Origin of the sequence: Mycobacterium sp. MFM001 (assembly GCF_003402475.1) — a bacterium.
In the GTDB taxonomy this organism is placed as follows: domain Bacteria; phylum Actinomycetota; class Actinomycetes; order Mycobacteriales; family Mycobacteriaceae; genus Mycobacterium.
The window spans coordinates 113869-171539 of the sequence record NZ_BFAB01000002.1; the positions used below are offsets into that span (position 1 = coordinate 113869).

Below are 57671 nucleotides of genomic sequence, written 5' to 3' on the forward strand. Positions count from 1 at the left end.
GGGGCTTCATCGCCGCCATCGAGTGCTCCCTCCAGCTTCGAGCTGGCCCGCCGTCACGGACCCGGTCGGCGCCGGGTACGCGCCACCAGTGGAATCCCGGCCATACCCGGCGTTGAACTGCCAATTCACTCCCCTATTGTTCCCTATCGGCGACGGCGGGGTGCACAAGACCCGGGTTCGACGTGTCTCACGGGGTGATCGGCGGCACAAAACAACTGCGCAGGTGGTCGTCGACCATCCCGGTCGCCTGCATCAGGGCATAGGCCGTGGTCGGTCCCACAAACCGGAAGCCGCGCCGCTTCAATTCGCGCGCCATCGCGGTGGATTCCGCAGTCGCCGAAGGCACTTCGGAGGGATCGGCGGGGCGGGGCCGCGGTGCCGGTGCGAACGACCACAGCAGCTCGGAAAGGTCTTCATCGGCCGCCGCGCGGGCATTGGCGATCGTCGCCTCGATCTTGGCCCGATTGCGCACGATCGACTTGTCAGCCATCAACCGGGCCACGTCAGCGTCGGTGTAGCGCGCGACGGTCTCGATGTCGAAGCCGTCGAAGGCCCGTCGGAAGTTTTCCCGTTTGCGCAGGATCGTCAGCCACGACAGGCCGCTCTGAAACGCCTCCAGGCTCATCCGCTCGAACAACGCCACCCGACCGCGCAGCGGCCGGCCCCACTCGTTGTCGTGGTAGTCGCGGTAGAGCTCGCCGACCGCCCAGCCGCAGCGGACCAGCCCGTCGCCGGCGCGGGTCACTCCGGCTCCTTCTCCTCGGCAACTTGCATCGACGCGAGTTGGCCGCGTAACGAGTCGAGTTCCTGGCCGAGCCGGTCCAGCACCCAGTCCACCTCACTGGTCTTGTATCCGCGCAGCACCTGGGTGAACTTGACGGCGTCGACGTCGGCGCTGGTGACGCCGGAGGCCGGCAGCACGGTCGCCGTCGTGGCGCGCGGCAGCGGCGGCAGCTGCTCGCCGCGGCCGAACAGCAGGCTGGCCACGCCGAACAGCACGATCGCGACCAGGATCAGCACCACCAGGTAGAGCAATACCAATGCCACGGCACCGATATTGCCCTATTGCGCCGACATGCCCCGCGAAGGTCTCTGGTGGCTTGCGATCGCCACGGTGTTCATCGGCGGGCGGTCGGTCAGCGACACCGCCGAGGTGCGTGGGCTGTAGCTGTCGCCGTCGACGAAGAACTGCGTGAGGCCGACGCCGGAGTCGGGGATGCCGCAGCGCGACAGCAGCGTGGCGACCACTTGGCGGCTCATCGGCCCCAGCTCGGCCAGCGGCCGGTTGCGGTGTGCCCGAACCCCGAGGTTGACCTGGGCGATGGCGTCCAGCCCCAGCCGGTCGTAGGTGTCGACCAGCAGGCCGATCTCCACGCCGTAGCCCGGCGCGAACGGCAGCGACATCAACAGTTCGCGGCTGGCGGCGTATTCGCCGCCGAGCGGCTGCAGCACACAGCTCAGCTCGGGCCGCAGCGCCGCGAGCAGCGGCCGGGCCACCAGTTCGGTGACGCGTCCCCCGCCGGTCGCACCCTCACCGTTTAGAGGCCGTCGGTAGAAGCTTTTGACCAGGTGAACGCCGTCGCCGGTGAGCAGCGGGCCGACCAGCCACGGCACGAACATTGGGTGCGGGTCGATCAGGTCGGAGTCGACGAACACCACGATGTCTCCGCTGGTGGCGGCTAGTGAGCGCCACAGCACCTCGCCCTTGCCCGGCCGCGGCGCGACGTCGGGCAGGGCCTGTTCGCGGGTGACGACGTGGGCGCCGGCGGCGATCGCACGGATCTCGGTGTCGTCGGTGGAGCCCGAGTCGAGCACGATCAGCTCGTCGACCAGTCCGCCGACCACCGGCGAGATGGAATCGATCACCGATTCGATGGTGTCTTCCTCGTTGAGGGCGGGCAGTACCACGGAGATGGTCCGCCCGGCCTTGGCCGCCACTAATTCGCCGACGGTCCAGCTCGGGCGGATCCAGCTGCGGTCCGACAGCCAGGTGTCACCCGGCAGGGCAGCGAGAAGCTCGGTCACGCCAGTCCTCTCACTGTCCGGGCCGGCGGCCGTTGGCCGTGGATCGACGCCACCATTTCCAGCACCCGCCGGGTGGGCCCGACTTCGTGCACCCGGAACATCCGGGCACCCGCCGCGGCGGCCAGCGCGGTGGCCGCCAGGGTTCCTTCCAGGCGTTCGGTCAGCTCCACGCCCAGAGTCTCCCCGACGAAATCCTTGTTGGAGAGCGCCATCAGCACCGGCCATCCGGTGTTAACAAGATCTTCCAGGTGGCGCAACAACGCCAGGCCGTGGAAGGTGTTCTTGCCGAAGTCGTGGGTGGGGTCGATCAGCACCCGATCGCGAGCCACCCCGGCGGCGACGGCCTTCTCGGCGGCGGCGGTGACTTCGCGGATCACGTCGTCGACTACGCCGCGGGTGCTCGTTCCGTAGCTGACCCGGAAGGGCCGGGTTCGTGGCGGCGCGCCGCCGGTGTGCGAGCACACCAGTCCCGCCCCGAATTCCGCTGCGACGGCGGGCATTTCGGGGTCGACACCGCCCCAGGTGTCGTTGATCAGGTCGGCGCCGGCGCGGCAGGCCTGCCGGGCCACGTCCGAACGCCAGGTGTCGACACTGATCAGCTGCTCGGGGTAGGTGTCGCGCAGCCATTCGATGAACGGCACCACCCGCGCGGTTTCGGTCGCGGTGTTGACGCTTTGCCCGGGTCCGGCCTTGACGCCGCCCACGTCGACCACGTCGGCGCCGTCGGCGATGACCCGGTGCGCGGCGGACTTGGCCGCGTCGTCGGTGAAGGTGGCGCCCCGGTCGTAAAACGAGTCCGGGGTGCGGTTGACGATCGCCATGATCAGCGGACGATCACCGGCGACCGGGCGGCCGCAGAGCGTTGACTGCACCCGTCTATCGTGCCTGGCCTACCCTTGGGGGCGCTTACCGGCTGCCACCTCGTCGGGGTAGTCGTCGTAGAACGGCACGTAGCCCTCGTCGCGCCCGGCCAGCACGTACAGCGGGTCCTCGATGCCTGGGCCGTAGGCCTGCTCGCGCAGGTCGACCTTGCGGCTCTTGAACGTCGTGGTGTGCTCCATGGTCTCCACCACCCGGACGAACAGCGGAACCGCGTACACCGGCAACCGCTCGTAGAGCGTGCGGGCCAGCGCCTTGCCGTCGAACTCGGCGCCGTCGCGCAGCTTGACGGCGGCCATCCCGGCCCGGCCGCCGGTGCGCGGGATCTCCACACCGAAGACCGCAGACTCCTCGACGGATTTGTCGGCCCCCAGCGCCGCCTCGACTTCGGTGGTGGCGACGTTTTCACCCTTCCACCGGAACGTGTCGCCGAGTCGGTCGACGAACGCGGCGTGTCCCATGCCCTGGGGGCTCATCACGTCGCCGGTGTTGAACCAGCAGTCGCCTTCGCGAAAAGCGTTGCGCACCAGCTTCTTTTCGCTGGCGGCCGGGTCGGTGTAGCCGTCGAACGGCTGCAGTTTGTTGACCGGGCTGATCAGCAGGCCCGGCTGACCGGGCGGCACCCGGCGCACCCGGCCTTTCTGGTCGCGCAGCGGGGCGCCGGTGTCGGGGTCGTACTCGACGTAGGCCAGCGGCAGCGGCGAAATCCCGGTTGTCTTCGGCACATTGAAGATGTTGATGAACGCGGTGTTGCCCTCGCTGGCGGCGTAGAACTCGCACACCCGCTCGATGCCGAACCGGGTGGTGAACTCCTCCCAGATCTCCGGGCGCAGGCCGTTGCCGGCGATCACCCGCACCTTGTGGGCGCGGTCGGTCGGCTTGGGTGGCTGGTTGAGCAGATAGCGGCAGACCTCGCCGATGTAGATGAATGCCGTTGCGTCGTAGGCGATCACGTCGTCCCAGAATTGCGACGCCGAGAACTTCTTGCCCAGCGCCAGCGTCGCGCCGGAGTTGATCACCGACGACACCGCGACCGTCAGCGCGTTGTTGTGGTACAGCGGCAGGCAGCTGTACAGCGTGTCGCTGCTCTTCAGCCGCAACCCCAGCCCGCCGAACGCGGCGAGCGCGGCTAGCCAGCGCCGGTGGGTCATCACGCTGGCCTTGGGGTGTCCGGTGGTGCCCGAGGTGAAGATGTAGAACGCGGTGTCCTTGGCCAGCACCGCCGAGGCCGACGGCGGGTTGCTCGTCGGGGCGGTGGCGGCCAGCCGTTCCATTTCCTCGATGGTCAGCGGCTCGGCGCCGGGCGCGCCGGATTCGGCGACGACGTCGACGAGGTCGGATTCGGAGACCAGCACTTTGGCGTCGAGCAGCCCCAGGCTGTGGGCCAGCACCTCGCCGCGCTGGTGATAGTTGATCATCCCGGCGATCGCGCCGCACTTGACCACGGCCAGCATCATCAGCACCGCGTTGGGCGAGTTGCGCAGCATGATCCCGACGACGTCGCCGTGCCCGACACCGCGCGCGGCCAGCACCGCGGCGTACCGGTTGGCGGTCGCGTTGGCCTCGCGGTAGGTCAGCCGTTGGTCACCGAACCGCAGGAAGACGCGGTCGCCGTAGCGGGCGGCGCGGTCCTGGAACACCTTGCCGATCGACGTCTTGGAGGTGGGCCGGGCGAGCAGCCCGGTCACCACGCCGCGCGCCATCACCGGCAGGTCGGCTACCACACCCGGCACCCGGCTCGCTATGTCGAGCAGCCCGACTTCGGACACTGTGCTTCCCTTCGCTGAACTTGGCGGACAGCCTAGCGGCGATCGCAAGCGCGGCGAAGCCGGGCGCCGCGGGTCGCCGCGCGACTACTCAGCCCGCGCTGCTGGGCCTGGTGCGCAGGCGTCCAGGGCAGCCCCGACCTCGTCGACCACCACCAGCCGGTCCAGCGCGGCCTGCGACACGTACCCGCTGTCGACCAGTCCGTACAGCCAGGCCCGGAGCCCGTCGAAGTGGCCGCTGGGGTCGAGCATCACCACGGGTTTGTCGTGCATGCCGAGGTATGCGCCGGTCCACGCCTCGAACAGCTCCTCAAGGGTGCCGATGCCGCCGGGCAGCGCGAGAAATGCGTCGGCGCGGTCCTCCATGACCTGTTTGCGCTCGCGCATGGTGTCGGTGACGATCAGCTCGTCGGCGTCGGTGTCGGCGAGCTCGCGGTGGACCAGCATTTTCGGGATCACGCCGACGGTCCACCCGCCGCGGGCCCGCGCCGCGGTGGCCAGCGCGCCCATGGCCGAGACGTTGCCTCCGCCCCACACTAGAGTCCAGCCGCGGTCGGCGATCGCCTCGCCGACCTGGGCGGCCAGCGCCAGCAGCTCCGGGTGGGTCGGCCCGGATGCGCAGTACACACAGACCGCCCACTGTTTGCCACTCACACACCGAAACCCTAATCCAGGTGCGTATTTCGGCCTATCGCCGTGCCGTGCACGCAGCGGGCAATAAAATCCGGCGATGCCGACTGGGTGGGTTGCCGCGCCGGCCGAAGCTGTGCTGGATCAGGTCGCGGCCGCCCTGGATCGGTCCGGTGCGGTGCTGGTAGGGCCCGACGGTGTCGGCAAGACGCTGACAGCTCGGGCCGCCGCGGAAAGGTTCACCGCGCGCCGGCCGTCGACGGTTCGGTGGGTGAGGGGCACCCCGTCGCTGCGGATGGTTCCGTTCGGCGCGTTCGGCCACCTTGTCGAGGTGGCCGAGATCGGCCGGCCCGCGGCGCTGCTGCGCGCCGCACACGACTCGCTGGTCGCAGGCGGCAATCTGCTGGTCGTGGTCGACGACGCGCATGACCTGGACAGCCTGTCGGCCGGCCTGGTGTATCAGCTGGCGTTGAAGCGCTCGGCGCGGCTGATCGTCACTGCCCGCTCCGAGACCGAACTGCCCGACGCGGTGGCCGCGCTGTGGACCGACGACCTGCTGACCCGCATCGACGTCGAGCCGACGGACCGGCAGCAGACAGCGGCGCTGACCGACGAGTATCTGCGCGGTCTGGAGGCCCCGGTTCGCGCGGCGCTGGACTACCTGGCCGTCGCGGAACCGCTTCACCGCAGCGACCTGGCGGCGCTGGCCGGTGACGATGCCGTCGGGCGGGGCGAAAAGGCAGGCGCGCTGACCTTCGACGACGACGTGGCGTACGCCGGCCATCCGCTCTACACCGAACGAGTGCGCGCCGCGCTGGGAGCGACCGACGCGCGGGCGCTGCGTACGGCGGTTGTCGGGCAGTTGTCGAGTCGTCCTTCCGACCACGTGACCGACCAGCTGCGGCTGGCGGCGTTGGCGATCGACAGCGATGCACCCTACGACTTTTCGAACGCGGCGCAGCAGGCGCTGCGGCTCGGCTCCCTGGCCCTGGCCGAACGGCTGGCCCGCGCGGCGCTGGACAAATCGGGCGCGCTGGCGCCGCGGCTGACGCTGGGCTACGCGCTGGGCTGGCAGGGCCGCGGCCGGGAGGCCGGCGAAGTGCTGGCCGCGGTGGATCCCGACACCTTGACCGACACCGAACTGATGGCGTGGGCGCTACCGCGGGCGGCGAACCAGTTCTGGATGCTCGACGAGCCGGAGCGCGCCACTGCGTTTCTGCAGACCACCCGCAACCGGGTCTCGTCGCCGACGGCCCGGGCCACCCTCGACGCGCTGGCGGCGACGTTCGCGATGAACGCCGGCACCCCGCTGAGCGCGTTGCGGATCGCAGGCGAGGTGCTGGCGTCACCGCACGCCGACCAGGTCGGCGTGGGATGGGCGGCGTCGACGGCGGCGCTGTGCTCGGCCCGGATCGGGCGGTTCGACGACGTCGAGGCGCTGGCGGGCCGCGCGCTGGCCGGTGAGCATCCTGGCCTGCTGCGGTTCACCAGCGGTTTCGCTCGGGTCACGGCGCTGGTGATGGCGGGGCGGCCGGATGCGGCGCGCACGGTGGCGCAGCGGTACACCGATTTCGCGGAGCTGCAGCAGCCGGGCCGCGCGATCGGCGAGGTGCTGGTGGCCTACGCGGCGATCGCCCAGGGCGACTTCGCCACCGCGGTGTCGCTGCTCGGGCCGGCCGCCGACACGCTGTCGCGGACCGGCTATTCGTGGGGCCCACTGTCTCTGATGCTGCTGGCGCAGGCGCTGGGCCAGCAGGGCGAACAAGCCGAAGCGGCAAAGGTTTTCAGCCGCGCCGAGTCGCGGCACGGCCTGAAGTCGGCGCTGTTCACTCCGGAACTGGCGCTGGCCAAGGCGTGGTCGAAAGCGGCGCGCGGCGACACCACCGCCGCGATCGAGGCCGCCCGCGAAGCCGCGCAGGCCGCCGAGCGCGGCGGGCAGTCGGCGATCACGCTGCGCGCGTTGGCCGATGCCGCCCGGCTGGGCGACACCCGGGCGGTGTACCGCGCCGAACGGTTAGCCGTCGAGGTGAACTGTGTGCTCGGCCGACTCACGCTGGCGCACGCCCGCGCGCTGGCGGCCGGTGACTCCGCCGCACTGGCCGAGGTGGCTGCCGACCTGGCCGACGCCGGGCTGCATCCCGCGGCCGCGGACGCCGCTGCTCAAGCAGAGCTGGTCAAGTAGCGGCGCAGCATCTCGACGGCGGCGGTGATCTGCTCGACCGGGACCCGCTCGTCGCGGCGGTGCGCCAGGTTGGGGTCGCCCGGCCCGTAGTTGACCGCCGGGATGCCGCGGGCGGCGAACCGCGCCACGTCGGTCCAGCCGTATTTCGCGCGCACCCGCCCGTCCGCCGCTTCGACCAGCGCCTTGGCGGCGGGTTTGGAAAGGCCGGGCAGCGCGCCGGCGGCCGAATCGGTCTGTTCGATGCGCACGTCGAGTCCGTCGAGCACGTCGTGCACGTGCTGCAGCGCATCGGAAGGCGACCGGTCCGGCGCGAAGCGGAAGTTGACCGTCACCGACGCCGCATCGGGAATGACGTTGCCGGCCACACCGCCCTCGATGCGCACCGCCGAGAGGCCCTCGCGATAAGTGCAGCCGTCGATCTCGACATCGCGGGCCTGGTATGCCGCGAGCCGGTCCAGTACGGCGCCCAGCTTGTGAATTGCGTTGTCGCCCAACCATGGTCGCGCAGAATGCGCGCGGGTCCCGGTCGCGTGCACGACGACGCGCAGTGTGCCCTGGCAGCCTGCCTCGATGTAGCCGTCGGTGGGTTCGCCGAGGATGGCCACGTCGGCGGCCAGCCAGTCCGGCAGCTCGCGCTCGATGCGGCCCAAACCGTTTGCAGCGGCTTCGATTTCCTCGCAGTCGTAGAACACCAGGGTCAGGTCGTGGGCGGGTTCTGCGACGGTGGCGGCTAGGTGCAGGAAAACCGCGTCACCGGATTTCATGTCGACGGTGCCGCAGCCGTGCAGGATGTCGCCGTCGCGGCGGCTGGGCACATTGTCGGCGATCGGCACGGTGTCGAGGTGCCCGGCCAGCAGCACTCGGGTGGGCTTGCCTCGTTGGGTGCGGGCCAGCACCGCGTCGCCGTTGCGAATGATCTCGAAACCTGACGTCTGGGCTTCTAACGCCGCCTCGACCTCGTCGGCAATGCGGGCCTCGTGCCGCGACTCGCTGGGGATGTCGACCAATGCCGCGGTCAGCTCGATCGGGTCGCCGCGTAGGTCCAGCACGGTCTCAAGGGTAGCCGCCGGGCATCTAGTAGCGTGGCCACCGTGACTGGAGCTTCAGGTATTGGGTTGGCGACGCTGGCCGCCGACGGGTCGGTCCTCGACACCTGGTTTCCCGCACCGGAACTGACCGACGGCGGCGAGAGCGGCACTGTGCGGCTCTCGGTCGCTGAAGTGCCCGACGAGCTGGCCGCCCTGGCGGGCCGCGACGACGATCGCGGCACCGAGACCGTCGCGGTGCGCACCGTGATCGGTTCGCTGGACGACAAGACCACCGACGCGTACGACGCGTATCTACGGCTGCATCTGCTCTCGCACCGGCTGGTCGCGCCGCACGGCCTCAACGCCGACGGCTTCTTTTCTGTGCTGACCAATGTGGTGTGGACGAGCCAAGGGCCTTGTGCCGTCGAGGGTTTCGAGATGGTGCGGGCGCGGCTGCGTCGTCGCGGGCCGGTCGCCGTGTACGGCGTCGACAAGTTCCCGCGAATGGTCGACTACGTGCTGCCGACCGGGGTGCGCATCGCCGACGCCGACCGGGTGCGCCTCGGCGCACACCTGGCGGCGGGCACGACGGTAATGCACGAAGGCTTCGTCAACTACAACGCGGGCACGCTGGGCGCCTCGATGGTCGAGGGCCGCATCTCGGCGGGCGTGGTGGTCGACGACGGCTCCGACGTCGGCGGCGGCGCCTCGATCATGGGCACGCTGTCCGGCGGCGGCAGTGAGGTCATCTCGATCGGCAAGCGCTGCCTGCTCGGAGCCAACTCGGGACTGGGTATCTCGCTGGGTGACGACTGTGTGGTCGAGGCCGGCCTGTACGTCACCGCCGGCACCAAGGTCGCGATGCCCGACGGGACGTCGGTCAAGGCGCGCGAGCTGTCCGGCGGCAGCAACATGTTGTTCCGCCGCAATTCGCTGACAGGCGCCGTCGAGGTGGTTTCCCGCGACGGCCAGGGCATCGCCCTCAACGCCGACCTGCACGCCAACTAACTTCTGCCGCGAGTGTGAACCTCACGACGCGACACGCCGCGACAGCGTCGCGGCTTTCACACTCGCGAATCAGCCGAGCAGCTCTTTCTTGAGCACCTTGCCCATCGCGTTGCGCGGCAGGCTGTCGACGACCCGCACCTCACGCGGCCGCTTGTGCACCGAAAGTTGGCCCGCCACATAGTCGATCAGCGAATCCGAGTCGGCGTCACCGACGACGAAGGCCACAATCCGCTGGCCCAGGTCCTCGTCGGGCAACCCGACCACCGCTGCCTCACGCACACCGGGATGTCCCAGCAGCGCCGTCTCGATTTCGCCCGCGCCGACGCGGTAACCCCCGGACTTGATCAGGTCGACCGACTCGCGGCCCACGATGCGGTGCATACCGCCGGAGTCGACGACCGCGACATCCCCGGTGCGATACCAGCCGTCGGCGTCGAATGCCTCGGCGGTGGCGTCTGGCCGGTTCAGGTAACCGTCGAACAGCGTCGGCCCCCGAACCTGAAGGCGCCCAATGGTTTCCCCGTCATGCGGCACAGGGCCGCCGGCCTCGTCGACCAGCCGGGTCTCGATGCCGGCCAGCGGCAGGCCCACCCAACCGGGGCGGCGTTCGCCGTCGGCCCGGGTGGACAGCGTGATCAGCGACTCGGTACTGCCGTACCGCTCGACGGGCGCGTGGCCGGTGAGCGCGACCAGCCGGTCGAACACCGGCACCGGTAGCGGCGCGCTGCCGGACACCAGCAGCCGCGCCGGTCGCAGCGCCTCGGCCGCGGCCGTGTCGGCGACCACCCGCGACCACACCGTCGGCACACCGAAATACAGCGTCCCGCCCGCCTCGGCGTAGCCCTCAGGCGTCGGTTTACCGGTGTGCACGAAGCGGTTTCCCACCCGCAGCGAGCCGAGCAGTCCCAGCACCAGGCCGTGCACATGGAACAGCGGCAGGCCGTGCACCAAGACATCGTCGGCCGTCCACTGCCAGGCTTCGGCCAAGGCGTCGAGGTCGGCCGCGATCGCCTGCCGGCTCAGCTGCACCCCCTTGGGCGGGCCGGTAGTGCCCGACGTGTAGATGATCAGCGCGGTGGACTCCGGCGCCGGCTCCGGATAGCGGTGCCACGAACGGGCATGCAGCCGCACCGGGACGTGCGGCAGACCCTCCGGCTCGTCGGGGGTCTCCCCCAGCCATGCCTGCGCACCGGAGTCGGTGAGGATGTGGCGTCGCTCGGCCTGCCCGACGTCGGCGGGCACCGGCACCACCGGCACGCCGGCCAGCAGGCAACCGGTGATCGCCAGCACGGTCGGCGCACTCGGCGTGGCCAGCACCGCGACCCGGCCCGCACCGCCGACCCGTTCGGCCACCGATGTCGCGGCGCCGACCAGGTCGCTGCGGCTCAACGTGACGCCGCCGATGCTCACCGCATCGCCGAGATCGGTCGCAGCGGCGGGGTTCAGCGAGGCCAACAGCACGTGAGCGAGGTTACCCGGCGAGAGAGCCGCTGCAGGACGACGGACAGGCTAATATTGAGGAATAATATCCTCTAAAACAGGCCTGAGGGGGAGCACGCGAGTGGACGACAAGCAGCAGGCCCGGCCGGCGCACCGGTGGCCGCGCAACCGCCAGCGCGAGCGGGTTCTTCACCTGGTCCGCGAGCACGACGGGCCGATCGACGCGGCGGAACTAGCTTCGCAAATGGGGCTGCATGTGACCACGGTGCGGTTCCATCTCGACGCGCTCTGCGACCAAGGCGTTGTCGCGCGCACCCGAATCGCTTCGAGCGGCGTTGGCCGTCCTCGCACCGGCTACGTCTCCGTGCAGGGCCAGTTGGACTACCAAGCGCTTGCCGAGATCTTGGCGCTGGAACTCGGCGACACCATCGAGAAGCGCCGCCGCCGCGCCGAACATGCCGGACGGCGATGGGCTCAACGCCTGACCGCCGGCTCTATTAGCGAAGTCGATGAGCCCGGGACGGCTCTCGACCACCGCTCGGCGCGCACCGCGGAGATCTTCGAGCGGATGGGATTCGGGCCCGAACTGACCCGGCCCGACGACCCTGCCGTACGAACCATCCGCCTGCACGCCTGCCCGGTACGCGAACTGGCCGCCGCCCGCCCCGAGGTGGGGTGCGCCCTGCACCGCGGATTGCTGGAAGGCCTGATCTCCGAGCCGAAAAGCGAGGCACGATCAACGTTGCGAGCCGAGTTGGAGCCCTTCGTCGGACCGGAACTTTGCGTCGCCAGGGTGATCGCCCGTGACTGACGTACAAGCGCTACCAGACCAAGCATGCGCAGATCTGGCCGATCGCAATGACATTGAGGCGTTGCTGCGCCGGTTTTACGGTCGGGTACTCGTCGACGAAGTCCTCGCCACGCCGTTCAGCGAAGTGCGGGAAGTCACCGGACTGGACGCGCATATTCCCGTGATGTGCGACTTCTGGGAGACAGTGCTGTTTCGGGCCGGACTCTACAAGGGCAGCGCACTGAACGCCCACCGACATGTCCACCACCGCACGGCATTGTCCGCCCGCCACTTCCTGCGGTGGCTGGCCACATGGAACAACACCGTCGATGAAATGTTTTGCGGCCCGGTTGCCGAGCAGGCGAAAGTTCAGGCCGCCCGGATCGCCTGGGCGATGCACCGCCGGCTGACCGGCGGTGACGCGCCCGAACTCGACGCCATGCTGAACGCCGCACGGCCTCAGCGTCCGACGTAAAGCTCGGCGCGCAAGCGCCGCATCATGTGCGGATAATGCAATTCGAATGCCGGGCGCTCCGAACGAATGCGGGGCAGCTCGGTGAAGTTGTGCCGCGGCGGCGGGCAGCTGGTCGCCCACTCCAGCGAGTTGCCATACCCCCACGGGTCGTCGACCGTGACGACCTCGCCGTAGCGCCAACTCTTGAACACATTCCAAACGAACGGCAACATCGACGCTCCCAAGATGAAAGCGCCGATCGTGGAGACGACGTTGAGCCCTTGGAAGCCGTCACTAGGCAGGTAGTCGGCATACCGACGCGGCATGCCCTTGTTGCCGAGCCAGTGCTGCACCAAAAACGTGGTGTGAAAACCAATTAGCGTCAACCAGAAATGCAGCTTGCCCAACCGCTCGTCGAGCAGCCGACCGGTCATTTTCGGGAACCAGAAGTACACGCCGCCGAACGTGGCGAACACGATGGTGCCGAACAGTACGTAGTGGAAGTGCGCGACCAGGAAATACGTGTCGGTGACATGGAAATCCAGCGGTGGGCTGGCCAAGATCACCCCAGACAGGCCGCCAAGCAAAAACGTGATCGCAAACCCGATCGAGAACAGCATCGGTGTCTCAAACGTCAACTGGCCCTTCCACATGGTGCCGATCCAGTTGAAGAACTTGATTCCCGTCGGCACGGCGATCATGTAAGACATGAAGCTGAAGAACGGCAGCAGCACGGCACCAGTGGCGAACATGTGGTGCGCCCATACCGCCGTCGACAGCCCCGCGATCGTCATTGTCGCGTAAACCATTGTGGTGTAACCGAACAGCGGTTTGCGGGAGAACACAGGGAAGATTTCGGTGACGATACCGAAGAATGGCAGCGCAACGATGTAGACCTCGGGATGGCCAAAGAACCAGAACAGGTGCTGCCACAGGACGGCTCCACCGTTAGATGCCTCATAGATGTGGGCGCCCAGGTGCCGGTCATAGGCAAGCCCGAACAGCGCCGCGGTCAGCAGCGGGAAGGCCATCAGCACCATGATCGAGGTAATCAGGATGTTCCAGGTGAAGATCGGCATCCGGAACATCGTCATACCAGGCGCGCGCATGCAGACGACGGTCGTGATCATGTTGACCGCGCCCAGGATCGTGCCCAACCCCGCGACGATTAGACCCATGATCCATAGGTCCCCTCCGGCGCCTGTGGAGTGGACGGCGCCACTGAGCGGCGTGTAGGCCGTCCAGCCGAAGTCGGCTGCCCCGCCCGGGGTGATGAATCCGGAAACGGTGATCAACGCCCCGAACAGATACAGCCAATAACTGAGCGCGTTCAGCCGCGGGAAGGCCACATCGGGCGCGCCGATCTGCAGCGGCAGCACCAGGTTGGCGAAACCGAAGACGATCGGAGTGGCGTACAGCAGCAGCATGATGGTGCCGTGCATGGTGAACAACTGGTTGTACTGCTCGTTTGATAGGAACTGCAGGCCCGGCGCGGCCAGTTCGGCGCGCATCAGCAACGCCATCAGCCCACCAGCGAAGAAAAATGTGAACGTCGTAACCATGTACATGACGCCGATCAACTTGTGATCGGTGGTGGTCACCAGCTTGTAGAGGAGAGTCCCTTTGAAGCCGGCCCTCGGCGGGTAAGGCCGAGCCGGGGCCAACTCCGTGACGGGACCGGCTGCAAAGGCGGTCACACCGTCTCCCGGATGCGCAGACACTCCATGAGCCCGCCCTTTCGCCGAGGCCGACGCCGTCATCCTTCGGGCTTTATAACGGACTATACTACTCTAAATACGCTGCCGGACCACCCGGCGACAGTCAGGATCCCAAGGCACAAAGTCCTTTCGAGCCAAGGCCTTCTTGCTCTGGGCGGCGCGACGACCGCGCGGGATCCTAAGAGTGGCAAAACCTCTGCGAGGAACGAAGGTGACGCCCGATGAACACACCCTTCCCGGGCACCGACACCATCCGCACGGTCCTGACGTTGGCCGCCCGCGCGCCGTCGATCTACAACTCCCAGCCGTGGCGCTGGCAGGTCACCGACGACGCGGTGCATCTCTACGTCGACCCCGATTTACAGCTGCCCAGCACCGACCCCGACGGCCGCGATCTGATGTTGAGTTGCGGTGCGGCGCTGAATCATTGCGTGATCGCGCTCGCGGCGATGGGCTGGCGGGCCACGGTAGAGCGGTTCCCCGACCCGGACAACCCCGATCACCTGGCGACAATCCGTACGTGCTGCCGCGACGTGGAGCAGGTCGACGTCATGCTGGCTGCCGCAATCCCGCGACGCCGGACCGATCGGCGAATTTACAGCGCCTGGCCGGTGGCCGCGGGCGACATTGCGCTGATGGCGGCGCGCGCCGCCCGCAGCGGGGTGATGCTGCGGCGAATCGACACCGTCGACCGACTCAACCAGATTGTCGCGCAGGCGGTCTGGCGTCACGTCACCGACTATGAGTACCTCGCCGAACTCACCGCGTGGAGCGGGCGGTACGGCTCGGTGAAGGGCGTACCGGCACGCAACACACCGGCGCCCGATCCCACCGCGGCGATACCCGGACGGCTGTTCGCGGGTCCCGCGCTGGCACAGCCACCCGGCGTGTCACCCGCCGACGACAACGCCGTCATACTGGCCCTGGGAACCCAGACCGACGACCGGCTGGCCCGGCTGCGTGCCGGCGAAGCAACCAGCGTGGTGTTGTTGACCGCGACGGCGATGGGATTGGCCAGCTGCCCGATCACCGAACCGCTGGAGATCACCGAAACCCGGGCCGTGCTGCGCTCGGATGTCTTCGGCGCCAGCGGATTCCCGCAGATGTTGCTTCGAGTGGGCTGGGCGCCGGTGAACGCGGACCCGCTGCCGCCGACGCCCCGGCGCGCAGTCGACGACACCGTCGAGTGGGCCGGCACCGGGCACCCCGTGCTACTGGCCCACTAGCGGCGCCGACCATCGCAACACAGTTCCCTCGGGCGAGCTTTCGACGGCGAACGCACCGCCGGCTTCTTCTGCGCGCCGACGCAGGTTGGTCAAGCCGCTCTCGGTGAGATTGTCCGGCATCCCGCACCCGTCGTCGCTGACCTCGATGCGCAGGTCGTCGTCGACAGACACCTGCACGGTCAACGCGCTCGCGTGGGCATGCCGGGCCGCGTTGCTGACCGCTTCGCGCACAACGGCTTCCGCGTGGTCGGCCAACGCCGCGTCGACCACAGACAGCGGCCCGGTGAAGTGGACCGTGGTGCGCAGCCCCGAGCCCGCGAACTGTGCCACCGCCTCGTCGATCCGCTGCCGCAGGCGGGTCGTCCCGGACGAGGCGCCCTGCAGGTCGAAGATCGTGGTGCGGATCTCCTGAATCACCGCTTGCAGGTCATCGACGGCATCGGAGAGCCGTCGCCGCACTTCGGAGTTGCGCGCCCGCGGGACAGCGCCCTGCAGTGACAGGCCCACCGCGAACAGTTGCTGGATGACGTGGTCGTGCAGGTCGCGGGCGATCCGGTCTCGTTCGGTCAACACGTCGAGTTCCCTCATCCGCCGCTGCGAACTGGCCAACTGCCAGGCCAGTGCCGCCTGATCGGCGAACGCGGCCATCATGTCCCGTTGTTCGTCGGTGAAAGGGGCTGCCTTGTCGGCCCGGAACACCACCACCACGCCGACGACGGTGTCGGTGGTGCGCAGCGGCAGGACCAGTGCGGGCCCGGCGTCCGTGACGCCGTCGAACGTGACGCGCGGCAACCGCTGCGGCGAGCGTTCGGTGAACACCTGCCCGACCGCGGTGCCCGCCACCGGAACCGTTTGGCCCCCAGCAGGCTTCGCGGCATCGCCGACGGTTTCGACCACCAGAAGCTCCGCCACGTCCGCGGCAGGCTGATCCTCGTCGACGGGAATGGCCACCAGCGCGGCTTCGGCGTCGGTCAAGTGAAGCGCCCTTTCGGCGATCAGCCGGAACACCGTCGCCGGCTCGGCGCCGGACAGCAGTTCGGTGGCGATGTCGCGGGTCGCCTCGATCCACGACTGTCGCGCTGTGGCCTGCTGATACAGCCGCGCGTTCTCGATCGCGATGCCGGCCGCCGCCGCCAGCGCCTGCACCAGAACCTCGTCGTCCTCGCTGAACCGCTCCCCGTCGGCCTTCTCGGCCAGGTACAGATTGCCGAAGACGCGATCGGTGATACGGATCGGCACACCGAGGAATGTCCGCATCACCGGGTGGTTGGCCGGGAATCCGACCGATGCCGGGTGATCGGCGATGTTGTCCAGGCGAAGGGGCCTCGGGTCGTCGATCAGCAGGCCCACCACGCCGCGGCCTTCGGGCAGTTGCCCTATGCGCCCGAAGGTTTCGTCGTCGATGCCCTCGTAGACGAAGCCGACGACGCGATGCTCGGGGTCGTGCACCTCCAGGGCGCCGTATTGCGCGTCGACGAGGTCGGTGGCGGTGTGCACGATAGTGCGCAACGTGGTGTCGAGCTCCAGCCCGGAGGTGACGGCCAGCATCGCCTCCATCAGCCCGTCGAGGCGGTCGCGGCCCTCCACGATCTGGCCGACCCGCTCTTGCACCTCGACCAGCAGCTCACGCAGACGCAGCTGAGAAAGAGTGTGGCGCAACGGATGTGGACCCTGGCGTTCAGCCATTGCTGTCGCTCCGCGGCCGCTGCAACTTGGCCGCGAAGACCGCGGCCTGGGTTCGGCGCTCCATGCCCAGCTTGGCCAGCAGCCGCGACACGTAATTCTTGACGGTCTTCTCGGCCAAGAACATTCGGTCGGCGATCTGCCTGTTGGTCAGGCCTTCTGCCAGCAGTCCCAGCAATACGCGTTCCTGGTCAGTCAGGTCGGACAGCGGATCGGGCTCCGCGGCCGCCCCGCGCAGCTTGGCCATCAACGCCGCCGCCGCACGGTTGTCGAGCAGCGAACGCCCGGCCCCGACATCCTTGACGGCGCGGGCCAATTCCATTCCCTTGATGTCCTTGACGACGTAGCCGCTGGCGCCGGCCAGAATTGCGTCGAGCATCGCCTGATCGGAGGTATACGACGTCAATATCAGGCAGCGCAAGTCGGGCATCGCGGAGAGCAAGTCTCGGCACAGTTCGATCCCGTTGCCGTCGGGCAGCCGAACGTCGAGGACCGCGACGTCCGGGCGCGCCGCAGGGATTCTGGCCATCGCTTCGGCGACGGAGCCGGCCTCACCGACGACTTGAAGGTCGGGGTCGGCGCCCAGCAGGTCGATCAACCCGCGCCGGACCACCTCGTGATCGTCGACCAGAAAGACGCTGACCAACCGCGGTCCCTCCCTACAGGTTGCTGCACGGCACCGTGAGCACCGAGCATCCGACGCGACCCACGTCGCCGCGGCCGCTCACGAATACCTCGGCGAACCCGGTGTTCTTCGCCAAATAGTCGCAGAGGGCGCCGCGAACCACCATCGGCTCGACTTTCACGTCGGGATACCGCCGTGTCCAGCGGGCGATCTGCCGGTTCAGTTGTGCCCGGACCAACCGGCTGCCGTCGGCGATGTCGTCGGGCGCCTCGGCCCGCCAGGTGCCGACCGTGCGCAGCACTGCGCCCCGCAGCCTCGCCTCCTCGAACGCACGTCGCAGCACCACACCATTGTCTGCTTCGACGACGACGCTGCGGGATTTTGGGGCCCCGGACTGCGATGCGCGGATGACCGCCACCGGGCAGCGGGCCGAACCGGGCAAAGCTGCCGCGACGGAACCGACACCGTGGCATGCATGCTTGGTCCCGATCGAACCGACACAGACCATGACCGCCGTCCGCGACTCCCGGGCCAGTGTGGCCAGCGGCTCGCCGCGCAGGATCTCGGTTTCGACCTTGACCGGCTGCCCGGAGGCCTCGGCCGCCCGCTGCGCCTCGTTCAGCGCCACCCGGGCGTCGGCGAGTTGACGGTGATCCGCGGTGACATAAATCAGGCGCAGCGGAACGTCCCGGCTGACGGCCTCGTCCACCGCCCAGACCGCTGCCCGCAACGCCGCCCGCGACCCGTCGACACCGACCACAACCGACGGGGCGACTCGAAAGTCATTCATCGCGACCCCCTTACCGGGCCAGCGGATTTTCCGATACTCACGTTAGGAATCGAAACGGCGCGTTTTCAGGGCCGTTGGTCACCGATTGCCGGCCATTGGTCCCCTCTGCCGAAGAATTCTCCGTTTCTGAAAGCCCCAGCGGGTTAAATACCGGGCAACCTGTCCGCCGCCAGAAGGGAAATCGGCATGGCAACCGAGACGACGTCGTCACCTCCCGACCGAGCACGGCCGATGGTCGGCAGAGGCTGGGTTCAGGGTGTTGCCCTGGTGATGATTTTCGGCTTCACCGTGATGGGCATCCTCGCCTACCGCACGTACGCCGCCTCGATGCCCATGCCGGACAAGGTGGTCAGCCAGTCCGGCGAGGTGCTGTTCACCGGCGCCCAGATCACCCGCGGGCAGGAGCTCTACCAGGCCCGCGGCTTGCAGCAATACGGCTCGGTACTGGGTCACGGCGCCTACCTCGGCCCGGACTACACCGCGGAATACCTGCGCATGGCGAGCGACGACGTCTCCGATCAGCTTCGGGCGCAAGGGATGCCCGACGTGCACGACCGCGTGGTCACCGAATTCCGGACCAACCGCTACAACCCGCACACCAAGACGTTGGTGTTCACCGACCAACAGGCCCGCGCGTTCGCCGACATCCAGCGCCACTACGCGGACTACTTCGGCGAAAACTCCACCAAATACGGCCTGCTGCCGAAGATGATCACCGACAAGGCCGAAATACACGACCTCACAGCATTTTTCGCGTGGACCGCGTGGGCTTCGGCAGCCGAGCGGCCCGGCCACAACTACAGCTACACCAACAACTGGCCGTCCGAGCAGCGGGTCGACAACGGTCCGACCGCTCAGCTGATCGTGTGGTCGGTGCTGTCGTTGATCGCACTGCTCGGCGGGACCGGGGTCATGTTCGCCGTCTACGGCCGGTGGAGCCAGAAGATCGGCTGGCACGGCGACGAGGGGGCCACATTGTCGTTCCGCCAGCCAGGCGAGGTCAGCCTGACCCGGGCGCAGCGGGGCGCCATCTGGATCTTCGCAGTGGTGTCGGTGTTGTTCTTGGCGCAGACGCTGATGGGCGGGGCCGTCGAGCACTACCGGGCCGACCTGTCGGCGTTCTACGGCATCGACCTGGCCCGGCTGCTGCCCTACAACCTGGCCCGGACCTGGCACGTGCAGCTGTCGTTGTTCTGGACGGCCGCAGCGTTTCTGGCGGGCGGAATCTTCTTGGTGCCGTTCATCACTCGTCGAGAACCGCGCCGCCAACATCTGCTGGTGTATCTGCTGCTGGGCGCGCTGGTCGCGGTGGTGGCCGGGTCGTTGATCTGCGAGGCGCTGTCCATCTACGGCGTGATCGGCGAGGGCGGCCTGTTCTCTCAGCAGTGGGAGTACCTGGACCTGCCGCGGCTGTGGCAGATATTGCTGGTGGTCGGGCTGTTCTTGTGGATCGTGATCATCTGGCGGGGCATGCGCACCAAGTTGCGCAGTGAGTCGAAGCTGAACCTGCCGTGGCTGTTTTTCTTTACGGGCTTGGCGATTCCGGCGTTCTACGCTGTCGGCCTGCTCGCCGGCAGCGACACTCACTTCTCGGTCGCCGACTTCTGGCGGTTCTGGGTGGTGCACCTGTGGGTGGAAGACTTCCTCGAGCTGTTCACGACGGTGATGGTGGCCTACATCTTCGTGCTGCTCGGGGTGGTGCGGCCGCGCATCGCGCTCGGGGTGATCTTCCTCGACATCATCTTGTACTCGGCGGGCGGCGTCATCGGCACCATGCACCACCTGTATTTCTCCGGAACCCCGGTGGAGCACATGGCACTTGGCGCGTTCTTCTCCGCTGCCGAAGTGATTCCGCTGACCTTCCTGACCGTCGAGGCGTGGGCGTTCCTGCAGTTGGGGTCGCGACAACAGAGCGGCGACAAGCCGTTCCCGCACCGCTGGGCGGTGATGTTCCTGGTCGCGGTCGGGTTCTGGAACTTCTTGGGCGCCGGGATCTTCGGTTTCCTGATCAACCTGCCGGTGGTGTCCTACTACCAGATCGGCACGGCGCTGACGGCCAACCACGCGCACGGCGCGATGATGGGCGTCTACGGGATGCTCGCCGTCGGGCTGGCCATGTTCGCCTTCCGCTACGCCATCCCGGCCGACAAGTGGCCGGAGCGCTGGGCGCGAGTGTCGTTCTGGTGCATGAACCTCGGACTGGCCTGGATGGTGTTCGCCACCTTGCTGCCGCTGGGCGTGTTGCAGCTGTACCACTCGGTCAACGACGGCTATTTCGAGGCGCGCTCGCTGGGGTACCTCACCAGGCCCGGCAATTCGCTTCTGGAATGGCTGCGGTTGCCCGGTGACCTCATCCTGATCGTCGGCGGCGTGCTGCCGTTCATCTGGATCGCGTGGACGGCAATCCGCAACATCCGCTCGGGGCCGACCAGCGACGAGTTGCCGGAAAACCCGCTCTTCACCGAAGTGCAGCCGGCGGCGCCGGAGAAGGCCTGACGGTGAGCGCTCCCGCGGCGTCGGTGTGGCTGGTTGCCGGCTATGCGCTGGTACTGGTCGTGATCGCGTGGGGCTTCGACGTGATGGCCCGACGGGTGTCGCAGCGTGCCGCGCGTTGGCGCACAGGTGATTTCGCCTATCACGCCGACCATGACGCGTGGGTGTGTCCGCAGGATCAGTGGCTGTGGCCGACGTCGTTCGATCCCAAGCACCGGGTGATGCGCTACCGTGCTTCGCCGGTGGTGTGCAACAGCTGCCCGGTCAAGTCCACCTGCACGACGTCGGATCACGGGCGGGAGATCAGCCGTGAGATCGATCCGTGGCCGCATTCCGAGGCCGGCCGGTTTCACCGCGGAATCGCCTGTTTTGTCGCGGCTCTCGGCGTAGTGATGCCGCTGGGAATGCTGATCGGTAGCCATTCGGTCGCCGACGTGCTTGTCTTGTGCGGGACGGCGGCAACCGTGGTGCTGCTGGGGCTGCCGTTGGCGCGTCACCTGTGGAACACGCCCTCCAACGCGCCTGCGCACATCGCGCACCGGTCCGGGTTGGAGGATCAGGCGGCCGCCGCGATCGACCGGTACTCGACGCAGTGGGGCGGCGGCTGGGCTGACCGAGAGGAGAAAGCGCAGTGATCTCAATGGTGGTCACCATCGTCGTGCTAGCGATCGCAGCGCTGGTGCTGCTGGCGTTCTTCTCGCTAGTGGTGCTCCGCGAGTACGAGCGCGGTGTGGTGTTCCGGATGGGCCATGTCCGGCCGCTGTACGCGCCCGGGCTGCGGTTGTTGATTCCATTGGTGGACAAGATGATTCGGGTGGATCAGCGGGTGGTAACGCTGACCATCCCGCCGCAGGAGGTGATCACCCGCGACAACGTCCCGGCCCGGGTCAACGCCGTCGTGATGTTCCAGGTGGTCGAGCCGTTGAAGGCCATCCTGGCGGTGGAGAACTACGCGGTGGCGACGTCGCAGATCGCCCAGACGACATTGCGCTCGCTGCTTGGGCGCGCCGACCTCGACACGCTGCTGGCTCATCGCGAAGACCTCAACAGCGACCTGCGCACGATCATCGAAAAGCAGACCGAGCCGTGGGGAGTCGAGGTCCGGGTCGTCGAGATCAAAGACGTCGAGATCCCGGAGTCGATGCAACGCGCGATGGCAAGGGAGGCCGAGGCCGAACGCGAGCGGCGCGCCAAGGTCATCAACGCCCGCGGTGAACTGCAGGCGTCCGAGGAACTGCGGCAAGCTGCCGAGACACTGTCGAAGAACCCGGCGTCGCTTCAACTGCGATATCTGCAGACGTTGTTGGAGCTGGGCGCCGACCAGAACTCGACGGTGGTCTTCCCGTTGCCGGTCGACATCATCACGCCGTTCTTGAGGCACCCGGAAGTGCTGGAAGACATCGCGACCTCACTGACCGAGCGTCGCTGAGAATTTTGAGGACCAAAGCCCCTATTTCCGGCTGCGGTGTGCAGAGAAGACTTGGTGACAGGTACTACTGCGGAGGTCGAGATGCCTGTCACGATGGTCGAACCTCAAGTCATCGAGAACGCCGTGCGGCTGGCGTGCCGCGCACCGTCATTGCACAACACCCAGCCCTGGCAATGGATTCTGAGTGACGACGGCACGCTACAGCTGTTCCTCGACCCGAGCCGGATCATGCTCTCCGACCGGTCCGGCCGGCAGGCGCTGATCGGTTGCGGCGCCGCGCTCGACCACCTCCGGGTGGCGATGGCCGCCGCCGGATGGCGTGCGCAGGTCAGCCGCTTCCCCAACCCCAACGATCCGAATCACCTGGCGACGATTGACTTTACGCCGATGGACTACGTCACCGAAGGTCATCGCCGCCGCGCGAACGCAATCCTGCTGCGTCGAACGGACCGGCTGCCGTTCATTGCGCCGACGAGTTGGGATTCGTTCGAACCCGTGCTGCGCAACGCCCTCGACGGCGACGCAGTGCTTCTCCACGTGATGCCCGACGAACTTCGCGAGTGCCTGGGGAATGCATCCCACCTCGCCGAATCGCTCCGGCTTTACGATTCGCAGTATCACGCCGAACTGGGCTGGTGGACAGCACCATTCGAAGCGTCAGAGGGAATCCCCTACAGCTCGTTGGTGTCGGCGGCCGAGAATGAGCGCGTCGACGTGGCGAGGGCGTTCCCGGTCACGCACCAAACCGAAAGGCGCACACAAGTCCCCGAAGACAACGCGACGATTCTGCTGCTGTCCACAGATACTGACGACCGCACTGATGCGTTGGCATCCGGTGAAGCGCTGTCTGCCGTATTGCTGGAATGCACAATGGCCGGCTTCGCCACCTGCCCGGTAACGCACATCACCGAGGTCCGGGTCACCCGTGACATGGTCAAGTCGTGCATGGAACACGACACCGTGCCGCAAATCCTGGTCCGGGTAGGCATTGCGCCCTCGATCGAAGACGTGCCGCCGCCCACGCCGCGGCGAGCGCTTGCCGATGTGTTCCACGTCCGGCAATGACTAGCGCCGGCACCGATTAGTTCGCAACCGCCTGCTGGCAAACCCAGCCGTGCGGCATCTGGCCGGTCTGAATGAACTGCGCGAGTTCGGCACTCGTCGCCTCCGGCAGGCCGGTGTCAGCGTGCGGGTAGATGATCGGCTCTTCTTTCGAATTGTGTTGGTCGAGGCGACCCATCAGTTCGCGGCTGACCGTCCGTAGCTGTTTGCTGTCGTTTCCGTCGGCCAGTAGACCGGTCAAGGCGTCCATGGTCCGCCACAGCTCGCCATGCTCGCGCATCATCACGAAGATCGGCATCACCATGCCGGCTTCGCGGATCGGCGGGAAGAGGAACACCTCCTCGAGATATATGTGGCGGCGCAGCGCTGCCAACGCGTCGATCAGCGGTTGGCGTTGCACATCGCCATCATCAAGCGACGCGATGAAAGCCGCGATCCCACCGTCTATGTCGCGGTGCTCCCGCTCTAAGGCAGCCGATAGGTCGCCCACGGACACGGTGACCTCCCTACTGGCCGAGTTCGGCATCGACGCTGATCTGAGCACCGGCGAACAATCGCGATACCGGACATAGGGCGGCTGCATCGTCCACCACCGCCCGGAACTTCTCCGCATCCAGCCCGTCGACGAGCGCCCGTACACGCAGCCGCGACGTGGTGATCGTCGGGACGCCTCCGGCCTCGTCCAACGTCACGGTGCACTGGACGTCCAGCCGCTGTGGGGGCGTCTTGTTTTCACCCAGCTTCAACGCCAGCGCCATCGCGAAGCACGACGAATGTGCCGCCGCAGCAAGCTCTTCCGGACTTGTCTTGCCGCCAGGCTGCTCAGTCCGGGCGGCCCACGTCACTTCCAAGCCGTCGAGCGCTCCGCTACTGCCGGCCGACAGCTTCCCGCCACCCGATGCAAGGGAGCCGTCCCAGGTCGTCTGTGTCGTTCGCTCCGCAATGGGCATGGTCATCTGCTCCTTAAGACTCTTCGTGGTACCGGAAGGGCGCTCAATCAAGACCCGGTGTCTTATTTCTACAATAAGGCTTAGATAAATTCCACCCGTAACGAGATCCGTCAGGCGTTGATCACCAACGACAGCCCGCGGCGGCCGTAAGCGGTCTTGCGGCGTTTACTGCCGGCGACCAAACGGGCCACCGCTGCCTCGATGCCGCGGGCGATCTCGTCGACCTCGGGTACCGCGTCGAAATCGGCGAGGATGCCGAAGAACAGGTCGTCGGCATAGCTGAGCATCGCGACACCGGTGCGCAGCTGCATCGCAATGGGCGGCACGGGCATCACAGCAATCACTTTGCGGCCCATGATATGTAGCGGTTCGCAAGGACCCGGCACGTTGGTTGCCAATGTAGTGACCCCGTGTTGCGGAAGCTGGGTCAACCAGCGAATCAACCAGGCCGTCAACGGGAACGGAACGGCGTTCGCGACCGACACCGCGGTACTTCCGGCTTGACGCTGGCCGCTCGACTTCGTACGGCTCAATCGCGAATGAACCACCCGCAGCCGCTGCACCGGATTGTCGATTTCGACAGGCAGATAGGGAAGCATCACCGAGACGCGATTGCCGGCCGCGGCCAAGGCGTCAGCCGCCCGCACCGACACCGGCACCAATGCGCGCAACGAATCCGCCGACGGCCGCTCGCCGCGCCGGATGAGCAGTGTGCGATAGCTTTCGGTCAGCGCCGCCAGCGCGACGTCGTTGATCGTGACGTCGAATGCCCGGCACACCTGCCGGATGTCGTCGAGTGAAACGCGTGCCGCGCTGTAGCGACGCAGATCGCTCACCGGGCCGTTCAACGACGACGAGGCGGGCCGCAACAAGCCGATAGCGAGTTCAGCGGCGCCGCGTGCCGCGCGGGCGGCGGCCGTGGTCATCGAGGCCGACGTCGTCCACAGTCCACTCATCCAGCTCAATGGGTCGGTGATGGCGCCGGGCAGCCGAAATGGCGGCGCCGCAGGCTCTTTGGCGGCCCGGATCTGGCCCGCGAAGCTGTTAGCGACACCGCGGTCCGAGAGTCCGGCGAGCATGTGGGCCGTGGCGATGCCGTCGGCGATGGCATGGTGGATTTTCATCAGCATCGCCCAGCGGTCCTCGGCCAACCCCTCGATCACCCAGATTTCCCACAGCGGACGGCTGCGGTCCAGTCGTCGCGACATCACGTCGGCGACCAACCGGAACAGCTCTTGGTTGTCGCCGGGCCGGGGCACCGCGATACGGCGCACATGATGGGCGAGGTCGAAGTCGGGGTCGTCGACCCATTCGGGTGCACCGAGGTCGAATACGCGTAGCCGCAGCCGCTGCTTGAAGCGGGGACAGGTCCTGATGCGCTGCGACAGTGTCTTGGTCAGCGACTCGCGGTCCGGAACCGGACCTTCCAGGAGGGCAAGGCCACCGATCGCCAGGCTCACCCGCGGATCGGAGTCTTCGGCCTTGAGGAAACCCGCGTCGAGTGTTGTCAAGTGCTCCACGGCTCGACCTCCCGCGATAACGGTTACTTCTAGTACCACTATCTCGTTCGGGCGCCCAAAACAGCAGGGCCATAAGTCCTCAAAGCCGACAGCGCTGTTACGCCGGATCCCGGCGGTTCCGCGAACCGTCCGGCGCGGACCACTCGGCCGGCCAGTCGGGCCGGGGAAACAGCGGCCGCAGTGTCGTCGGCGGCCGGAACGGCGCCCACTCGCCGACGGGCTGCGCCAGCCGGTCCGCGACGGCCCACAGCACCGCTGGATTGTGGCCGTAGCCGAAGTGGCTGCCGATCACCGCGATGTTTTCGGCCTGCGGCGAGCGCAGGTCCAGACACGCCTGCCACGCGACCACGCCGTCGTACCGGGAGTAGATCGACGTCGCCGGCACCGGGAGGGGCTCGGTTTCCAACTGCAACGGCACCTCGGCCCGCTCGACGTGCAGGTGTGAGAAGCGGTTGAAGGCCGCGGTGGCGCGAGTCTGGTTTCGGTCGGCGAGCCGAAACGGGGTGCCGAGGGTGATCACCTGACGCACCGACGACGGGCGGCGCCGGGCCATGCCGCGCGCATAGATGCCGCCGAGGCTCCAGCCGATCACGCTGACGGGAGTGCCGTAGCGGGTGTGCAGGTCGTTCAGGCGCTCGCCCATGCCCGCGACGGCTTGGGCGGTCGGACCGATGTTGCGGCCCAGCCGCCAGCCGTGCACCCGGTACCCCAGCCCCCGCAGAATGCGGCGCAACGCCAGCGTCGACCCGTCGCCGGCCAACAGGCCGGGCAGCACCAGCACCGGATGGCCGTCGCCGACCGGCAGCGCGCGCCGCAGCGGCAGCGACCCGAGCAGCAGCCCGAACTCGACCGCCGCACGAGCCGGATCGGTCAGGGACAGCGACAACGGCGGGGCACCCGGCCGCTGCTCGGCAGGTTCGAACATGGGCTTCGACATAACGTCAGAGTGCCACTAAGCATCGTGCCAAGCGGATAGAACACGATGGTTGCGGGTATGTGCCGGAAACACTGACGGAGAGGGCTGCAATGAGCGAAGGCGTACAGACCGGCACGATCACCACACAGGTGCCGGCCCGGCTGGACCGGCTGCCCTGGTCGCGGTTCCACTGGCGGGTGGTCGTCGGATTGGGCGGCGTCTGGATCCTGGACGGTCTCGAAGTCACCATGGTGGGCAACGTCGCGGCCCGACTCACCGAGCCCGGCAGCGGCATCAAGATCAGCATCGCCCAGATCGGCGTCGCCGCAGCCTTTTACATTGCCGGTGCATGCAGTGGTGCGCTGTTCTTCGGTCAGCTGACCGACCGCTTCGGCCGTAAGAAGCTGTTCGTCACCACGCTGGTGATCTACCTGGCGGCCACCGCGGCGACGGCCTTCTCATTCGCGCCCTGGTACTTCTTCGCCGCGCGGTTCTTCGCGGGTGCGGGTATCGGCGGCGAATACGCGGCAATCAACTCCGCGATCGACGAGCTGATCCCCGCGCGGGTCCGCGGCCGCGTCGATTTGGCGATCAACGGCTCGTTTTGGCTCGGATCGGCGCTGGGCGCGGCCGCCGCGTTGCTTTTCTTGAACACGTCCATTTTTCCGATCGGCATAGGGTGGCGAATCTCATTCGGCATCGGCGCCATCTTCGGGTTGGCGGTTCTCGTGGTGCGCCGCAGTGTTCCCGAAAGCCCGCGCTGGCTCTTCATTCACGGCCATGAAGAGGAGGCCGAGGAGATCGTCCGCAGCATCGAAGACGAGATCGAGCAGGAGACGCAGGAACCGCTGCCGGAGCCGGAGGGGTCGCTGACCGTCCGCCAGCGCAAGACGATCTCTATTGCCGAGATCGCGAAGGTGGCCTTCACCCTCTATCCCGGCCGCGCGGTCCTGGGTCTTGCGCTGTTCATCGGCCAGGCGTTCATGTACAACGGGGTCACCTTCAACCTCGGCACGTTGTTGAGCGGGTTCTACTCGGTGGCCTCCGGCATGGTCCCGGTGTTCTTCATCCTGTGGGCGCTGTCCAACTTCGCCGGGCCGGTGCTCCTCGGGCCGCTGTTCGACACGGTCGGGCGAAAGCCGATGATCTCGCTGACGTACCTCGGCTCCGCCGCGGTCGCGGTGGTGCTGGCCGGCATCTTCGTGAGCCAATTCGGCGGCGTGTGGACGTTTCTCGCCGTGCTCATGGTGTGCTTCTTTTTGGCCGGTTCGGGTGCCAGTGCGGCATATCTGACGGTCAGCGAGATCTTCCCGATGGAGACCCGGGCGTTGGCCATCGCATTCTTCTATGCAGTCGGCACCGCGATCGGCGGCATCACCGGTCCGCTGCTGTTCGGCGACCTGATCGAATCCGGCGACCGGCATCAGGCCGCGCTGTCATTTCTGATCGGCGCGGCGGTGATGGCAATCGGAGGCGTGGTCGAGCTGATCTTGGGCGTCAAGGCCGAGGGCCAGAAGCTGGAAGACCTTGCGATGCCGCTGACCACCGCCGATGCCGCATGACGCCGTGGGCGTGCCGGCTGGCCGGCCATCGACCGCGGTTCCGCGCCGAAGGAGCAACGATGCACTGGGAATGCGAGCGCGGATGCGGTCAGGCCAGCGGCAGCAAGACATACCCCACCGCCGAGGAGGCGCGCCGGTATGCCGCGGCGTTCGACCGCACCGGCGAACTGGGCAAGCGGGCGCCGCTAGTTGGGTTGCTGCCACTTCGGTTGTGGCGCAAGGCGCGTGGTCAGCGAGACGTCAGCGCGCGCAGGAAGAACGCCAGGTTGGCCGGTCGCTCCGCGAGCCGTCGCACCAGGTAGCCATACCACTGCGCCCCGAACGGCACGTACACCCGCAGGTGGCTTCCCTGGTCCACCAGCCGCCGCTGTTCGCCGTCGCGAATACCGTACAGCATCTGGTATTCGAAATCGCCTATGTCACGCCCAGTTTCGTGTGCCAGCGCAGGCACCACGTCGACGATGGCGGGGTCATGGGTGGCCACCATCGGGTAGCCGGAGCCGGCCATCAGGACGCGAAGGCACCGTAGGTAGGAGTCGGTGACGGCGGCGTGTTCGCGATAGGCCACCGACGCCGGCTCGTCGTAGGCGCCCTTGCACAACCGCACCCGGGCGGACGCGAAGTCGCGGCAGTCACCGAGCGTGCGCCTTAGGTATGCCTGCAAAACGAGGCCCAGCCACGGGAATTCGGCCCGCAGGTCGGAAACGATCGACAACGTCGAATCGGTTGTGGTGTGGTCTTCGGCGTCCACGGTCACCCATGCCCCGACCCGCTGGGCTCGCGCGCAGATGGTATGGGCATTCTCGCGCGCAATCTTTTCGCCGTCGCGCTCCAGCGCTTGGCCCAGCGCCGAAAGCTTGAGCGACACTTCCAGCGGACGGACACCGTTGTGCACAACGTCGGGCCGCGTGGCCAGCGCATCCAGCAGGTCGAGGTAAGCCTGCATGCTCGCGGTGGCGGCGTCAGTGTCGGCGACGTCCTCCCCCAAGTGGTCGACGCTGACAAAGCATCCCGAATCTCGCAGCGCAGCAACGGTATCCAGCACCTGCGCCAAGGTCTCCCCCGGCACGAATCGGCGCACTACCTTGCGGGTGACCGGTAACCGCTCGGCGGTGCGGCGCAACCGGTCCGAGCGGCTGGCTGCCAGAATTGCCGGCCGTACGGCCAGCGCAAACACAGCGGCCATCAGTCGCCCGCCATGTGCGGATACGCGTGCTCCGTAGCCGGCACGAACGTCTCCTTGATCGTGCGCGCCGACGTCCAGCGCAGCAGGTTCAGCGCGGAGCCCGCCTTGTCGTTGGTGCCCGACCCGCGGGAGCCGCCGAACGGCTGGCGTCCCACCACCGCCCCGGTCGGCTTGTCGTTGACGTAGAAGTTGCCGGCTGCAAACCGCAGCCGGTCCTGCGCGGCCAGCACCGCGTCGCGATCGTCGGCAATCACCGCACCGGTCAACGCGTAACGGGATCCGGAGTCGACCACGTCGAGGATCCGCTCGTAGGAGTCGTCGGGGTAGACGTGCACCGACAACACTGGACCGAAGTACTCGGTGGCAAACGCTTCGTCGGTCGGGTCGTCGGACAGCAGCACCGTCGGGCGCACGAAATAGCCTTCGCTGTCGTCGTATTCGCCGCCGACCGCAATCGTGACACCGGCCGCGCCTTTCGCCCGTTCGATGGCGTTGACGTTCTTGGTGAACGCCCGGCGGTCGATCAGCGCCCCACCGAAATTCGTGAAGTCGGTGATATCGCCGTAGCGTAATTCGGCTGTGGCAGCCAGGAAGTCGTCGCCGATCTTGTGCCATACCGAATGCGGAATGAACGCCCGCGACGCCGCCGAGCATTTCTGGCCCTGGTAGTCGAACGCGCCGCGGATCAGCGCGGTGCGCAGCACGTCGGGCTGCGCCGACGCATGCGCCACCACGAAGTCCTTGCCGCCGGTCTCTCCGACCAGCCGCGGATAGCTGGCGTAGCGGTCGATGTTCGCGCCGACCTCTCGCCACAGCCGCTGGAAGGTGGCCGTCGACCCGGTGAAGTGGATACCGGCCAGCCGCGAATCGGCCAGCGCCACATCGGAAACCGCGTAGCCGTCGCCGGTGACCAGGTTGATCACCCCGGGTGGCAGCCCGGCGGCCTCGAGCAGCTGCATGGTCAGATAAGCCGCCAGGGTCTGGGTGATCGACGGCTTCCACACCACGGTGTTGCCCATCAGCGCGGGGGCGGTGGGCAGGTTCCCGGCGATCGAGGAGAAGTTGAACGGCGTGATCGCGTAGACGAATCCGTCGAGCGGGCGGTAGTCGGTGCGGTTCCACTCGCCGGGCCCGCTGATCGGCTGCTGGGCGAGGATCCCGCGGGCGAATGCGACGTTGAACCGCCAGAAGTCGATCAGCTCGCAGGGTGCGTCGATCTCGGCCTGGTAGGCGGTCTTGGATTGGCCGAGCATGGTTGCGGCCGCGATCTTTTCCCGCCACGGCCCGGCCAACAGGTCTGCGGCCCGCAAGAAGATGGCCGCACGTTCGTCGAAAGGCATTGCGGCCCAATCCAGCCGCGCCGCCATCGCAGCCTCGACTGCCGCGGTGGCGTCGGCGTGCGTCGCATTGGTCAGTGTGCCCAACGTGGCGGCGTGCCGGTGCGGCTGCACGACGTCGATCCGCTCGCCGCTGCCCATCCGATGTTCGCCGCCGATGACGTGCGGCAGGTCGATCGGTTGACCGGCAAGGGATCTCAGCGCGTCGCGCAGTCGAGTGCGTTCCGGCGAACGCGGCGCGAAGTCGTGGACGGGTTCGTTGGCGGGCGGGGGAACATCGGTGATCGCGTCCATGCCCTCAGGATCCTCGCCACCGAGCGCATCGCCTTTGGTCGATCGGACAACCCAGCAGCCTCTCAGCAGTAGAATCGGACAAATGCGGGCGACGGGCGTCGGGCTGGGCCAGCTGCTGCTGGCGCTGGACGCGACGCTGGTCAGCCTGCTCGACGCCCCGCGTGGCCTGGATCTGCCGGTGGCCTCGGCGGCGCTGATCGACTCCGACGATGTGCGGCTCGGGGTGGCGCCGGGCGCGGACTCGGCCGACGTGTTCTTCCTGCTCGGCGTCAGCGACGACGAGGCGCAGCGGTGGATCGGCACGCAGCCGAGCGCGCCGGTGGCCATCTTCGCCAAAAAGCCGTCCGACGCGTTGGTGGCCCGCGCCGCCAAGGCCGGGTCAGCGGTAGTGGCCGTCGACCCGCGGGCCCGCTGGGAACGGTTGTACCGCTTGGTCAACCACGTCTTCGAACACCACCGGGCCGACCCTCGCTACGACTCCGGCACCGACCTGTTCGGCCTGGCCCAGTCGGTGGCCGACCGCATCCACGGCATGGTCAGCATCGAGGACGAGCAGTCGCACGTGCTGGCCTACTCGGCGTCCAACGACGAGGCCGACGAGCTGCGGCGGCTCTCGATCCTCGGTCGCGCCGGCCCGCCCGAGCATCTGGAGTGGATCAGCCGCTGGGGCATCTTCGACGCGCTGCGGGCCGGCGACGAGGTGGTGCACGTCAAAGAGCGCCCGGAGTTGGGCCTGCGGTCGCGGCTGGCGATCGGCATCCATCAGCCGCCGGTCGACGCGCGGCGTGCTCCGGCGTTCGTCGGGACCATCTGGGTGCAGTGCGGCTCGCGGCCGCTGGCCGACGACGCCGAGGACGTGTTGCGTGGTGCCGCGGTGCTGGCCGCGCGGATCATGTCGCGGCTGGCGGCCCGGCCCTCCACACACGCGCTGCGAGTCCAGCAGCTGCTGGGTCTGGCCGACAGGGAACGCCTCGACGTCGGCGACATCGCCCACGACCTGAGCATTGCCGCCGACGGTAACGCCGCGCTGGTCGGCGTCGACTCCGCCGATCAACACACCCGACTGCCCGACCTGATTGCATTGAGCGCCAGCGCTTTTCGCGCTGACGCCCAGGTCACGTCGAGCGGCTCGCGGACATATGTGCTGCTTCCCCACACCGCCAAGCCCGCGTCGGTGGCATCCTGGGTTCGCGGCACGATCGGCTCCCTGCACACCGAGCTGGGGCTGCGCTTGCGTGCCGTCATCGCAGCGCCCGTCAACGGACTGGCCGGGGTTGCCGCGGCCCGCGCCGAGGTCGACCGCGTACTGGACAGCGCTGCGCGCCACCCGGATTCGATCGGTCAGGTCAGCTCGCTGGCCGAGGCGCGCACCACCGTACTGCTCGACGAGATCGTCACGATGGTCGGCGCCGACGAGCGGCTCGTCGACCCGCGGATTCGCGAGCTGCGTACCCGCGACCCGGCGCTGGCCGAGACGCTGCGGACTTACCTGGACAGTTTCGGTGACGCCGGCGCGGCGGCCCAGCGGCTGCACGTGCATCCCAACACGGTGCGCTACCGGGTCCGCCGCATCGAACAGCTGCTGTCGACGTCGCTGGCCGATCCTGATGTGCGGCTGGTGCTTTCGCTGAGCTTGCGGGCTACCGAGCGCCAAAGCTAAATCGCGTCGACCTTCGCGTCGTGCCCGGCACCGGCCGTCATGGTGGCGGCCTCGCCGCGTGCCAGGCCGACGGTGGCCACGATGACCATCACAACTGCCGCCACCAGCAACAGCCACTCCGGGCCGTCGGCCTCCAGCGTCTCCTTGAGCACGATGATCCCCAGCGCCGTGGCCACCACCGGCTTCGCCACGGTGATCGTCGGAAGCGAAGCGGTCAGCGCGCCGGCGCGAAACGCCGACTGCTGAAAGATCATCCCGACAACCGCGGCAAGTATCCAGGCATACAACTCCGGGGTGCGCAGCAAGGCGCCGGCCCCGTGTTCGAGCACATCGACAATCCCCTTGGTCAGCACGGCGAACAGCGCCAACGCCGAACCCGACACCGCCGCCAGCAGCACTGCCGCGGCCGGACGATCCGACCAGATCCGCGCGCCCAGCACGCACAACGCCAACGCCGGGCCCATCACCAGGGCCACGACAATCCACGTTGCCAGCGAGCCGCGCGATTGGCCCGCCGTCGGATCACCGACGGTGACGAGCAGAGCCAAGGCCCCCGCCAGAAATATCGCCCACATCCACTCGCGCCGGGTTATTCGATGACGGGCCACCCGCGCATAAATGGGCAAGGCGAAAAGCAACACGGTCACCTGCAGCGCGGTGACCAGCATGACCGAGCCTTTGTCGAGGGCGGCGGCAAGCAGGCAGTAACTGGCGACGTCCCCGATACCGCCGAGCCACCACCGGCCGTCGCGCACCAACATCCCGAACAGCGCCAGGTGGCCGACCGGTTGATCGGTGATCTGCTGCGCGATCCGCTGACGGACCACACTGCCGATCGCGGCGGCCAGCGCGGCGCAGAGCGCAAGAAACCCCGCGATATCCGTATTCGACATCTGACCTCCTGTTGGTCTGTCGCCGAGATTGACGTTGGCGCGAGGTCCACTCGAACTTTCCCACGTTAACGTCGATCTCGGCGACAGAGCACCCGACCTCAGAGTGGAAACTTGGTATCGGTCAGCTGCTCGGACAGCTCCCACAGCGCGACGGCAGTGCTCGCGCGCTTCGCCGGCCAGTTGCGCCAGGTCGGCTGGCTCGGGCCATAAAACGCGAACCGCGGGCCGATGTACGTGTCGCCGGGCAGATCCTGCGACACCGCGTACAACGTCTGCCGGGCGCCGAAGTCGGCATCGGTGGACACCACCCGGTCGACGCCCAGCACGACGGCGTCGCTCACGGTGCGTCCGGACTGGCCTTGCAGGTTGGTGTGCGACCAGCCGGGGTGGGCGGCCAGCGCGCGCAGCGACGCGCCGGCGGTCTCCAGCCGCCGCTGCAGCTCGCTGGTGAACAGCAGGTTGGCCAGTTTGGACTGGCTGTACGCCAGCCACCGCGAATACGGCCGGGACTGCCAGTTCAGATCTTTGAGGCTGATGTAGCCGAACATGTGCATCAGCGACGACACGGTCACCACCCGGTCGGTGAGCTTGGGCAACAGCAGGTTGGTCAGCGCGAAATGACCGAGGTGGTTGGTGCCGATATGGCGCTCGAAGCCGTCGGTGGTCAGCGCGCGGTCGACGGCCATGATCCCGGCGTTGTTGACCAGGACGTCGACTGCGTCCACGCCGTCGGCGAATGCGCGCACCGAAGACAGATCCTCCAAGTCGAGTCGACGCACCTCGACGTCTCCGGTCATGCGCGAAGCGGCGGCCTCGCCCTTGTCGGTGTTGCGCACCGCCAGGATGACGTGGGCACCGACTCGGGCCAGCTCGCGAGCGGTCACCTCACCCAGCCCGGCGTTGGCGCCGGTGACGATGACGGTGCGTCCGTCGAACGAGGGCAGGTCTGCTGCGGTCCAACCAGGCATGGCAGACACACTAATGATCCCGGCTGAGCGTGGAACCGCGGCGCTGGTCAGGCGATTGGCCGGCGAAAACGACGCCGCAGGTATCGTCCTGGGATGGCGCGCGGATCCGCCTGCGCCCCAGTCCCTCGCCCCGAGGAGTATTCATTTGGGACGCGACGCACCCGCCCGCATGTACCTAGGCGTCATCGTCAATCCGCGCGCACGCAAGAACATCGCTGCTCGGACGGATCGCAGCGCAGAGCTGCGTCGCATCGTCGGACGGTGCGGCGAGGTGCACGAAACCGCCTCGATCGAGGAGCTCCGCGAGGTCATCGAGCAGCTCCACCCGCGGGTCACCCACCTGGTGGGTGACGGCGGCGACGGCGCCCTGCACTGGTTGGTCAACGAGATGCAGCACTGCGTCGACGACCCGGACCGCTGGCCGGCATTCGTGCCCACCAACGGCGGCAGTGTCAACGCCGTCGCCCGCAAGGCGGGCGTGCGCGGGCGCGCCGACGCGATCGTCCGCAAACTGGCCGCTGCCGCCGATAAAGATCAGTTCCCACCCGAAATGTGGCTCGACACTTTGGAACTCGACGGCGCAACCGCGGACGGCGCGCCGTTTCACCGGCTGTGCTTCGGGTTGGCCGCCGGAGGTGTCGGCAACCGGTTCTACGACAAGTACTACGCCAACCCCGACCATGGCCGTGCGGCCGTCGCGCGGGTGATCGGTCGCACCTTCGGCGACTACATCACCAACAAGATCGCTCCCGGCCACATGGAAAGGGAGAACTGGGCGGCTCACCTGTTCGCGCCGACGCATGCCCGCGTCGTCATCGACGGCGAGGAGGTCCCGACCCGGACGCACCGGGTGCTGCACGCCGGCGCGATCGACCTGCGCATCGGCGGACCGTTCCGGCTCTTCCCGAGGGCGTCCGAACCGGGCGCACTGCATTTCCAGGCCGGGGAGATCAGGCCGTCGAGCATCGTCGCGCAGCTTCCGGCAGCGCTCACCTACGGCAGGCTGCGCGGCAGTGGGGTCCGCGATGTCAACGGCCGGGAGATGATTATCGAGGCCGACGACGAGCCGCTGTCCCCGATCATCGACGGCGAGCGCTTCGACGGCATCGTCAGGCTGGTAGCCCGCGCCGGGCCACGCATCCGCGTCGCGCCGGTAGCGCACGGATAGCCGCCCCGTTCACCGCCGCGCGTGGATGGTGCGGATGATCTGCGTGGAGAGCTTGGGGTCGCTCAGCAGTTGGTCGACGAGCGCGACCAGGACCTCTTGTCCGGTGACTCGCGCGAGTCCGAGACGGTCGGCGGCTTCTCGCTGCCAGATGTCTAGGGCCCGGTGCTGAGCGGGTGAAAGGTCGACTGTCCGTCGCGTTCTGGCAGTGCGGGTTCGGCCGATGGCGAAGGGTTCGGTCGGCGCCGCCGCGACCGCGGGTGTGACCGGTGCGCCGCGCTTGATACGGTCGGCACCGCTCATCGTGGGCCTCCTTCTGGAAACGTATCTCAGTAGTCCGTATCTCAGTACATTATGACTTCTGCAGCGCGGCGGGTACAGAGGCCCAGGACCCCGGGCCCCAGCGGCGCGGATCGCCGCGCCGACTGGCTCGAGTCACGGACCGCGACTGCAGCCACGCCGTTCCGCGTTGAGTGACGGTGTTTGCTGGGAATGCAGAGCTCTGTCGATATACCGGCCCGAAGCACCTACGGTTGTCGCATGTATTCGGTCTGTGAGCGTGGCGCTAAAAGGTCGGCGGGCCTGCTACAGAACGAATGAGGTCTCGAAATATCAGCGGTTACGGATTGTCGGGTTTCAGTAGAAGAGTATCGGCGTATTTACATAGACCGACGCTGTGACCAGGTTGTTTATGAAGTACTGATCCACTGATCACAGTATCCGCGGAATAATTAGCACATTTTCGAGCCGATTTTCGTGAGCAGAAACACACCGACACGCCGCCTGTAAATGCTGCGCGAATTCCAGAAACCTGGGAGGTTGTTGTGAGTTCAATGTACATCACCATAAAGACCTGATTAAGCTTTGCCAGGCGTTGCTTAGCAGCGCTACGATCGGGTGTATCCCAGTGATGAAAACCAGTTCTATTGATTGCAGTTAAGACGAGCCTTGAAGGGAGAGTGACTCCTCAAGATGGAGACGCTTATCGATTACCTCGAGAAGTGGGAAGCGCAGCAGCCGGACCAGACCCTCTACCGCTTCGTCGACATCGAGGGCCGTGAGCTCGAGCACTACACCTACCAGAGCTTCGCCGAGCGGACGCGCGAGCTGGCGGCCTACCTCTCCGCAGAGGCCGGCCTGCGGCAGGGCGACCGGGCGCTGCTGGTCTACCCCCCGGGCCTGGAGATGGTCGCGGCGTTCTACGCCTGCGCGCGCCTCGGAGTGATCGCCGTCCCGGTCAGCCCTCCGCTGCCGATGTCGTTCGAAGCAGGCCTGGCCAAGCTCGGCTTCATCGCGCGCGACTGCCAGGCCAAGGCCGTGCTGTCGACCAAGCAGCTCGAGTACGACTTCCGCTCGCTGCTGGGCAACCAGCAAGGCGGACTGCCGTGGGCCGACGTCGCGCAGCTTCCGGACCTGCCCTGGTTCGCGACCGATGCGACGCAGGACTTCGGCGGCGCATCCGTGACCGACACCCCCGGTCCGGTGCTCTTCCTGCAGTACACCTCCGGCTCCACCAGCGATCCGAAGGGCGTGATCGTCAGCCACGCCAACGTCATCGCCAACGCCTCGGCGTTCAGCGGCAAGGAAGTCGCGGTCAGCTGGCTGCCGCAGCACCACGACATGGGCCTGATCTCCGCTTACTTGTTCATCGTCGTGCTCGGCGGGACCACGCACGGAATGTCACCGGCCGACTTCCTGCAGCGGCCGTCGGCCTGGCTGCGGCTGATCAGTGAGGTCCGCGCCACCCACACGCCCGCGCCGAACTTCGGCCTCGAGTACTGCCTGCGTGAGGACAAGCTCCCCGCCGCCGAGCTGGCCGGCCTCGACCTGAGCAGCCTGGACAGCATCGTCGTCGGCGCCGAGCCTCTGCGCGACAAGACGTTCGCCCGCTTCCGGGAGCGCTTCGCGCCCTACGGTCTGCGGCCCGACGCGCTGACCGGCGCGTTCGGCCTGGCCGAGAACACCCTGGGGGTGACGCTCAAGGGCCGACAGACCGTGACCGTGAACAAGCGGGCACTGGAACAGAATGTGGTGCGGATCGAAAAGGCCGTGCCCGAGAACAACAACCAGACCCCGCTGGTGAGCTCCGGCAAGGCCGTCGCCGGAAACGTGATCCGCGTGGTCGACCCGCAGTCGCGGCAGGACCTGGGCGAGGGCCGGATCGGCGAGATCTGGGTCGACGGCGCATCCAAAGGCGGCGGCTATTGGCGCCGTCCCGAGCTCAGCGCGGAGACGTTCGAAGCCCGCATCGTCGGCGACGACGAACACACTTATCTGCGCACCGGCGACCTCGGCTTCCTCTACGAGGACGAGCTGTTCGTCTGCGGCCGGCGCAAAGACCTGATCATCGTCCGCGGCGTCAACTGCTACCCATCGGACATCGAGTCGGTCGTGGAACGCTCTGCCGCACAGATCCGCGGCGGCTGCGTCGCCGCCTTCTCGGTCGAGCGGGACGAGCAGGAGTCGCTGGTCGTGGTCGCCGAGGTGCGCGACAAGGGCGCGCTCCCCGATGCCAAGATGCTGGCCCGGGCCATCCGCAGGCACTGCCACATCGATCCGCAGACCATCGTGTTCTCACCGCCGCGCAGCATTCCCAAGACCACGTCGGGCAAGATCCGGCGCGCGCACACCCGCCAGCTCTGGCTGGACGGCAAGCTGCCGGTGCTGGCGAGCCACTCTCATGAGGCACCCGAAGCGCCGGGAGCCGGCGCGGGTCCGCTGGAGCGTTTCCGCTACCTGATCGAGAGCTACGACCTGACCGGTCAGGAGGACTGCAGCTTCGCCGATCTGGGCATCGACTCGCTGGCCCTGGCCGAGCTTCACACCGACTTGCAGGCCTTGCTGAGAGAGCACGGCGCCGGTGAGCTGGCGAAGGAGGTCAACACGCGGCTGCTTCAGCGGCTGACGGTTGCCGAGTTCTTCCAGATCATGCGGCAGTTCGGAGAGGGGGCCGAGCTGCCGCTCCAGACCTTGCGGCAGACGCTGGATCAGATTGCCGCCGAGTACGAGGAATACGAGACCCGGCAGATGCGTGCCGACGCGCAACTGCCGCTGCCGGCCCTGCCGCCGGCGCGCGACGGCGTGCCGACCGACATCCTGCTGACCGGCGCCACCGGGTTCCTCGGGCCGTTCCTGGTCAGCAGCCTGCTGGCGCAGACGTCCTACACCGTGCACGCCTTGGTGCGCGCCACCGATGCGGCGCACGGCCTGGACCGGATCATCGCGGGGCTGCGGCAGGCCCAGCTGTGGTCCCCCGGCCTGGAAGCCGAGGTCCGCGCGCGGGTGCGGGTGATCTGCGGCGATCTCGCCGAGCCGCACCTGGGGATCGGTGAGACGGCGTTCCAGCAGCTGGCCGAGAGCATCGACGCCATCGTGCACAACGGCGCCCTGGTCAACTACGTCCGGACCTACGACGCCCTGCGACCCACCAACGTGGGCGGCACGCACGAGCTGCTGCGTCTGGCCATGACCGCGCACCGGAAAGCTTTCCACTTGGTTTCCAGCACCTTCATCTATGGCTGGAGCACCATGCCGGTGGTCGGCGAAGATTACGCGAACGAGGAGATGAGCGGCCTGGACTTCGGCTACTCGCAGTCAAAATGGGTCGCCGAGCAGCTGGTGCTGGCAGCGCAGCGCCAGGGACTGGATGTGCGAATCTACCGTCCGTCGCTCATCTCCCCGACCAGCGCGGGCTACGGCAGCCAGGACGACATCCTGGTGCGGCTCACCGCGTTCATGATCGAGCACGGTTTGGCTGTGGACGCCCGCAACCAGATCAGCCTCCTGCCGGCGGACCTGATCGCCGATCACATCGTGTCGCTGATGGGCCTTCCGGCCGAGGCGGGTACGGTCTTCAACCTGACCGCCGACGACTACTACAACCTCACCCACATCACCCGGCTGTTGTCCGAACGCCACGGCTACCGCTTTGACTACCTGGACATCCCGTCGTTCACCGACGAGGTGAACCACCGGTGCACGCCGGGCGATGCGCTCTATCCGCTGGTCGATTTCCTCACCCGTTCGGCCGCCAAGATCCAGGCCATGCGGGACAAGCGCTACGACAACAGCCAGTACCGCCAGGCACGCTCGCTGGCCAAGGTCCGTCGCCGCGAGCCGGCGCTGGCCGACACGGTCGACGACCTCGTCGGGTTCCTGCGTCGCGAGCGTCTGATCACCGAGGCGGAGAGCGAAGCACGATACAGCGCGTAACTAGACTGGAGATTGCGATGTTTACCGTCGATGACCAGGCAGCGGGCCCGCACGACGAGACCCTCGATCATGAGCGGATCGTCCTGCAGGCGCGCGACGTCGACTTCGACTGGGCAAAGCTGCCGTTCTACTACGTGCCCAACGAGGTGTTCGCGACCCACTTCTGCAATGTCCTGCATCTGCTGCTGCCGGCGGGCGAGGAGTGGATCGTCGATGTCTTCAAACGGGCGCTGCCGCTGATCCGCGACGACCAGCTGCGGCTGGACGTGCAGGGCTTCATCAGCCAGGAGGCCATGCATTCCCAGGCGCACGCCGGCGTGGCCGACCACCTGACAGCCAAGGGCGTGGATATGACGCCGTTCACCAGCCAGATCCGGTGGATGTTCGACAAGCTGATCGGGGACCGGCCGTGGTGGAGCCGGCGGCGACGGCAGAGCTGGTTGGCAGAGCAAGTGTCGATCGTGGCCGCGCTGGAGCACTACACCGCGATCCTCGGTGAGTGGATTCTGGACACCCCGCAACTCGACGACCTCGGCGCCGACCCGGTGATGTTGGACCTGCTGCGCTGGCACGGCGCAGAAGAAGTCGAGCACAAAGCGGTCGCCTTCGACACCATGAAGCATCTGCGGGCCGGGTACTGGCGCCAGGTGCGCACTCAGCTGCTGGTGACGCCGGCAATGCTGTGGTTATTCGCACGTGGCGTGCGGTTCATGTACTCGGTCGACCCGCACCTGCCGCCGGGAACCAAGCCGCGCTGGCGGGACTACTTCGATGCGGCGCGACGGGGTTTGGTGCCCGGGCCATTCCAGTTCGTGCGGGTGATCGGCGCGTACTACAAGCCGAGTTTCCATCCGTCGCAGCTGGGCGGCGTTGGGCGCGCGGTCGAGTACCTGGCCCGCTCCCCTGCTGCCCGCGCCGCGCACTGAGCCATGGCCACCTCCTTCGTGACCGCGTCGGACGGCGTTTCTCTGGCCGTGCACCGGTACGGCGAGATCGACGCCCGGCGGCCGACCATTCTGGCCATCCACGGCTACCCGGATAACCACCACGTGTGGGACGGCGTCGCGGAACTAGTCTCCGACCGCTTTAACTTTGTGGCCTACGACGTGCGCGGCGCCGGTGAATCCGCATGCCCGCCCGACCGGTCGGGATACCGCCTCCCCCAACTGGTTTCGGATATCGCCGCGGTGATCGACAGTCTCGGGGTCGACGAGGTTCACCTCGTGGCCCACGACTGGGGCTCGATTCAGGCGTGGGCCGCGGTCACCGACGAGTCCGTGATGGACCGGATCGCGTCGTTCACGTCGATCTCCGGGCCGCACCTGAACTATGCGGGCAAGTTCCTGCGGTCACCGCGCACACCGCGCGCCCTAGCCGACGTCGCCAAACAGGTCCTGGCGTCCAGCTACATCTGGTTCTTCTTGTGCCCGGCTGTGCCGGAGCTGGCGATCAGGTCACGGGCGACGGCGAAAGTCTTTGAGGCGGTTGAACATATCGGCCGTTCGAGCACCCGTAGCCGGCGCCCTGCGCCGTACCGGTCGACGCATGACTACCTCAACGGGCTCAACCTCTACCGCGCCAACATGCCCGCGCCGATCCTCGCGCCGCCGTCGCAGCTGCCGGGAACACGTGTCCCGGTGCAGGTACTGGTCGCGCGCCAGGACTATTTCGTGTCGCCGCCGTTGCAGCGGTTCACCGGCTCGCTTGCGCCGGGCGGCAGGATCATCCCGATCGAGGGCGGGCACTGGGTGGTGACGTCGCGCCCCGACGTCATCGCCCGGCTCACCGCCGAGTGGGTGGACGGCCGCGCCACACCCGTCATCGAGACCGGATCCCGTGATGTGGTAGGCAAACTCGCGCTGGTTACAGGGGCCGGCGCTGGGATCGGCCAGGCCACCGCGGTGGAGTTGGCCCGCCAGGGCGCCGCCACTGTCGTGGTGGTCGACCTCGATGCCGGCAGCGCTGGCGAGACCGCGGAGGCTGTGCGGGCGGCCGGGGCGGAGGCTGCCGTCTACCAGGTCGACGTCAGTGACGAAGCGGCGATGAACGACCTTGCGGCGCAAGTACTTAGCAAGCACGGGGTGGTCGACATCCTGGTCAACAACGCCGGTATCGGGATGGCAGGCCGGTTCCTGGAGACCACGCCGGAGCATTGGGACACCATCATCGGGGTCAATGTGCGCGGCGTCATCAACGGCAGCCGGGCGTTCGGCGCGCAGATGGTCGACCGCGGCCAGGGCGGAACGATCATCAACGTGTCGTCGGCCGCAGCGTTTTTGCCGTCGAAGTCCATGGTCGCCTACGGCACCACGAAAGCGGCGGTGCTGGCGTTGAGCGAATCGCTGCGCGCGGACCTCGCCGACGAGGGCATTACGGTGACGGCGGTGTGCCCCGGTTTCGTCAATACCAATATCGCTAAAAGCACTGTGTACGCGGGTCTTTCGGCAGAGCAGCAGGAGCGAGCCCGGCAGAAGGCCGACGCTGCGTATCGGCGTCGTAACTACACCCCGGAAGCCGTCGCGAAGGCGATCGTCAAGGCAATCCGCACTGGCCCGGCGGTGCTGCCGGTCGCGGCTGAGTCCAGGGTCGGCTACGCGCTGCGTCGCATCAGTCCCTCGCTGGTCCGGCTGTTCGCGAGATTCGACCTCCGACAGACGTGAGAGGAACTGTGAAACAAGGCATTTGGACAAGCAGACCGGCCGACCTCTATGGCCGCCGGAAACGCGACCGCGCGCTGACCGCGCTGTACGGCGTGGGCACACTGTTCGGCGGTCTGGCGTCGGTGTCGCGATGGACGCCGTCTCGCGTGGCGCCGGTGCAGCGCGCGATTACCGCGGTGGTCACCAAACGCGAAGTACTGGCCCCCGACGTGGTCGCGTTGACGTTGGCCGATCCCGATGGTGGACTGTTGCCGTCGTGGACACCCGGTGCGCACATCGATGTCCGGCTGCCCTCGGGCCGGCGTCGGCAGTACTCGCTGTGCGGCCCGCCCGGCCGGCGCACCGACTACCGAATCGCCGTGCGCCGCATCGCCGATGGTGGTGGTGGCTCGATCGAGATGCACGACAGCTTCGACGTGGGTGACACGCTGGTACTGGAAGGCCCGCGCAACGCGTTCTATCTCGTCACTGACGAGCGCCAGGTGTTGTTCGTGATCGGCGGCATCGGGATCACACCGATCCTGCCGATGGTGCAGGTCGCCCAGCAGCATGGAATCAATTGGCGCGCAGTGTATGCCGGCCGCAGCCGCCAGTTCATGCCGCTGCTGGACGAGCTTGTGGCGGTGGCGCCGGATCGGGTCACGGTGTGGGCGGACGACGAGCGCGGCCGGATCCCCACCGCCGAGGACCTGCTTGTCGATGCCGGCTCCGCGACGGCTGTCTACGTGTGCGGGCCGACCGGCATGCTGGAGTCGGTGCGCACGGCGCGTGACGAACATGCCGACGCGCCATTACATTATGAGCGGTTCAGTCCACCGCCGGTGGTCGACGGTGTCCCCTTCGAGTTGGAGCTTGCGCGGTCACGGCAGGTGGTCAGCGTGCCGGCGAACCGCTCGGCGCTGGCGGTGATGCTCGACCGTGACCCGGCCACCCCGTACTCGTGTCAGCAGGGCTTCTGCGGAACCTGCAAGGTCAGGGTGCTGGCCGGCGACGTGGAGCGCAGAGGGCGCGCCGCCGAGGGCGATGACGAAATGCTGGTATGTGTCTCGCGGGCCAAGGGCGATCGTGTGGTGATCGACGCCTAAAGCGACGTCTTCGCGTAGATCTCGGCGAGGAACTGTTCGACGGCCACCGCAGCGTGCTGGGCACGTGCCGACCCGAAGATATCGAAAGCGTGCTGTGCGTAGGGTAATTCGGCGTACGCGACCGGCTGGCGGCTGACTTCCCGCAGCCGCGCGGCGAAAGCGCGGGCCTGTTCGACCGGGATCAGCGAGTCGTTGCGCCCATGCAGCACGAAAAACGGTGGCGCATCGGGGCCGACGTGGCTGATTGGCGAGGCGGCGCGCAGAGCCTCCGTGGTTTCGTTGCGCGACAGTTTGAATACGTATTTGCCCAGCGTCGGCGTCATCAGTGGGTGCAGCGAGTCGGTATAGGTGAAGTCGTAGACGCCGTAGAACGGGACCGCGGCCCGCACGCTGGTGTCGGCGTCCTCGAAACCCGGTTGAAATTGTGTGTCATTCGCGGTCAGCGCGGCCAACGCGCTTAGATGCCCACCTGCTGACCCGCCGGTGATCGCAATCCAGTCCGGGTCCCCGCCGTATTCGGCGATGTGCTCCTTGGTCCAGGCCAGTGCGCGTTTGACGTCGACGATGTGGTCGGGCCAGGTCGAGCGCGGGCTGAGCCGGTAGTTGATCGCGACACAGATCCAGCCCAATTCGGCCAGGTGACTCATCAACGGATACGCCTGGTGGCGTTTACTTCCCAGCATCCACGCGCCGCCGGGAACCTGCAGTAGCACTGGAGCCTGCCCCTTGGGATCCAAATCGGGACGGCGCCAAATGTCGAGATGGTTGCGCGAACCGTATGGGCCGTAACTGATGTTGGTGTCGTGCGCGTAGTCGCCGTAGACCCGCATCATGCGGATGACACCTGGCGACTTGGCCGTGCCCGCACCCGCCGGCCGCTTCCACAGATCGCCCGATTCGGTGCGACGGCCCGCGCCCAGCCCGACATCCAGCGCGGCGGTCAGCGGGCTGTCGGATTGGCGGCCGATGCGATGCAGACCTAACAGGCCTAGCCATGACACGGCCGACACCAGCCAACTGAACCAGCGCACCCGTGGTGAGAGCCGGCGGGTCACTGCGGCCAGTGTCGCGAGTTGGCCGCCGAGAACCTGCAGCGGTAGTTCCGAGGCGAACACGCCGTAGGCGAAGGCGAACAGTGAGGGGTAGCCGCGCTTGCTCAGCGGGCGGTAGCCGTTGGCGGTGAATGCCAACCCGGTCAGGGACCCCAAGACAGCTGTCAATTGCTTCACGACGGTCACTTAACCATCCGCTTGTCGCGTCATCGACGGTCGGGGGTGACCGCAGCAACCGGGGGCCGCACGAAACCCCCGACATCACTGTAACCACTTGTGTCACTTTGGTTTCCCTTGTGGATTGTCGTGTCGCGTGTCCGGGTTGCGTGATAGTATTCGAACATGCGTTCGAGTAGCCGGGAAGACATCGTCGCGGTCTTCGACTCGCTCGAGGCTGACCTGAAGCGCGCCCTGGATCTGGACTTCGACGTGCTGACCACGCCGGAGCGGCTCGCACTGCTGGAACGCTGCGAGACGGTGCGCCGCCGGCTGCCCGCGGTCGAACATCCGCTGATCACCCAGCTCGCCGAGCAGGCCAGCGACACCGAGCTGGGCGGCACGCTGCGCTTTGCGCTGGCCGAACGGCTACGCATCACCCCCGCCGAGGCGTCGCGGCGCATTCACGATGCTGAAGAGCTTGGGGAGCGCCGGGCGATGACCGGTGAACCGCTCGAGGCGGTGTTGCCCGCCACCGCCGCCGCCCAGCGCGCCGGACAGATCGGTGCCGGTCACGTGGCGGTGATCCGCAGCTTCATGCACCGGCTGCCCGGCTTTGTTGACGTCGAGACCCGCGAGCACGCCGAGGCCCATCTGGCCGGGCTCGCCGCCCAGCATCGCCCCGACGATTTGGCCAAGCTAGCCGCCCGGCTCACCGATTGTCTGAACCCCGACGGTGATTTCACCGACGACGACCGAGCCCGCCGGCGCGGGCTGACCCTTGGCAAGCAAGGCCCCGATCAGATGTCCCAACTCAGCGGCTGGATCACCCCGGAGCTGCGCGCCACCATTGAGGCGGTGTGGGCCAAGCTGGCCGCCCCGGGCATGTGCAACCCCGACGACCCGGCGCCAGTGCTGGACCGGACACCCTGTGAGCAGACCGCCCAGCGTGACTCGCGCAGCACCGGGCAGCGCCACCACGACGCCCTGCTGGCTGGGCTGCGGGGACTGCTGGCCTCCGGAGAGCTGGGTCAACACAACGGGCTACCGGCCACCATCATCGTCACCACCAACCTGGGCGATCTCGAAGCCGGCACCGGCCACGGACTCACCGGCGGCGGATCACTGCTACCGATGTCCGACGTGATCCGGCTGGGCTCGCACGCGCACCACTACCTCGCGATTTTCGACCAAGGCAAAGCCTTGGCGCTCTACCACACCAAACGCCTCGCCTCACCCGCGCAAAGAATCGTGTTGTACGCCAAGGATCACGGCTGCAGCTTCCCCAACTGCCCAGTGCCCGGCTACTCCTGCGAAGCCCACCACTGCACCCCGTATGCCACATGCCGCACCACCGACATCAACGACCTCACCCTGGGCTGCGGCGGACACCACCCGCTGGCCGAAGAAGGCTGGACCACCCGCAAAAACGCACACGGCGACGCCGAATGGATCCCACCACCACACCTCGACCACGGCCAACCCCGCGTCAACCGATACCACCACCCCGAAAAGCTGTTGCGGGATGGCGATGACGACGACGGGCCGTAAGTGGACTCTTGCCAAGCCAATCGAGCAAGCATTACATCCTCACTTCCTGAAAAACCCTGCCGCCGAGGCTTGCGCAACCCCCCGCCGACGGGCGCATCATCGGGACATGGACGAATCAGCCAAGGTGATAAGCCGTGGTTGGTTGGCCATGCTCGTCGGCACCGCCTTACTCGCCGCCGGGCTAGTCGTGCTGTGCTTGCCGATCTACCTCGACGCACACGACCGGTGGGGCATCCAGATCAAATGCGGCAACGGCTACTACACGCAGTTGCTGCAGGCGTCGATCAGCGATCAAGAACCCGCGCAGCATTCCAGGCCGGCCACCAACTACGTGGACCAATGCAAGAGCGCTCTGCTGCACCGGCGCGTCTGGGCGATTCCGTTGACCGCCACCGGCACCCTGATCGTGATCGGCGAACTGGCGGCGTGGATGCGCGGCGGCTCACCGAGTACTCCCGAGCCGGGTTCGCCCGAACCGGCGTGGCCGGCCGCCCGCCCCGAAGAGGAATTCCACGAAGCCGCCGCGCTGGATCGCCGCTACCGTTCGCATCGGCCTCCGGCCCACGACACCACGTTGTGATCCCAAGGAGCGGCTGACCTTACGTGACATTGCTGCGGGCGCGGGTCGCGGATTACGAAGCCGCGAGCGCCGAATAGCGCCCCGGGTCACGTGGCGCGATTGCCTTCGCGCTTGTCGGCTTTCCGCACGTCTGATGACCGACCGCCCGCGAGTCGACCCAGCGTCGAAACCCCCGGGAGGCTGGACAGGGCCCTGAACACGTCGTCGCCCGTCGCGACGAGCGCTTCGAGTTGCGGCAGCAGGCGGTCCAGGGTTCGGATCATGGGATCGGCAAGGGCGATGTATCTTTCCGCACGATCGATCGTTGTGTTGAGGCGCTCGGTCGCGATCGCGAGGTTTTCCAACAGATCCGGCATTTGCGCGGCGATCTGAACGGAAGCCGGCGGAATACGCATCGCGCCGCTTGCGACCGCTTGTGCCGTTTCCACAGCCGATTGTGCAGCGGATTTGATATCCCCAGGTTTCGGAACCTTTGGGTTGGTAGCCATATCGGTAACTTTGCCGCACGCCGGCGACGCTGTCCTTGCTTTGCTACGTAGTTTCCGCGGGTTCTTCGAGCACCTGGTAGGTGGGGTCCACCATCGACATCGGGCGGCTGCCACTCTGACGCACCTTTCCGGTGACACGCAGCAGTTGGCCGGGCTGGATCTCGTCACCACGCCCGGGATTGAATGTGACCCGTATTTCTCCGCTGTCGTCGCCGACGACGATCCACCGGAACGTCTGTCTGCGCTTCGTGGTTTCCTCGACCTGACTGACCCGTCCTTCGATGGTGGCCCGTCGTCCCGGAATCAGACCATCCACCGCGATCACCGCCGACGGACTCTCGGGATGTTCGTATTCCTCGACGGTCCGTTGTTCACCACGGGAGATCCGCGCTTCGATCTTGTCGAGTTCGCGAACGATCCGCTGCTCGAAGAGATCGGGGAAGGCTTCGGCGATCTTGGACTGCACGTCGTAGGGCACGATGGTCGCGGCCGCATCCGGGATCCGGCTGATGGCCCGCGCGATCTTGTCCGCGGTGCGGTCGTGGAGCAATCGTCCCAGCATCGGCGAGTAGGTGCGGCGCGGCAGTAGCACCGTGACGTTGGTGTCAGGGTGTTCGCCGAGCGCCCGGACGACGAGTTCCTGTGCCGCCCTGGTGATTTGCCGGTCCGGACAGTCGACCACCCGCAGCCGGGTGTCGAGTTCAAAGCGATCCCAGCGCTTTCGCAGCTGCGCCGCATAGGCGGCGTCGACCATGAAATGCACGGCGATCAACTCGTCGGCGCGCAGACCCCTTCCGTAGCGGAGCGCCTCGATCACCGCAAGGTCGACGGAGTTGACGAACACGAACACCCGATGCCGCGCGTACTTGACCAATTCGGGCCGGTCGGTGCGGAACCTCTCGAGAATCGCGGCCTCGGCGCGGTATTCCTTGTTGAGCCGCATCAGCGCCAACACCATCAGGGGGAAGACCACGACCACCAGCCAGGCGCCTTCGGTGAACTTCGCCACCGCGAAGATACAGACGATGATCGTCGACAAGACGCCGGCGGAGAAGTTGATCGCCAGCTTGTGCCGCCAGCCCGGCTGGCGGTGCGTCAGATGGTGTTTGGTCATTCCGTAGCCGGCCATCGAGAACCCGGTGAACACCCCGATCGCGTAGAACGGCACCAGTGCGTTGACCGAGCCGCCGGTGGCGATCAGCAGCGCCACCGACAGCGCGGTGAGCGCGATGATGCCGTTGGAGAACACCAGCCGATGCCCGCGTTTGGTCAGCTGCCTCGGCAAAAAGCGGTCCTCGGCGACAAAGCTTGCCAGCGCCGGGAAACCGTTGAAACTGGTGTTGGCACCGGTGAACAAGATGGCCGCAGTCGACGCCTGAACCAGGAAGTACAAGGCGTTGCCGACCATCCCCTGGCCGAACACCATCCGGGCGATCTCCGAGAGCATCGACGGATACTCGTCGACATACGGCGTCGCGCGGGTGACGTTCGCGAGGTACGCCACGCCGGCCAGCAAGAACCCGAGGATGCAGGCCATGACGGTGAGGACGCGACGCGCGTTGGTGCCCTGCGGTTTACGGAAGACGTTGACGGTGTTGGAGATCGCCTCGACCCCGGTCAGCGACGACCCTCCGTTGGCAAAGGCGCGCAGCAGCACCAGGATCGTCGCGCCCATCACCAGCCCGTTGCCCTGGTGGACCGGCACCGCCCCGGCAATGTGTTGCGGGTCGTATGTCGGTAAGCCCCAGAAGAGGTGGCGGACCACGCCGGTCACGATCGTCGCCGAGATCATGACCACGAACGAGTAGGTCGAGATCGCGAACGGCAGGCCCGCCTCGCGCAACCCGCGCAGGTTGGCGTAGCAGATCAGAAGTACCACGGCGACAGTGATTTCCAGGCTGTACGGGCCGAGCGGACGGATCGCCGACACCACCGCGACCGTGCCGGCCGCCGACTGCACCGCCACCGTCACCACGTAGTCGATCAGCAGTGCCGCCGCGGCGATCTGCGCCACTCTGGGCCCGAAGTTCTCCCGCGCCACCACATACGAGCCACCGGCGCGGGTGTAGGCCATCACCACCTGCCGATACGATGCGGCCACCAACACCAGGATCAACAGAATGACACCGGTGATCGGCAGCAGCAACGCGAACGCGGCCAGGCCCGCATGGGGCAGCAGCTCGATCATGATCTGCTCGGGACCGTAGGCGGTCGACGAGATCGCGTCGGGCGAAAGCGCCCCCAGCGCAACCGGATTCGACAGCCGCTCGGAATTCAATTCCTCGGTGATCAGCGGCTTGCCGAGAAAGATGCGCTTGAAGACGTCGGTGATGGACAGCGGGATGCGCGGCTGCGGCGCGGGTGCTGTCATCAGTCGGTGACCAGCGCGCCGTCGACGAGTTCGTCGAATCGTTCGATCGCCTCGTCGTTGTCGGCGTCGATGCCGCGTAGCGGCCCGTGGTCGGCCAGATATCGGTGCGCGTACAACCGGGCGACCAGTGCTTTGCGGTCTGTGCCGTATGTCGCCCGCTCCCAGGCGGCCTGCTCGGTGAGCAACGCACCGGCGTACACGTCGCCCATGAATTGCGCGAGCGGGAACAAGCGCGCTTCGGCCACGTCGCCCTCCAGCTTGGTCCAGGCGGTGATCGCCGCATCCAGATCCGCGACGCGGCGGCTGACCAACTGCGTCGTGGCGTCGTCGTCGGACACCGATACCGCGTCGTGCAGGCGCTCCAGCAGCGGCTGGTGGGCCTGGATTTTCTCGATGCCGCGCCGCACGTCCAGGCACAAGATGTTGTCGGGTCCCTCCCAGATGGTGTTCACCTGGGCGTCGCGCAATATCCGTGCCACCGGCCAGTTTTCGATGTAACCGTTGCCGCCGTGGATTTCGATCGCGTCCGAGGACATCGTGATACCCAGCCGGCAGACTTTCAGTTTGGTGACCGGCACGGCGATGCGCTGCCTGACGGCCCGAGGTTGCCGATGGTTGGCCAAGCCGGTGCCGTCGAACACCATGGCCTGAGCGGCTTCGACGTCGACGATCATCTCGGCCAGCTTGCGCCGCATCAACGGCTTGTCGATCAGCCTGTCGCCGAAGGCAACACGGCGCTGCGCGTAACACAGCGACTCGACCAGCGCGCGGCGCGCGTTGCCGACGGCGAACAGCGCGATACCCAGCCGCGCGGCGTTGGTCAGCTCCATCATCCGGCCCAGACCCTTGCCGTCGTGCGAGCCTTCGCCGGACGGCTCACCGGACAGCAGAAAAGCTTCGGCGTCAACGAATTCCACTTCTCCGGAGGCCACCGACCGGGTGCCGAGCTTGTCCTTGAGACGACGGATGCGCACCCCGTTGCGCGACCCGTCGCGGCGGGTCCGCAGCACCAGGAAGGTGGCCACGCCGCGGCTGGAGTCGGGCGCGCCTTCGGGTTTCGCCAACACCACGAACACCTGGCCGTCACAGTTGGACGCAAACCACTTGAACCCGTTGAGCCGCCAGCTATCTCCGTGTCGCGTCGCGGTCGTCTCCAGCGCGCCCAGATCCGAACCGCCGGTGCGCTCGGTCAGCAGCTGCGCGGTCTCGCCCTCCCATTCGCCGGTCTCGAACTTGGCCAGCACATGGTCGCGCACGTCGGCCGGCGCGTACGCCGCGACTAGTGACTTGACCATGCCGCCACCGGTGCCGAGCGCGCAGCCCATGCCGATGTCGGCTTGGTCGAGCAGATAGTTGGCGGCGAACAGCGGCAGCGACGGGTTGAGGCCGGCTTTGCGGGCGTCGTCTTTGAGCGCCTGGTGCGCGTCGAGCACCGCCCGTTTGGACGCGGTGAACGACGGCGGTTGCACCACCCGGCTGACGTCGTGCCCCCAGCGGTCGTAGCGCTCCAGCCGCGCCGGGTTGCGATCGGTCTCCTCGGCCCATCGCGCCACCGGGCCGCCCATCAGTTCGCCGATGCGGTCCAGATGCGGCTCGGCCACCGCCAGCTCGTCGGGCCGCAGGTAGTAGGCCATCGTGAACTGCAGGCTCGGATCGCTGCGATACCAGTTGAGCCCGACCGCTCCGGTGTAGTTCTCCGTGCGGTAGCGCTCGGACTTCTCTGCAGAGCTGAACGGCAGCCGGTCCACCGCTTCGCGGTCGTACGCGCTCATATGGCGACCGTATTACAGCCGCGCCACCGCCGCGGCGATCCGCTCGTCGGTGGCGGTCAGCGCCACCCGCACGTGGCGTGCGCCACCCGGGCCGTAGAACTCGCCGGGCGCCACCAGGATGCCGCGCTGCGCCAGCCAAGCGACCGTGTCGCGGCAGGGCTCGCCGCGGGTCACCCACAGATACAGCCCGGCCTCGGAATGGTCGACGGTGAAACCGGCCTTCCGCAACGCCGGCAGCAGCAGTTTGCGCCGGCGCCGGTAGCGCTCGCGCTGCTCGCGCTCGTGGTCGTCGTCGTCCAGCGCGGCGACCATGGCAGCCTGCACCGGGGTGGGCACCATCATCCCGGCGTGCTTGCGGACCGCCAGCAGTTCGCCGACCACGTGCGGATCGCCGGCGACGAACCCGGCCCGGTAGCCGGCCAGCGACGAGCTCTTCGACAGCGAATGCACCGCCAGCAGCCCGGTGTGGTCGCCGTCGCACACCGACGGATGCAGGATCGACAGCGGCTCGGCGTCCCAGCCGAGCCCGAGGTAGCACTCGTCGGAGGCCACCAATGCGCCGCGCTCTCGCGCCCAGCTCACGACCTTGCGCAGATGGTCGACTCCGAGCACCCGCCCGGTCGGGTTACTGGGCGAGTTCACGTACACCAGCGACGGGGTTTGCGGCCCCAACTGGGTGAGCGAGTCCGCGTGCATTGTCTGCGCCCCGGCCAGCCGCGCGCCGACGTCGTAGGTCGGGTAGGCCAGCTCGGGCACCACGATCAGGTCCGCGGCGCCCAGCCCCAGCAGCGTCGGCAGCCACGCGATGAGCTCCTTGGTGCCGATCACCGGCAGGACTGCGCTCTCGGCCAGCCCCGTGACGCCGTAGCGGCGGCTCAGTGCCTTGACGGCGGATTCCCGCAACCGCGGGGTGCCGGCGGTGGTGGGGTATCCCGGCGACGCACTGGCCGCGGCAAGCGCCTCGCGGATCAGCGGCGCAACCGGGTCCACCGGTGTGCCGACCGACAAGTCGACGATGCCGCCGGGGTGCGAATCGGCCAGTGCGCGTGCGTCATTCAGGGTGTCCCACGGGAACACCGGCAAGGACGCCGACACGGGCCGGCGGATCACTGTCTCGCTCAGTCGCCCTCACCCTGTGGCGGCAGATCCTTGACGACCTGCGGGTCGTTTTCGGTCATGCCGACCTTCGCCGCGCCGCCCGGGGAGCCGAGTTCGGCGAAGAAGTCCGCGTTGATTTGCGTGTACTGGCTCCACTGCTCGGGCACGTCGTCTTCGTAGAAGATCGCCTCGACGGGGCAGACCGGCTCGCAGGCGCCGCAGTCCACGCATTCGTCGGGGTGGATGTACAGCATCCGAGCGCCCTCATAGATGCAGTCGACCGGGCATTCCTCGATGCACGCCTTGTCTTTGATGTCGACGCAGGGTTCGGCGATCGTGTACGTCACGAAGGTCTCCTCCAAGTGCTGTTCAATGACGCGGATCTGTTGGTTACTGATACTAGACGTTGCAGACAAAAAGCAAACATGGCACTGGCTATGCAACTAGTTGCATAGTAGGCTGCCCGGGTGGCTCTCACCCATGCAATCTTGGTTTCCCTGTCCGAGCAGTCCGGCTCGGGCTACGAGCTGGCCCACCGGTTCGATCGCTCGATCGGCTATTTCTGGACCGCCACCCATCAGCAGATCTACCGCACCCTGCGCACGATGGAGGACGACGGCTGGGTGCAGGCGACCCCCGTGGTTCAACACGGTCGCCCGGACAAGAAGGTCTACACGGTTTCCGAGGCCGGGCGCGCCGAGTTGGCCCGCTGGATCGCCGAACCACTCACCGGCCGGGGCAGCGCGTTGTCCGACACCCGCACTCGCGACGTGGCCGTCAAAGTACGTGGCGCGGTCTACGGCGACGTCGCCGCGCTGCGCACGCAGATCGCGGCACTGCGCGCCGAACACGCCGAATTGCTGGACACCTACCGGGGATTCGAGAAACGCCAATTCCCCGATCCGTCGAAGCTGCGCAGCGCCGCGCTGCATCAGTACCTGGTACTGCGTGGCGGCATCCGCGCCGAGGAGAGCGCGGTCGATTGGCTCGACGAAGTGGTGGCCGCGCTATGACGTATCCAAACCTGTTGTCGCCGTTGGACCTCGGCTTCACCACGCTGCGCAACCGCGTGGTGATGGGGTCGATGCACACCGGGCTGGAAGACCGATCGCGTCACATCGACCGGCTGGCCGAGTATTTCGCCGAGCGCGCCCGCGGCGGGGTCGGGCTGATCATCACCGGCGGCTACGCACCCAACCGCACCGGATGGCTGCTGCCGTTCGCCTCCGAGCTGGTGTCGTCCGCCGAGGCGCGACGGCACCGACGCATCACTGCGGCCGTGCACGACGCTGGCGGCAAGATCCTGCTGCAGATCCTGCACGCCGGACGCTATGCGTACCACCCGCTTTCGGTGAGCGCATCATCGATCAAGGCGCCCATCAACCCGTTTCGGCCGCGGGCGCTCACGTCGCACGGGGTAGAGAGCACCATCGACGATTTCGCCCGCTGCGCTTCGCTGGCCCGCGAGGCGGGCTACGACGGCGTCGAAATCATGGGCAGCGAAGGCTACCTGCTCAACCAGTTCCTGGCGCCGCGCACCAACAAGCGCACCGACGCCTGGGGCGGGAGCGCGGAGAACCGTCGCCGCTTTCCGGTCGAGATCGTCCGCCGCACCCGCGCCGCCGTCGGCCCCGATTTCATCATCTGCTACCGGATGTCGATGGCCGACTACGTCGAGGACGGCCAAAGCTGGGACGAAATCGTCGCGCTGGCAACCGAAGTCGAGGCGGCCGGAGCCACCCTGCTCAACTCCGGATTCGGCTGGCACGAGGCGCGGGTGCCGACGATCGTGACCTCGGTGCCGGGCGGCGCGTTCGTCGACATCAGCGACGCCGTCGCCGGCCACGTCAGCATTCCGGTGGTGGCGTCCAACCGGATCAACATGCCGCAGGCCGCCGAACAAATCCTGGCCGAGACGCAGATACAGCTGATCTCGATGGCCCGGCCGCTGTTGAGCGACCCGGACTGGGTGCTCAAGGCCGCTGCTGATCGCGCCGACGAGATCAACACTTGCATCGCCTGCAATCAGGCGTGCCTGGACCATGCGTTCGTGCACAAAGAGGTCTCGTGTCTGCTCAATCCGCGGGCTGGTCGCGAGACCCAGCTGGTGTTATCCCCCACCCGACGTGCTCGCACGGTTGCAGTGGTCGGGGCGGGTCCCGCCGGGCTGGCCGCCGCGGTCAACGCCGCGCAACGCGGCCACCGCGTCACGCTGTTCGAGGCAAACGACTTCATCGGCGGCCAATTCGACTTGGCCCGAAGGATTCCCGGCAAAGAAGAATTCAGCGAAACGATTCGGTATTTCACGACGATGCTGGCCAAACACGACGTGGATGTGCGGCTTGGCACCCGAGTGTCGGCCGACGAACTGGCCGGCTACGACGACGTGATACTGGCCACCGGTGTGGCACCGCGGATTCCGTCGATCCCGGGCATCGAGCACCCGATGGTGCTGAGCTATGCGGAGGCCATCACCGGTGTCAAGCCGGTGGGTAAGAGCGTGGCCGTGATCGGTGCAGGCGGCATCGGTTTCGACGTCAGCGAGTTTCTGGTGACCGATTCGTCGCCGACGCTGAACCTCAAGGAATGGAAGGCCGAATGGGGTGCGGCCGACCCGCAAGAAGCGCGCGGCGCGCTGGTGGCCCCGATCCCGTCGCCGCCGGCCCGCGAGGTGTATCTGCTGCAGCGCAGCAAAGGCCCGCAGGGCACACGGCTCGGCAAGACCAGCGGGTGGGTGCACCGGGCATCGCTGAAAGCCAAAGGAGTGCAGCAGCTTTCCGGGGTGAACTACGAGCGGATCGACGACGACGGGCTGCACATCAGCATCGGCCCGCGGCGGCAACTTCTCGCGGTGGACAATGTGGTGATCTGCGCCGGCCAGGAACCGGTCCGTGACCTCGAAGAGGGCTTGCGCCGCAACGGGATTGAGCCGCACATCATCGGCGGCGCCGCGCTGGCCGTCGAGCTGGACGCCAAGCGGGCAATCCGGCAGGGCACCGAGCTCGCGGCGCGGCTGTAAGGCTAGCCGCTGAACAGGCCCACAGTTCGGCCCTCGGCGATCGCCGCATCCGCGATGGTTTTGGTCGCCTCGGGCGCGGGCGTGGTCGGCGCTAACGTCAACGGCTTGTTCAGCGCATACAGCTGGAAGCGGTAGTGGTGCACCCCGCTGCCCGCCGGCGGGCACGGCCCGAAATACTCCGGCTTGCCGGCGGAGTTCAGGCTCACGCTCGCTCCCTGCGGTAGTGGCCCCAACTCGGTGGTTGATGCCGGAATGTTGGTGACCACCCAGTGGACGTAAAGCCCGGACGGAGCGTCGGGATCGTCGACCACCAAAGCCAGCGACTTGGCACCGGCCGGCACGTGGTCCCAGCGCAGCGGCGGTGGCATATTGCGACCCTTGCAGGAGTATTCCGCCGGAATCGGCGCGTTGTCGGCGAACGCAGGACTGCTCACGGCGAGCTTGGCGGCTTTGGACGTTGTCAGCTGGTTTTGCGGATTCTCTTTGGCGCCGCTACAACCGGGGAGCATCAGGATCAACACCGCAAGAGCGGCCAACGCCGGTCTCATGAGCGTGTGTATACCCGCTCAGCGGTAGCGAGTAAAGGCTTAGTAACCGGCCAGCAGACCGCGCACGCGGCCTAGGGCTTCCGGCCCGGCGGTACTGCAGATCCGGGACGGGTCTGCAGGCCGTCGTCCCCATAACAGCAGGACCCGGGCCGCCGCGTCCGTTTGCAGCGTGGCCGGCCCGTCGGGCGCGGCGAGTTCGATTCGGACCGAGTCCTTTTCGGCTGCGACGACGACGTCGTCGGTGCCGGGCACCCGCAGCCGCGCCTCGATGCGCTCCCCGGGCTCCAGCCGCTTGGCACCTTTCATCAGCAGCGGCTTTCCCACCGCGACCACGCTGTGAGTCGTCATCCAGGGCTGGGCCAGCCGCGCCTGCGCCGCGACGTCATCGCCGGTGACGTCCCAGCTGTGTAGTACGAGCTCTTCTCGCATGTGCTCGGCGAACCACGGCACCTTCATGGTTCGGCCGGTCCAGGCCACGTCGGTCTCGGCAGGAACCCGGTCGGCGGCTTCGGCCACGTCGTTGAGCATGGCCATCCGGTCCTGCAGGGCGCCCCACAGGTCCGCGTCATTCATGGCGCGCAGCGGCCCCTCGCGTTCCTCGAAGCTGCGGGTCTCGACGGGGTGGCCTTCCAGGTGCCCGCGCAGCACCCGAGCGAGTTCCTCGGCGTTGCCCGCCTGATGGATGACGATGTCCCGCACCGTCCAGGCCTCGCACCACGTGCCGGCGTCGGGCCGGCGCTGCTGCACGGCGTCGACGAACGGCTGCCACTCGGGGAATCGGTCGGTGTCGATCTTTGGACTCATATTTCGTGGATACCCGAACGCGAACGCGCGCAAATCCGGCGACACGCTCGGCGTGTCGCACGGGGACACGCACGCTCGCGCCGAAAGGTGACTACGCAGCCAGCGGACTGTAGGTCGTGGTCCGCTGGCGGGCGGGGCGGCCGATGCCCTGGGCAATCGCGACCAGCTCGGCGACCGTCTTGGCCGAGCCGTGCTCCGAGCCGGCCATCCGCGAGATCGTCTCCTCCATCAGCGTGCCGCCCAGGTCGTTCGCGCCGCCGTTGAGCATCACCTGGGTGCGCTCCACACCGAGCTTCACCCAGCTGGTCTGGATGTGAGAAATCCTGCCGTGCAACATGATCCGGGCCAAAGCGTGCACTGCCCGGTTGTCGCGGTGGCTGGGCCCCGGCCGCGATGCGCCAGCCAGATACAGCGGCGAACTCTGATGGACGAACGGCAGCGGCACGAATTCGGTGAAACCACCGGTGCGGTCCTGGATTTCGCGCAGCACGTTGAGGTGGCCCACCCAATGGCGGGGAGCATCGACGTGGCCGTACATCATTGTCGACGACGATCGCAGCCCCACCTCGTGCGCGGTGGTGACGATCTCGATCCAC

The 57671-nt window shown here is 67.3% G+C and carries 51 protein-coding genes (2 of these 51 only partly in view); 20 read left to right on the forward strand and 31 right to left on the reverse strand.

Annotated elements, in window-relative coordinates:
- From MFM001_RS03970 to MFM001_RS04000, 7 genes are all read right to left on the reverse strand, one after another.
- A protein-coding gene (locus MFM001_RS03970) for a DUF3117 domain-containing protein (RefSeq protein WP_003406247.1) crosses the window boundary here: on the reverse strand, window positions 1-19 show its 5' portion. The gene continues 149 nt to the left of window position 1, outside the view; 19 of the gene's 168 nt are visible here — the first part of the coding sequence; the start codon lies at window positions 17-19; its stop codon lies beyond the left edge, outside the window.
- A gap of 168 nt (window positions 20-187) precedes the next feature.
- A complete protein-coding gene (locus MFM001_RS03975; RefSeq protein ID WP_116373826.1) occupies window positions 188-745 on the reverse strand; it encodes a DNA-3-methyladenine glycosylase I in 558 nt (185 codons plus the stop codon).
- A complete protein-coding gene (locus MFM001_RS03980) occupies window positions 742-1047 on the reverse strand; it encodes a DivIVA domain-containing protein (protein WP_116373828.1) in 306 nt (101 codons plus the stop codon). Before MFM001_RS03980 ends, MFM001_RS03975 begins: the two co-directional genes overlap by 4 nt.
- 15 nt (window positions 1048-1062) lie before the next feature.
- On the reverse strand, window positions 1063-2025 hold the full coding sequence (locus MFM001_RS03985) for a glucosyl-3-phosphoglycerate synthase (protein ID WP_116373830.1): 963 nt from the start codon (window positions 2023-2025) through the stop codon (window positions 1063-1065).
- Window positions 2022-2846, reverse strand: coding sequence for a dihydropteroate synthase (gene folP / locus MFM001_RS03990; protein ID WP_192886861.1), 825 nt, complete (start codon window positions 2844-2846; stop codon window positions 2022-2024). Before folP ends, MFM001_RS03985 begins: the two co-directional genes overlap by 4 nt.
- A 69-nt stretch (window positions 2847-2915) precedes the next feature.
- Entirely contained in the window at window positions 2916-4673 is a 1758-nt protein-coding gene (fadD6, locus tag MFM001_RS03995; RefSeq protein ID WP_116373835.1) for a long-chain-acyl-CoA synthetase FadD6, read from the reverse strand.
- Between the two features lie 84 nt (window positions 4674-4757).
- Window positions 4758-5324 (reverse strand): TIGR00730 family Rossman fold protein, encoded by a 567-nt coding sequence (locus MFM001_RS04000; protein WP_116373837.1) that lies wholly within the window; start codon window positions 5322-5324, stop codon window positions 4758-4760.
- Window positions 5325-5400: 76 nt separating this feature from the next.
- On the opposite strand from MFM001_RS04000, the gene MFM001_RS04005 reads away from it, so the two are divergent.
- Window positions 5401-7482, forward strand: coding sequence for an ATP-binding protein (locus MFM001_RS04005; RefSeq protein ID WP_116373839.1), 2082 nt, complete (start codon window positions 5401-5403; stop codon window positions 7480-7482).
- On the opposite strand, the gene dapE is transcribed toward MFM001_RS04005, so the two are convergent.
- Window positions 7461-8531, reverse strand: a complete 1071-nt coding sequence (gene dapE, locus MFM001_RS04010) for a succinyl-diaminopimelate desuccinylase (protein WP_116373841.1) — start codon at window positions 8529-8531, stop codon at window positions 7461-7463. The genes MFM001_RS04005 and dapE overlap by 22 nt on opposite strands.
- Window positions 8532-8564: 33 nt before the next feature.
- On the opposite strand from dapE, the gene dapD reads away from it, so the two are divergent.
- Window positions 8565-9518, forward strand: a complete 954-nt coding sequence (gene dapD / locus MFM001_RS04015) for a 2,3,4,5-tetrahydropyridine-2,6-dicarboxylate N-succinyltransferase (RefSeq protein ID WP_116373843.1) — start codon at window positions 8565-8567, stop codon at window positions 9516-9518.
- 69 nt (window positions 9519-9587) lie between these two features.
- Here the strand turns inward: dapD and MFM001_RS04020 are convergent, their stop codons facing one another.
- Complete coding sequence (locus MFM001_RS04020) at window positions 9588-10979, reverse strand: acyl-CoA synthetase (RefSeq protein ID WP_116373845.1); 1392 nt, start codon at window positions 10977-10979, stop codon at window positions 9588-9590.
- Window positions 10980-11079: 100 nt separating this feature from the next.
- Here MFM001_RS04020 and MFM001_RS04025 point away from each other — a divergent pair, with 100 nt between their 5' ends.
- Together MFM001_RS04025 and MFM001_RS04030 are read left to right on the forward strand one after the other, a co-directional pair.
- Window positions 11080-11769, forward strand: a complete 690-nt coding sequence (locus tag MFM001_RS04025; protein WP_116373847.1) for a metalloregulator ArsR/SmtB family transcription factor — start codon at window positions 11080-11082, stop codon at window positions 11767-11769.
- Window positions 11762-12223, forward strand: coding sequence for a group III truncated hemoglobin (locus MFM001_RS04030; RefSeq protein ID WP_116373849.1), 462 nt, complete (start codon window positions 11762-11764; stop codon window positions 12221-12223). The genes MFM001_RS04025 and MFM001_RS04030 overlap by 8 nt, the downstream gene beginning before the upstream one ends.
- Here MFM001_RS04030 and ctaD read toward each other — a convergent pair.
- The gene (gene ctaD / locus MFM001_RS04035; RefSeq protein WP_116373851.1) at window positions 12208-13899 is read right to left on the reverse strand and encodes a cytochrome c oxidase subunit I; all 1692 of its coding nucleotides are present in this window, start codon (window positions 13897-13899) and stop codon (window positions 12208-12210) included. The two genes, MFM001_RS04030 and ctaD, sit on opposite strands and share 16 nt — an antisense overlap.
- A gap of 242 nt (window positions 13900-14141) precedes the next feature.
- Here ctaD and MFM001_RS04040 point away from each other — a divergent pair, with 242 nt between their 5' ends.
- Complete coding sequence (locus MFM001_RS04040; protein ID WP_116373853.1) at window positions 14142-15146, forward strand: NAD(P)H nitroreductase; 1005 nt, start codon at window positions 14142-14144, stop codon at window positions 15144-15146.
- On the opposite strand, the gene MFM001_RS04045 is transcribed toward MFM001_RS04040, so the two are convergent.
- Genes MFM001_RS04045 through MFM001_RS04055 form a run of 3 tightly spaced genes read right to left on the reverse strand, consistent with a single transcriptional unit; the run spans window position 15132 to window position 18244 of the window.
- The gene (locus MFM001_RS04045) at window positions 15132-16832 is read right to left on the reverse strand and encodes a GAF domain-containing sensor histidine kinase (protein ID WP_116373855.1); all 1701 of its coding nucleotides are present in this window, start codon (window positions 16830-16832) and stop codon (window positions 15132-15134) included. The two genes, MFM001_RS04040 and MFM001_RS04045, sit on opposite strands and share 15 nt — an antisense overlap.
- Window positions 16825-17475, reverse strand: coding sequence for a response regulator transcription factor (locus MFM001_RS04050; RefSeq protein WP_045385364.1), 651 nt, complete (start codon window positions 17473-17475; stop codon window positions 16825-16827). The genes MFM001_RS04045 and MFM001_RS04050 overlap by 8 nt, the downstream gene beginning before the upstream one ends.
- 13 nt (window positions 17476-17488) lie before the next feature.
- The gene (locus tag MFM001_RS04055; protein ID WP_116373856.1) at window positions 17489-18244 is read right to left on the reverse strand and encodes a universal stress protein; all 756 of its coding nucleotides are present in this window, start codon (window positions 18242-18244) and stop codon (window positions 17489-17491) included.
- 186 nt (window positions 18245-18430) lie between these two features.
- On the opposite strand from MFM001_RS04055, the gene MFM001_RS04060 reads away from it, so the two are divergent.
- From MFM001_RS04060 to MFM001_RS04075, 4 genes are all read left to right on the forward strand, one after another.
- Window positions 18431-20740: a nitric-oxide reductase large subunit gene (locus MFM001_RS04060; protein WP_371685169.1), complete on the forward strand. Its 2310-nt coding sequence runs from the start codon at window positions 18431-18433 to the stop codon at window positions 20738-20740.
- A 2-nt stretch (window positions 20741-20742) separates the two neighbouring features.
- Complete coding sequence (locus MFM001_RS04065) at window positions 20743-21372, forward strand: hypothetical protein (protein WP_116373860.1); 630 nt, start codon at window positions 20743-20745, stop codon at window positions 21370-21372.
- Between the two features lie 5 nt (window positions 21373-21377).
- Window positions 21378-22166 carry a slipin family protein gene (locus tag MFM001_RS04070; protein WP_371685295.1) on the forward strand — a complete coding sequence of 263 codons (789 nt, stop codon included), beginning with the start codon at window positions 21378-21380 and terminating at the stop codon, window positions 22164-22166.
- Between the two features lie 81 nt (window positions 22167-22247).
- The gene (locus MFM001_RS04075) at window positions 22248-23231 is read left to right on the forward strand and encodes an NAD(P)H nitroreductase (protein WP_116373864.1); all 984 of its coding nucleotides are present in this window, start codon (window positions 22248-22250) and stop codon (window positions 23229-23231) included.
- A 16-nt stretch (window positions 23232-23247) separates the two neighbouring features.
- On the opposite strand, the gene MFM001_RS04080 is transcribed toward MFM001_RS04075, so the two are convergent.
- The 4 genes from MFM001_RS04080 to MFM001_RS04095 all read right to left on the reverse strand — a co-directional run bounded on the left by MFM001_RS04080 (window position 23248) and on the right by MFM001_RS04095 (window position 26635).
- Window positions 23248-23754 carry a hemerythrin domain-containing protein gene (locus MFM001_RS04080; protein ID WP_371685171.1) on the reverse strand — a complete coding sequence of 169 codons (507 nt, stop codon included), beginning with the start codon at window positions 23752-23754 and terminating at the stop codon, window positions 23248-23250.
- Window positions 23735-24178, reverse strand: a complete 444-nt coding sequence (locus MFM001_RS04085; RefSeq protein WP_116374363.1) for an OsmC family peroxiredoxin — start codon at window positions 24176-24178, stop codon at window positions 23735-23737. The genes MFM001_RS04080 and MFM001_RS04085 overlap by 20 nt, the downstream gene beginning before the upstream one ends.
- Window positions 24179-24288: 110 nt before the next feature.
- On the reverse strand, window positions 24289-25698 hold the full coding sequence (locus MFM001_RS04090) for a wax ester/triacylglycerol synthase family O-acyltransferase (RefSeq protein WP_116373866.1): 1410 nt from the start codon (window positions 25696-25698) through the stop codon (window positions 24289-24291).
- 97 nt (window positions 25699-25795) lie between these two features.
- A complete protein-coding gene (locus tag MFM001_RS04095) occupies window positions 25796-26635 on the reverse strand; it encodes a triacylglycerol lipase (RefSeq protein WP_116373868.1) in 840 nt (279 codons plus the stop codon).
- Between the two features lie 89 nt (window positions 26636-26724).
- Between MFM001_RS04095 and MFM001_RS04100 the strand changes: the two genes are divergently transcribed.
- A complete protein-coding gene (locus tag MFM001_RS04100) occupies window positions 26725-28176 on the forward strand; it encodes an MFS transporter (protein WP_116373870.1) in 1452 nt (483 codons plus the stop codon).
- Between the two features lie 229 nt (window positions 28177-28405).
- Here the strand turns inward: MFM001_RS04100 and MFM001_RS04110 are convergent, their stop codons facing one another.
- Window positions 28406-29362: a proline dehydrogenase family protein gene (locus MFM001_RS04110; RefSeq protein ID WP_116373874.1), complete on the reverse strand. Its 957-nt coding sequence runs from the start codon at window positions 29360-29362 to the stop codon at window positions 28406-28408.
- Window positions 29362-30993 (reverse strand): L-glutamate gamma-semialdehyde dehydrogenase, encoded by a 1632-nt coding sequence (pruA, locus tag MFM001_RS04115; RefSeq protein WP_116373876.1) that lies wholly within the window; start codon window positions 30991-30993, stop codon window positions 29362-29364. The genes MFM001_RS04110 and pruA overlap by 1 nt, the downstream gene beginning before the upstream one ends.
- A gap of 82 nt (window positions 30994-31075) precedes the next feature.
- Between pruA and MFM001_RS04120 the strand changes: the two genes are divergently transcribed.
- The gene (locus MFM001_RS04120) at window positions 31076-32653 is read left to right on the forward strand and encodes a CdaR family transcriptional regulator (RefSeq protein WP_116373878.1); all 1578 of its coding nucleotides are present in this window, start codon (window positions 31076-31078) and stop codon (window positions 32651-32653) included.
- On the opposite strand, the gene MFM001_RS04125 is transcribed toward MFM001_RS04120, so the two are convergent.
- Window positions 32650-33546: a DMT family transporter gene (locus MFM001_RS04125; protein WP_116373880.1), complete on the reverse strand. Its 897-nt coding sequence runs from the start codon at window positions 33544-33546 to the stop codon at window positions 32650-32652. The genes MFM001_RS04120 and MFM001_RS04125 overlap by 4 nt on opposite strands.
- 98 nt (window positions 33547-33644) lie before the next feature.
- Window positions 33645-34514, reverse strand: coding sequence for an oxidoreductase (locus MFM001_RS04130; RefSeq protein WP_116373882.1), 870 nt, complete (start codon window positions 34512-34514; stop codon window positions 33645-33647).
- A gap of 169 nt (window positions 34515-34683) precedes the next feature.
- Between MFM001_RS04130 and MFM001_RS04135 the strand changes: the two genes are divergently transcribed.
- Window positions 34684-35682: a diacylglycerol kinase family protein gene (locus tag MFM001_RS04135; RefSeq protein WP_116373884.1), complete on the forward strand. Its 999-nt coding sequence runs from the start codon at window positions 34684-34686 to the stop codon at window positions 35680-35682.
- Window positions 35683-35691: 9 nt separating this feature from the next.
- Here MFM001_RS04135 and MFM001_RS04140 read toward each other — a convergent pair whose 3' ends face one another.
- Complete coding sequence (locus MFM001_RS04140) at window positions 35692-35982, reverse strand: hypothetical protein (protein ID WP_116373886.1); 291 nt, start codon at window positions 35980-35982, stop codon at window positions 35692-35694.
- A gap of 669 nt (window positions 35983-36651) precedes the next feature.
- Between MFM001_RS04140 and MFM001_RS04145 the strand changes: the two genes are divergently transcribed.
- From MFM001_RS04145 to MFM001_RS04160, 4 genes are read left to right on the forward strand one after another with little or no spacing between them, the layout of a single operon-like run.
- Window positions 36652-39891 (forward strand): fatty acyl-AMP ligase, encoded by a 3240-nt coding sequence (locus MFM001_RS04145; RefSeq protein ID WP_116373888.1) that lies wholly within the window; start codon window positions 36652-36654, stop codon window positions 39889-39891.
- A gap of 17 nt (window positions 39892-39908) precedes the next feature.
- Window positions 39909-40817 carry a metal-dependent hydrolase gene (locus MFM001_RS04150; RefSeq protein ID WP_116373890.1) on the forward strand — a complete coding sequence of 303 codons (909 nt, stop codon included), beginning with the start codon at window positions 39909-39911 and terminating at the stop codon, window positions 40815-40817.
- A gap of 3 nt (window positions 40818-40820) precedes the next feature.
- Window positions 40821-42551, forward strand: a complete 1731-nt coding sequence (locus MFM001_RS04155) for an SDR family oxidoreductase (RefSeq protein ID WP_116373892.1) — start codon at window positions 40821-40823, stop codon at window positions 42549-42551.
- A gap of 8 nt (window positions 42552-42559) precedes the next feature.
- A complete protein-coding gene (locus MFM001_RS04160; RefSeq protein WP_116373894.1) occupies window positions 42560-43636 on the forward strand; it encodes a PDR/VanB family oxidoreductase in 1077 nt (358 codons plus the stop codon).
- Here the strand turns inward: MFM001_RS04160 and MFM001_RS04165 are convergent.
- Window positions 43633-44874, reverse strand: a complete 1242-nt coding sequence (locus MFM001_RS04165; RefSeq protein ID WP_371685177.1) for an alpha/beta hydrolase fold domain-containing protein — start codon at window positions 44872-44874, stop codon at window positions 43633-43635. The genes MFM001_RS04160 and MFM001_RS04165 overlap by 4 nt on opposite strands.
- Window positions 44875-45030: 156 nt before the next feature.
- On the opposite strand from MFM001_RS04165, the gene MFM001_RS04170 reads away from it, so the two are divergent.
- Together MFM001_RS04170 and MFM001_RS04175 are read left to right on the forward strand one after the other, a co-directional pair.
- The gene (locus MFM001_RS04170) at window positions 45031-46395 is read left to right on the forward strand and encodes a 13E12 repeat family protein (RefSeq protein WP_116373896.1); all 1365 of its coding nucleotides are present in this window, start codon (window positions 45031-45033) and stop codon (window positions 46393-46395) included.
- 106 nt (window positions 46396-46501) lie between these two features.
- Window positions 46502-46975, forward strand: a complete 474-nt coding sequence (locus MFM001_RS04175; RefSeq protein ID WP_116373898.1) for a hypothetical protein — start codon at window positions 46502-46504, stop codon at window positions 46973-46975.
- 86 nt (window positions 46976-47061) lie between these two features.
- Here MFM001_RS04175 and MFM001_RS04180 read toward each other — a convergent pair whose 3' ends face one another.
- From MFM001_RS04180 to fdxA, 5 genes are read right to left on the reverse strand one after another with little or no spacing between them, the layout of a single operon-like run.
- Window positions 47062-47463: a hypothetical protein gene (locus MFM001_RS04180; protein WP_116373900.1), complete on the reverse strand. Its 402-nt coding sequence runs from the start codon at window positions 47461-47463 to the stop codon at window positions 47062-47064.
- A gap of 43 nt (window positions 47464-47506) precedes the next feature.
- Complete coding sequence (locus tag MFM001_RS04185) at window positions 47507-49834, reverse strand: APC family permease (protein ID WP_116373902.1); 2328 nt, start codon at window positions 49832-49834, stop codon at window positions 47507-47509.
- Window positions 49834-51606, reverse strand: a complete 1773-nt coding sequence (locus MFM001_RS04190; RefSeq protein WP_116373904.1) for an acyl-CoA dehydrogenase family protein — start codon at window positions 51604-51606, stop codon at window positions 49834-49836. Before MFM001_RS04190 ends, MFM001_RS04185 begins: the two co-directional genes overlap by 1 nt.
- Window positions 51607-51618: 12 nt before the next feature.
- Complete coding sequence (dapC, locus tag MFM001_RS04195) at window positions 51619-52701, reverse strand: succinyldiaminopimelate transaminase (RefSeq protein ID WP_116374365.1); 1083 nt, start codon at window positions 52699-52701, stop codon at window positions 51619-51621.
- A 23-nt stretch (window positions 52702-52724) separates the two neighbouring features.
- Window positions 52725-53051 carry a ferredoxin gene (fdxA, locus tag MFM001_RS04200; protein WP_045380648.1) on the reverse strand — a complete coding sequence of 109 codons (327 nt, stop codon included), beginning with the start codon at window positions 53049-53051 and terminating at the stop codon, window positions 52725-52727.
- A 120-nt stretch (window positions 53052-53171) separates the two neighbouring features.
- Here fdxA and MFM001_RS04205 point away from each other — a divergent pair, with 120 nt between their 5' ends.
- Both MFM001_RS04205 and MFM001_RS04210 read left to right on the forward strand, forming a co-directional pair.
- A complete protein-coding gene (locus tag MFM001_RS04205; protein ID WP_116373906.1) occupies window positions 53172-53717 on the forward strand; it encodes a PadR family transcriptional regulator in 546 nt (181 codons plus the stop codon).
- Complete coding sequence (locus tag MFM001_RS04210) at window positions 53714-55723, forward strand: NADPH-dependent 2,4-dienoyl-CoA reductase (RefSeq protein WP_116373908.1); 2010 nt, start codon at window positions 53714-53716, stop codon at window positions 55721-55723. Before MFM001_RS04205 ends, MFM001_RS04210 begins: the two co-directional genes overlap by 4 nt.
- A gap of 2 nt (window positions 55724-55725) precedes the next feature.
- Here MFM001_RS04210 and MFM001_RS04215 read toward each other — a convergent pair whose 3' ends face one another.
- The 3 genes from MFM001_RS04215 to MFM001_RS04225 form a co-directional block, all read right to left on the reverse strand.
- Window positions 55726-56271: a YbhB/YbcL family Raf kinase inhibitor-like protein gene (locus MFM001_RS04215; protein WP_116373910.1), complete on the reverse strand. Its 546-nt coding sequence runs from the start codon at window positions 56269-56271 to the stop codon at window positions 55726-55728.
- A 39-nt stretch (window positions 56272-56310) separates the two neighbouring features.
- Window positions 56311-57075, reverse strand: a complete 765-nt coding sequence (locus tag MFM001_RS04220; protein WP_116374366.1) for a maleylpyruvate isomerase N-terminal domain-containing protein — start codon at window positions 57073-57075, stop codon at window positions 56311-56313.
- A gap of 91 nt (window positions 57076-57166) precedes the next feature.
- A protein-coding gene (locus tag MFM001_RS04225; RefSeq protein WP_116373912.1) for a bifunctional FO biosynthesis protein CofGH crosses the window boundary here: on the reverse strand, window positions 57167-57671 show its end. It continues 2042 nt past the right edge of the window; only the last 505 of its 2547 coding nucleotides appear in the window; its start codon lies off the right edge, out of view; the stop codon is at window positions 57167-57169.

Excerpts from the sequence above, each read along its gene's own strand:
- MFM001_RS04100 (WP_116373870.1), top strand. The coding sequence starts at position 26,725 with ATGAGCGAAGGCGTACAGACCGGCACGATCACCACACAGGTGCCGGCC.
- MFM001_RS04070 (WP_371685295.1), top strand. The coding sequence starts at position 21,378 with ATGGTGGTCACCATCGTCGTGCTAGCGATCGCAGCGCTGGTGCTGCTG.
- MFM001_RS04180 (WP_116373900.1), bottom strand. The coding sequence starts at position 47,463 with ATGGCTACCAACCCAAAGGTTCCGAAACCTGGGGATATCAAATCCGCT.
- MFM001_RS04060 (WP_371685169.1), top strand. The coding sequence starts at position 18,431 with ATGGCAACCGAGACGACGTCGTCACCTCCCGACCGAGCACGGCCGATG.
- MFM001_RS04210 (WP_116373908.1), top strand. The coding sequence starts at position 53,714 with ATGACGTATCCAAACCTGTTGTCGCCGTTGGACCTCGGCTTCACCACG.
- pruA (WP_116373876.1), bottom strand. The coding sequence starts at position 30,993 with ATGGACGCGATCACCGATGTTCCCCCGCCCGCCAACGAACCCGTCCAC.
- MFM001_RS04170 (WP_116373896.1), top strand. The coding sequence starts at position 45,031 with ATGCGTTCGAGTAGCCGGGAAGACATCGTCGCGGTCTTCGACTCGCTC.
- MFM001_RS04075 (WP_116373864.1), top strand. The coding sequence starts at position 22,248 with ATGCCTGTCACGATGGTCGAACCTCAAGTCATCGAGAACGCCGTGCGG.
- MFM001_RS04095 (WP_116373868.1), bottom strand. The coding sequence starts at position 26,635 with ATGTCGAAGCCCATGTTCGAACCTGCCGAGCAGCGGCCGGGTGCCCCG.
- MFM001_RS04130 (WP_116373882.1), bottom strand. The coding sequence starts at position 34,514 with ATGCCTGGTTGGACCGCAGCAGACCTGCCCTCGTTCGACGGACGCACC.
- MFM001_RS04120 (WP_116373878.1), top strand. The coding sequence starts at position 31,076 with ATGCGGGCGACGGGCGTCGGGCTGGGCCAGCTGCTGCTGGCGCTGGAC.
- MFM001_RS04215 (WP_116373910.1), bottom strand. The coding sequence starts at position 56,271 with ATGAGACCGGCGTTGGCCGCTCTTGCGGTGTTGATCCTGATGCTCCCC.
- MFM001_RS04155 (WP_116373892.1), top strand. The coding sequence starts at position 40,821 with ATGGCCACCTCCTTCGTGACCGCGTCGGACGGCGTTTCTCTGGCCGTG.
- MFM001_RS04140 (WP_116373886.1), bottom strand. The coding sequence starts at position 35,982 with ATGAGCGGTGCCGACCGTATCAAGCGCGGCGCACCGGTCACACCCGCG.
- MFM001_RS04040 (WP_116373853.1), top strand. The coding sequence starts at position 14,142 with ATGAACACACCCTTCCCGGGCACCGACACCATCCGCACGGTCCTGACG.
- MFM001_RS04125 (WP_116373880.1), bottom strand. The coding sequence starts at position 33,546 with ATGTCGAATACGGATATCGCGGGGTTTCTTGCGCTCTGCGCCGCGCTG.
- MFM001_RS04005 (WP_116373839.1), top strand. The coding sequence starts at position 5,401 with ATGCCGACTGGGTGGGTTGCCGCGCCGGCCGAAGCTGTGCTGGATCAG.
- MFM001_RS04145 (WP_116373888.1), top strand. The coding sequence starts at position 36,652 with ATGGAGACGCTTATCGATTACCTCGAGAAGTGGGAAGCGCAGCAGCCG.
- MFM001_RS04150 (WP_116373890.1), top strand. The coding sequence starts at position 39,909 with ATGTTTACCGTCGATGACCAGGCAGCGGGCCCGCACGACGAGACCCTC.
- MFM001_RS04190 (WP_116373904.1), bottom strand. The coding sequence starts at position 51,606 with ATGAGCGCGTACGACCGCGAAGCGGTGGACCGGCTGCCGTTCAGCTCT.
- MFM001_RS04110 (WP_116373874.1), bottom strand. The coding sequence starts at position 29,362 with ATGGCCGCTGTGTTTGCGCTGGCCGTACGGCCGGCAATTCTGGCAGCC.
- folP (WP_192886861.1), bottom strand. The coding sequence starts at position 2,846 with ATGGCGATCGTCAACCGCACCCCGGACTCGTTTTACGACCGGGGCGCC.
- MFM001_RS04220 (WP_116374366.1), bottom strand. The coding sequence starts at position 57,075 with ATGAGTCCAAAGATCGACACCGACCGATTCCCCGAGTGGCAGCCGTTC.
- MFM001_RS04135 (WP_116373884.1), top strand. The coding sequence starts at position 34,684 with ATGTACCTAGGCGTCATCGTCAATCCGCGCGCACGCAAGAACATCGCT.
- MFM001_RS04080 (WP_371685171.1), bottom strand. The coding sequence starts at position 23,754 with ATGCCGAACTCGGCCAGTAGGGAGGTCACCGTGTCCGTGGGCGACCTA.
- MFM001_RS04055 (WP_116373856.1), bottom strand. The coding sequence starts at position 18,244 with ATGAATGACTTTCGAGTCGCCCCGTCGGTTGTGGTCGGTGTCGACGGG.
- MFM001_RS04085 (WP_116374363.1), bottom strand. The coding sequence starts at position 24,178 with ATGCCCATTGCGGAGCGAACGACACAGACGACCTGGGACGGCTCCCTT.
- MFM001_RS04185 (WP_116373902.1), bottom strand. The coding sequence starts at position 49,834 with ATGACAGCACCCGCGCCGCAGCCGCGCATCCCGCTGTCCATCACCGAC.
- MFM001_RS04175 (WP_116373898.1), top strand. The coding sequence starts at position 46,502 with ATGGACGAATCAGCCAAGGTGATAAGCCGTGGTTGGTTGGCCATGCTC.
- MFM001_RS04045 (WP_116373855.1), bottom strand. The coding sequence starts at position 16,832 with ATGGCTGAACGCCAGGGTCCACATCCGTTGCGCCACACTCTTTCTCAG.